Annotated in this window: 58 protein-coding genes, 2 pseudogenes and 1 riboswitch (1 of these 61 running past the window's edge); of the genes and pseudogenes, 21 read left to right on the top strand and 39 right to left on the bottom strand. The window is 39.2% G+C overall.

Annotated features, from left to right (window positions below):
- The 17 genes from C0Q44_RS28135 to C0Q44_RS28045 form a co-directional block, all read left to right on the top strand.
- A protein-coding gene (locus C0Q44_RS28135; RefSeq protein ID WP_105410451.1) for an ATP-dependent DNA helicase crosses the window boundary here: on the top strand, positions 1-114 show its 3' portion. It extends 1542 nt beyond the left edge of the window; only the last 114 of its 1656 coding nucleotides appear in the window; the start codon falls outside the window, past its left edge; its stop codon occupies positions 112-114.
- Positions 115-127: 13 nt separating this feature from the next.
- The gene (locus C0Q44_RS28130; RefSeq protein WP_105410450.1) at positions 128-850 is read left to right on the top strand and encodes a metal-dependent hydrolase; all 723 of its coding nucleotides are present in this window, start codon (positions 128-130) and stop codon (positions 848-850) included.
- A 523-nt stretch (positions 851-1373) separates the two neighbouring features.
- Complete coding sequence (locus C0Q44_RS28120) at positions 1374-1895, top strand: hypothetical protein (protein ID WP_258166597.1); 522 nt, start codon at positions 1374-1376, stop codon at positions 1893-1895.
- A 52-nt stretch (positions 1896-1947) separates the two neighbouring features.
- On the top strand, positions 1948-2667 hold the full coding sequence (locus C0Q44_RS31340) for a hypothetical protein (protein WP_258166596.1): 720 nt from the start codon (positions 1948-1950) through the stop codon (positions 2665-2667).
- Between the two features lie 19 nt (positions 2668-2686).
- Positions 2687-3424 carry a hypothetical protein gene (locus tag C0Q44_RS28110; RefSeq protein WP_105410448.1) on the top strand — a complete coding sequence of 246 codons (738 nt, stop codon included), beginning with the start codon at positions 2687-2689 and terminating at the stop codon, positions 3422-3424.
- Between the two features lie 55 nt (positions 3425-3479).
- Positions 3480-4478: a hypothetical protein gene (locus C0Q44_RS28105; RefSeq protein WP_105410447.1), complete on the top strand. Its 999-nt coding sequence runs from the start codon at positions 3480-3482 to the stop codon at positions 4476-4478.
- 101 nt (positions 4479-4579) lie between these two features.
- Positions 4580-4921: a hypothetical protein gene (locus C0Q44_RS28100; protein WP_105410446.1), complete on the top strand. Its 342-nt coding sequence runs from the start codon at positions 4580-4582 to the stop codon at positions 4919-4921.
- Positions 4922-5034: 113 nt separating this feature from the next.
- Positions 5035-5994 (top strand): hypothetical protein, encoded by a 960-nt coding sequence (locus tag C0Q44_RS28095; protein ID WP_105410445.1) that lies wholly within the window; start codon positions 5035-5037, stop codon positions 5992-5994.
- Between the two features lie 440 nt (positions 5995-6434).
- Positions 6435-6734, top strand: a complete 300-nt coding sequence (locus C0Q44_RS28085) for a hypothetical protein (RefSeq protein ID WP_105410443.1) — start codon at positions 6435-6437, stop codon at positions 6732-6734.
- 199 nt (positions 6735-6933) lie between these two features.
- The gene (locus tag C0Q44_RS31955; protein ID WP_105410442.1) at positions 6934-7176 is read left to right on the top strand and encodes a helix-turn-helix domain-containing protein; all 243 of its coding nucleotides are present in this window, start codon (positions 6934-6936) and stop codon (positions 7174-7176) included.
- Between the two features lie 442 nt (positions 7177-7618).
- Positions 7619-8212, top strand: coding sequence for a hypothetical protein (locus C0Q44_RS28075; protein WP_105410441.1), 594 nt, complete (start codon positions 7619-7621; stop codon positions 8210-8212).
- A gap of 624 nt (positions 8213-8836) precedes the next feature.
- Complete coding sequence (locus C0Q44_RS30540; RefSeq protein WP_219845190.1) at positions 8837-9541, top strand: hypothetical protein; 705 nt, start codon at positions 8837-8839, stop codon at positions 9539-9541.
- A 9-nt stretch (positions 9542-9550) separates the two neighbouring features.
- Entirely contained in the window at positions 9551-9751 is a 201-nt protein-coding gene (locus C0Q44_RS28065) for a hypothetical protein (RefSeq protein ID WP_105408717.1), read from the top strand.
- A 530-nt stretch (positions 9752-10281) separates the two neighbouring features.
- Complete coding sequence (locus C0Q44_RS28060; protein WP_105410440.1) at positions 10282-10707, top strand: hypothetical protein; 426 nt, start codon at positions 10282-10284, stop codon at positions 10705-10707.
- A 130-nt stretch (positions 10708-10837) separates the two neighbouring features.
- Positions 10838-11725 (top strand): ATP-dependent DNA ligase, encoded by an 888-nt coding sequence (locus C0Q44_RS28055; protein ID WP_105410439.1) that lies wholly within the window; start codon positions 10838-10840, stop codon positions 11723-11725.
- A 73-nt stretch (positions 11726-11798) separates the two neighbouring features.
- Positions 11799-12467, top strand: a complete 669-nt coding sequence (locus C0Q44_RS28050; protein ID WP_105410438.1) for an SOS response-associated peptidase — start codon at positions 11799-11801, stop codon at positions 12465-12467.
- A 117-nt stretch (positions 12468-12584) separates the two neighbouring features.
- Entirely contained in the window at positions 12585-13028 is a 444-nt protein-coding gene (locus tag C0Q44_RS28045) for a hypothetical protein (RefSeq protein WP_181151209.1), read from the top strand.
- A gap of 1090 nt (positions 13029-14118) precedes the next feature.
- On the opposite strand, the gene C0Q44_RS28035 is transcribed toward C0Q44_RS28045, so the two are convergent.
- The 9 genes from C0Q44_RS28035 to C0Q44_RS27995 form a co-directional block, all read right to left on the bottom strand.
- Entirely contained in the window at positions 14119-14835 is a 717-nt protein-coding gene (locus tag C0Q44_RS28035; RefSeq protein ID WP_105410435.1) for a hypothetical protein, read from the bottom strand.
- 327 nt (positions 14836-15162) lie between these two features.
- Positions 15163-17259: a CAP and S-layer homology domain-containing protein gene (locus tag C0Q44_RS28030; RefSeq protein ID WP_105410434.1), complete on the bottom strand. Its 2097-nt coding sequence runs from the start codon at positions 17257-17259 to the stop codon at positions 15163-15165.
- A gap of 352 nt (positions 17260-17611) precedes the next feature.
- Positions 17612-18208 carry a hypothetical protein gene (locus tag C0Q44_RS28025; protein ID WP_105410433.1) on the bottom strand — a complete coding sequence of 199 codons (597 nt, stop codon included), beginning with the start codon at positions 18206-18208 and terminating at the stop codon, positions 17612-17614.
- Positions 18181-18816, bottom strand: a complete 636-nt coding sequence (locus C0Q44_RS28020; protein ID WP_105410432.1) for a protein kinase domain-containing protein — start codon at positions 18814-18816, stop codon at positions 18181-18183. Before C0Q44_RS28020 ends, C0Q44_RS28025 begins: the two co-directional genes overlap by 28 nt.
- Positions 18817-19396: 580 nt before the next feature.
- Positions 19397-19969 (bottom strand): hypothetical protein, encoded by a 573-nt coding sequence (locus C0Q44_RS28015; protein ID WP_105410431.1) that lies wholly within the window; start codon positions 19967-19969, stop codon positions 19397-19399.
- Between the two features lie 56 nt (positions 19970-20025).
- On the bottom strand, positions 20026-21315 hold the full coding sequence (locus C0Q44_RS28010) for a competence protein CoiA family protein (protein WP_105410430.1): 1290 nt from the start codon (positions 21313-21315) through the stop codon (positions 20026-20028).
- Positions 21316-21532: 217 nt separating this feature from the next.
- Positions 21533-21769, bottom strand: coding sequence for a hypothetical protein (locus C0Q44_RS30450; RefSeq protein ID WP_181151208.1), 237 nt, complete (start codon positions 21767-21769; stop codon positions 21533-21535).
- Positions 21770-21968: 199 nt separating this feature from the next.
- Positions 21969-22373 (bottom strand): hypothetical protein, encoded by a 405-nt coding sequence (locus C0Q44_RS28000; RefSeq protein WP_181151207.1) that lies wholly within the window; start codon positions 22371-22373, stop codon positions 21969-21971.
- Between the two features lie 316 nt (positions 22374-22689).
- The gene (locus C0Q44_RS27995; protein ID WP_146113526.1) at positions 22690-23034 is read right to left on the bottom strand and encodes a hypothetical protein; all 345 of its coding nucleotides are present in this window, start codon (positions 23032-23034) and stop codon (positions 22690-22692) included.
- A gap of 434 nt (positions 23035-23468) precedes the next feature.
- Between C0Q44_RS27995 and C0Q44_RS27990 the strand changes: the two genes are divergently transcribed.
- Positions 23469-24242, top strand: coding sequence for a hypothetical protein (locus tag C0Q44_RS27990; RefSeq protein WP_105410426.1), 774 nt, complete (start codon positions 23469-23471; stop codon positions 24240-24242).
- Between the two features lie 1129 nt (positions 24243-25371).
- On the opposite strand, the gene C0Q44_RS27985 is transcribed toward C0Q44_RS27990, so the two are convergent.
- The 4 genes from C0Q44_RS27985 to C0Q44_RS27975 all read right to left on the bottom strand — a co-directional run bounded on the left by C0Q44_RS27985 (position 25372) and on the right by C0Q44_RS27975 (position 28263).
- Positions 25372-25524 (bottom strand): aspartyl-phosphate phosphatase Spo0E family protein, encoded by a 153-nt coding sequence (locus C0Q44_RS27985; protein ID WP_258166605.1) that lies wholly within the window; start codon positions 25522-25524, stop codon positions 25372-25374.
- 140 nt (positions 25525-25664) lie between these two features.
- The gene (locus C0Q44_RS30445) at positions 25665-25829 is read right to left on the bottom strand and encodes a hypothetical protein (protein WP_181151206.1); all 165 of its coding nucleotides are present in this window, start codon (positions 25827-25829) and stop codon (positions 25665-25667) included.
- Entirely contained in the window at positions 25826-27199 is a 1374-nt protein-coding gene (locus C0Q44_RS27980) for an XRE family transcriptional regulator (protein ID WP_105410424.1), read from the bottom strand. The genes C0Q44_RS30445 and C0Q44_RS27980 overlap by 4 nt, the downstream gene beginning before the upstream one ends.
- 272 nt (positions 27200-27471) lie before the next feature.
- Entirely contained in the window at positions 27472-28263 is a 792-nt protein-coding gene (locus C0Q44_RS27975; RefSeq protein WP_105410423.1) for a LytR/AlgR family response regulator transcription factor, read from the bottom strand.
- A 185-nt stretch (positions 28264-28448) separates the two neighbouring features.
- On the opposite strand from C0Q44_RS27975, the gene C0Q44_RS27970 reads away from it, so the two are divergent.
- Positions 28449-28682 (top strand): hypothetical protein, encoded by a 234-nt coding sequence (locus C0Q44_RS27970; RefSeq protein ID WP_105410422.1) that lies wholly within the window; start codon positions 28449-28451, stop codon positions 28680-28682.
- A 124-nt stretch (positions 28683-28806) separates the two neighbouring features.
- Positions 28807-28895: riboswitch (cyclic di-GMP riboswitch) on the bottom strand.
- A 78-nt stretch (positions 28896-28973) separates the two neighbouring features.
- Here C0Q44_RS27970 and C0Q44_RS27965 read toward each other — a convergent pair.
- The 7 genes and pseudogenes from C0Q44_RS27965 to C0Q44_RS27930 all read right to left on the bottom strand — a co-directional run.
- Complete coding sequence (locus C0Q44_RS27965; protein WP_105410421.1) at positions 28974-29474, bottom strand: hypothetical protein; 501 nt, start codon at positions 29472-29474, stop codon at positions 28974-28976.
- A gap of 93 nt (positions 29475-29567) precedes the next feature.
- Positions 29568-30146 (bottom strand): hypothetical protein, encoded by a 579-nt coding sequence (locus C0Q44_RS27960; protein WP_105410420.1) that lies wholly within the window; start codon positions 30144-30146, stop codon positions 29568-29570.
- A gap of 59 nt (positions 30147-30205) precedes the next feature.
- On the bottom strand, positions 30206-30892 hold the full coding sequence (locus C0Q44_RS27955; protein WP_258166595.1) for a site-specific integrase: 687 nt from the start codon (positions 30890-30892) through the stop codon (positions 30206-30208).
- Positions 30893-31207: 315 nt separating this feature from the next.
- Positions 31208-31555, bottom strand: coding sequence for a hypothetical protein (locus tag C0Q44_RS27950; protein WP_181151205.1), 348 nt, complete (start codon positions 31553-31555; stop codon positions 31208-31210).
- An 825-nt stretch (positions 31556-32380) separates the two neighbouring features.
- Positions 32381-33310, bottom strand: coding sequence for a hypothetical protein (locus tag C0Q44_RS27940; RefSeq protein ID WP_105410416.1), 930 nt, complete (start codon positions 33308-33310; stop codon positions 32381-32383).
- A gap of 6 nt (positions 33311-33316) precedes the next feature.
- Positions 33317-35179 (bottom strand): AAA family ATPase, encoded by a 1863-nt coding sequence (locus C0Q44_RS27935; RefSeq protein WP_105410415.1) that lies wholly within the window; start codon positions 35177-35179, stop codon positions 33317-33319.
- Positions 35180-35349: 170 nt separating this feature from the next.
- A pseudogene (locus tag C0Q44_RS27930) lies at positions 35350-36297 on the bottom strand (IS30 family transposase); the annotation flags it as partial.
- Between the two features lie 629 nt (positions 36298-36926).
- Here C0Q44_RS27930 and C0Q44_RS29940 point away from each other — a divergent pair.
- Entirely contained in the window at positions 36927-37202 is a 276-nt protein-coding gene (locus C0Q44_RS29940; RefSeq protein WP_146113525.1) for a hypothetical protein, read from the top strand.
- A gap of 179 nt (positions 37203-37381) precedes the next feature.
- On the opposite strand, the gene C0Q44_RS27925 is transcribed toward C0Q44_RS29940, so the two are convergent.
- From C0Q44_RS27925 to C0Q44_RS27890, 7 genes are all read right to left on the bottom strand, one after another.
- Positions 37382-37876, bottom strand: a complete 495-nt coding sequence (locus C0Q44_RS27925) for a hypothetical protein (protein ID WP_105410414.1) — start codon at positions 37874-37876, stop codon at positions 37382-37384.
- 167 nt (positions 37877-38043) lie between these two features.
- Entirely contained in the window at positions 38044-38265 is a 222-nt protein-coding gene (locus C0Q44_RS27920) for a hypothetical protein (protein ID WP_105410413.1), read from the bottom strand.
- Positions 38266-38313: 48 nt separating this feature from the next.
- Positions 38314-38748 carry a type II toxin-antitoxin system HicB family antitoxin gene (locus tag C0Q44_RS30440; RefSeq protein ID WP_181151204.1) on the bottom strand — a complete coding sequence of 145 codons (435 nt, stop codon included), beginning with the start codon at positions 38746-38748 and terminating at the stop codon, positions 38314-38316.
- 920 nt (positions 38749-39668) lie between these two features.
- Positions 39669-40679 (bottom strand): S16 family serine protease, encoded by a 1011-nt coding sequence (locus C0Q44_RS27905; RefSeq protein WP_105410411.1) that lies wholly within the window; start codon positions 40677-40679, stop codon positions 39669-39671.
- Positions 40680-40732: 53 nt separating this feature from the next.
- Positions 40733-41239, bottom strand: coding sequence for a hypothetical protein (locus tag C0Q44_RS27900; protein ID WP_105410410.1), 507 nt, complete (start codon positions 41237-41239; stop codon positions 40733-40735).
- A 52-nt stretch (positions 41240-41291) separates the two neighbouring features.
- Positions 41292-42020: a HEPN domain-containing protein gene (locus C0Q44_RS27895; RefSeq protein WP_105410409.1), complete on the bottom strand. Its 729-nt coding sequence runs from the start codon at positions 42018-42020 to the stop codon at positions 41292-41294.
- A gap of 96 nt (positions 42021-42116) precedes the next feature.
- The gene (locus C0Q44_RS27890; protein ID WP_105410408.1) at positions 42117-42500 is read right to left on the bottom strand and encodes a DUF6618 family protein; all 384 of its coding nucleotides are present in this window, start codon (positions 42498-42500) and stop codon (positions 42117-42119) included.
- Between the two features lie 955 nt (positions 42501-43455).
- Between C0Q44_RS27890 and C0Q44_RS30435 the strand changes: the two genes are divergently transcribed.
- Complete coding sequence (locus tag C0Q44_RS30435; RefSeq protein WP_181151203.1) at positions 43456-43620, top strand: hypothetical protein; 165 nt, start codon at positions 43456-43458, stop codon at positions 43618-43620.
- A gap of 84 nt (positions 43621-43704) precedes the next feature.
- On the opposite strand, the gene C0Q44_RS27885 is transcribed toward C0Q44_RS30435, so the two are convergent.
- The 12 genes and pseudogenes from C0Q44_RS27885 to C0Q44_RS27835 all read right to left on the bottom strand — a co-directional run.
- Positions 43705-44565: a ThiF family adenylyltransferase gene (locus C0Q44_RS27885; protein WP_105410407.1), complete on the bottom strand. Its 861-nt coding sequence runs from the start codon at positions 44563-44565 to the stop codon at positions 43705-43707.
- A complete protein-coding gene (locus tag C0Q44_RS27880) occupies positions 44558-45853 on the bottom strand; it encodes a hypothetical protein (RefSeq protein ID WP_105410406.1) in 1296 nt (431 codons plus the stop codon). Before C0Q44_RS27880 ends, C0Q44_RS27885 begins: the two co-directional genes overlap by 8 nt.
- A gap of 47 nt (positions 45854-45900) precedes the next feature.
- On the bottom strand, positions 45901-46632 hold the full coding sequence (locus C0Q44_RS27875) for a hypothetical protein (protein WP_105410405.1): 732 nt from the start codon (positions 46630-46632) through the stop codon (positions 45901-45903).
- On the bottom strand, positions 46629-47351 hold the full coding sequence (locus C0Q44_RS27870) for a hypothetical protein (RefSeq protein ID WP_105410404.1): 723 nt from the start codon (positions 47349-47351) through the stop codon (positions 46629-46631). The genes C0Q44_RS27875 and C0Q44_RS27870 overlap by 4 nt, the downstream gene beginning before the upstream one ends.
- A gap of 32 nt (positions 47352-47383) precedes the next feature.
- Positions 47384-47716, bottom strand: a complete 333-nt coding sequence (locus tag C0Q44_RS27865) for a hypothetical protein (protein ID WP_105410403.1) — start codon at positions 47714-47716, stop codon at positions 47384-47386.
- Between the two features lie 538 nt (positions 47717-48254).
- Positions 48255-48494: a hypothetical protein gene (locus C0Q44_RS27860; protein WP_181151202.1), complete on the bottom strand. Its 240-nt coding sequence runs from the start codon at positions 48492-48494 to the stop codon at positions 48255-48257.
- A gap of 327 nt (positions 48495-48821) precedes the next feature.
- Positions 48822-51950, bottom strand: a complete 3129-nt coding sequence (locus C0Q44_RS27855; RefSeq protein ID WP_105410401.1) for an RCC1 domain-containing protein — start codon at positions 51948-51950, stop codon at positions 48822-48824.
- A 10-nt stretch (positions 51951-51960) separates the two neighbouring features.
- Positions 51961-52533, bottom strand: coding sequence for a hypothetical protein (locus tag C0Q44_RS27850; protein ID WP_105410400.1), 573 nt, complete (start codon positions 52531-52533; stop codon positions 51961-51963).
- 98 nt (positions 52534-52631) lie between these two features.
- Complete coding sequence (locus tag C0Q44_RS27845) at positions 52632-53636, bottom strand: WxL protein peptidoglycan domain-containing protein (protein WP_181151201.1); 1005 nt, start codon at positions 53634-53636, stop codon at positions 52632-52634.
- A 168-nt stretch (positions 53637-53804) separates the two neighbouring features.
- Positions 53805-55622, bottom strand: a complete 1818-nt coding sequence (locus C0Q44_RS27840; protein WP_258166594.1) for a hypothetical protein — start codon at positions 55620-55622, stop codon at positions 53805-53807.
- Positions 55595-57130 carry a DUF5704 domain-containing protein gene (locus C0Q44_RS31335; RefSeq protein WP_258166593.1) on the bottom strand — a complete coding sequence of 512 codons (1536 nt, stop codon included), beginning with the start codon at positions 57128-57130 and terminating at the stop codon, positions 55595-55597. The genes C0Q44_RS27840 and C0Q44_RS31335 overlap by 28 nt, the downstream gene beginning before the upstream one ends.
- A 16-nt stretch (positions 57131-57146) precedes the next feature.
- Positions 57147-57671: pseudogene (locus C0Q44_RS27835) on the bottom strand (copper amine oxidase N-terminal domain-containing protein); the annotation flags it as partial.

The raw sequence follows: 57671 nt of genomic DNA, 5'->3' as shown, positions 1-57671 counted from the left end.
ATCCTGGATAATCGTATGTACACCAAAAGGTACGGAAAGATGATAATTAAGACTTTGCCAACATGCAAGTATTCGCGTAACGTGTCCGATTTGGTACATATTCTACCTTGTTAAGGGGGCAACTCAAATGATGGGACGATCCCATTTTGTCATTAGCACAGGATTAACAATGTCCGCGCTAGCTATCTTCAATCAGCCTATTACTATTCCGGCAATACTCATAACGGGGATAAGTGCTCTATTACCGGATATTGACGAACCCAACTCTTTAATAGTCTCAAGAACACTACCAAAGGGGCTCATACGTCTTCTACAGCTCTTACTCATTGCAACCGGTGCAGTCGTCTTCTTTTCCGGTGTCATGCCTTGGCCGTGGAATATAGGAATAGCGATCGCAGTTGGACTGTTCTCCTTTCTCCCCCTACGCACACTCCGGAACATATGCATGGTGGGGATCGGTACAAGTTTGATTGTAGTTGGCCAAGGTATTGCCCCTTGGAATTACATTATTGGTGCTTTACTTGTGGTTTGTGTCTTTCTTCCACACCGGGGACTCACCCACACCATCTATGGACTTGGCATCTGGGCAGCCATCTTATATTTTGCTTCACATGAAGTAAGCAGTGCTATATGGATTGGGGGCAGCTTATCCTACGCTTTACATCTGTTAGCAGATTCCCTCACGAACCGGGGGATACGCCCACTTCCACCATTTAAGTTCCGTTTAAAGTTTAACCTCATGAGTACCGGTTCACGCTGGGGAGGGGTTGTGGAAGGAGCATGTATCGGTCTTACAGTGATCATTCTAGTTATTACATTTTACACCGGGAGATTCCAAATTTATTTGTAAAGGATTCACCCCAAATATCTCCTGTTTTGCAGCCGGAGGCGTTGTTCTCAAACCCTATGAAGAAGCATTAAAACCCTGTATAGCATCTTCTTACTCTGGTTACTTGCGTCAGCTGTACCATTATCAAAATTTATGAGGTGAAGAAATGTGGTTTTGGAAAAAGAAGCGCAGAAAAGCTATGTCGGAAAAGGCACCTATTATCGAAGCACTCAAAACTCCTAAGCCTCCCCCTCCCCGTAAAATGGTCACAGATTGTTGGTGCAGTGACAAACAGCAAGAGTGGACTTTTGATCAGTCATTAGGCTGTTGGTACGTGGAACGGGAATGTGAACGGTGCGAGTATTACTGGGAAGGGCCGGTGTACCTCTACGATGATCCTAATAAACTGGGAAACACGTTGGAATAGGGGCTCATGAATTAGACCTGATGCAAAATTAACTCTAGATCCAAAAAACAGCAAAGACCATGGGGAAGCAACTGTAACTTACAATGAGTCAATAATTTATAGAGGAGTAACGCTCATATGGGACAACAAGTATACCTATCGACAAAAGAAGCAAGTTGGATCATCAGTTTATTAGACTATCATGACGCACCTGTCAGTAATGATGACAAGTTAGTTTTAACGAAAATTCGAGAGAAAGCCAATTCAGTAGCAGTGAAAGCCAATAGAGTCAGACGTGGTCCAAGAGACTATAACGGGCTTTCCGGATTTCTCGCACCAGATGGTGTATTTCATGAGTGTGCTTATCAGGAGCATAAAGACCTGGCTGTGAGACTTGTGGAGCACTACAAAGTAGAGCTTTTTGAAGGTGACACTAACAAGGTACCAAATTTCATAAAGTTTGGATGCCTACCATGGGTGGACAAACAGGGGAATTCTGGATGTCATGTGCTCGGTCAGAATAAACCAACAAATGAACAAGTGACATGGCTACTTACTAAACTGGATCGAATGACAGACGTACAGCGGCGACTCATTCTTGGAGAATTGCATCACTGGGACATTGATGTATCTGACAGGTTAACCGCAAACAAATTGTAATTTAGTACGACTTAATCACAACAATAAAAATTCCAGGAAGAGGGTTTTGAAGATGAGTGTGAATTTAGATAACCAGAGTTATAAAGTATTCGACTTAATCGATGATGGGCAGCTACTCTGGACGGCAGGCGATCAATTACTGTTCAACTATCCAGAGCGGGCTGAAGACACGAGTACTGCAATTACAATATGTCCAAGTAGCGGTATTGAGAATATGCTAGTTCGTCCAAATAGCGGATTAGAGAAAATACTCCTAACCTTGGAACAAGTCATTGTTGAGAATAAGAAATTAACTGAGAATGCATCAAACTGTTCCCAAGTTTCAATTCATGGACATGCGGATCTGACCAATGCAGAAATGGATAGGGACAAAGCTATTCAAGAACTGAGAGATTATAAATCTAAACGAGGTGAAAATCTATGCGAAATGCTTGACGCACAAGCAGAAGCTAATCGACTCAGATTGGAACTTGAAGAAGCAAAGAAAGCTCTTTTACGAAAATCAACGATAGAGCTGGAACGGACGCTTCTGGAGATCTGGTTAGCGGCAGGTATTGAGGAAATCTACAAATACAAAAATAATATAAAGGCCTACCGGCGAGAAGGACTTACAAGATTTGACCTTATTAATGACCTTACATATCAGTTATTCCCTGAAGTTGAAGATACCGCTAATCATCCCGATGCTGCTGCAGAAGACTTCAAGATGAGGGTAGATGAACTCTTGGCCGCGAGAGAATTAATTCCTTCAATGAAAACACAGTCACTATAACAGGAAGGTGTGGTGGAGAATGAAAGAGACTGAACTGTTCTTGCCAGTGAAATCCTGGCTTGAATATGGAGGTAATTCTGTTTTCTCAGAGGTTCAGCCTAAGAGGGGAACACTCCGCAGGGCCGACTTGCTTGGGCTACATGGTCCAGTTGATACGGTAGTTGAACTTAAAACATCACTTTCTCTCGTCTTACTGGACCAGTGTGTAGGTTGGAGGGAGCACGCCAACCTTGTTTACGCTGCTGTCCCTGCTCCGGTAAGATACGTGCACGGTCAGCTCATAAGTAACTTTGTGCCAGAGCTTGCGCTTGAGATTATGAAAATGTATGGGATAGGTCTTTTATATGTGTCAGAGGAAAAGGTACACAACGTCATTAGAGCAAAGCTAAACCGCAAAATAAAGCCAATTCTACGCGAAGCTCTAACGGAGTATCACTTGACCCACTCACCGGATGCAGGAAGCAACAAAGGCGGTCACGTTACCGCATATCGCACTACCATGCTCAGGGTCAGGGAATTTCTTGAACGGATGCATGACCGCTATGATCATGAACGTGCTAACTTAAGATGCCAGGATGGATGGGTGTCACTGCCGGATCTACTGGAGAGGTGCAGTACGCATTATTCATCGCCAAAAAACAGTCTTGCTGCTGCGCTATCAAAATATGAATCGGAATGGTGCGAATGTATGTTAATCAGCGGGAAGAGGCACTACAGACTTAAGCCAGATTTGTTGACAAAACGATCAAAGAGTTAATTGGACCTACGCATCACAGCTCAAACTTTCAAGGTTTAGGAGAGGAAGAATTAACATGAATATAAACGCCATGACGGATAAACAGCTAAACGCAGCGCTTGCCGATTTGACTTCATTTGAAGGTATGGATGAATATGATGAACCCTGCTACACCTATGAATGTTCCGCTTCACTGAAAATTCAAAGTAAGGCCCTTCAAGTAAACGCTGAGAGTTATGTAACAAATTTATCCAACCTGATGGAGGCGAACATATTCTACAGTGTGGAAGGTCATATGGCGCCGGAAGGTATCGCTTGGTTGTTAGATGCAACACCTTTACAGCGAGCTACGGCTGCTTATATGACACTAATGGAAGCATCACATCCTCAAGATTCGGAGAAAGAATTTAAGCCAGTACAGTTGACCAAGAATACATTTGATTTATGGATGGTGTGGGACAACCAGAAAGGCCTAATGTGTGTGGCGGAATACAACAAGGCTTCTGAAGAGTATGAGGGGCAAGTTGAGGCAGTGAAGAACGAGTTTTCTTCTTATGGATCTGAAGGAGAGGGACGCATAGTACTTGCAAGAATTGAAAAGCAATCTTTTGTAAGTACCGAGAACGAGCCCGAGAATTCGCACCATGTGATTGTTTGGAACGAGTATGAGCGGAAGAATTCACCAGATGTTGGGATCAGTCAGCAGCACATGAAGATTGAAGAGAGAACTATGTTCAAATTCCCACGTCAATCAGATCAAGATGGTCGATGGGTTATCAATTTTAAGTATTTTGATGGAATAATGAAGGAACTTCATGAAACAACTGAGCGAATTTTGCTGAAGGTCAAATCGATGACTGCAGGCGGTGAATTGGATGTGGGTGGAGAAAACAATTCTACAACAGAGGGAAAGGACATAACTAAAATTATGCCCTGGATATGCATAAATTGTAACAATAAGTGGGTAGACAGCCTCCTCATCTGCTGGGAAAACTGTCCGGAGTGTGGCGGTGAATCTCAACATGAATCGGTTAGAGAGTTACGAAAAGATGATGAATGGTACACAGAGGACTGATTAGCCGCTATCTTATCAGTATCTGAACACCATTGCCCTGCAATATTTAAATAATATGGAGCCCGTCATTCGTTTGACAGGCTCATCAAGGAGAATAATAAATGAATGATTTAAATTCAGACAAGCCATTTGGTAGCTACGCAGCTCATCAACCAAACTATGAAGATTTCCAGCAACTCGGTAAGCAGGATGACTATATTTTTCAATCGTTAGTGCATCTCGGAAATGCTTCTCATCACGTATCATGGGGATTAACAGTCCTGGAATATACGGATGTACCTGTGGAACTGCAAGAAGAAATACGTCAGCTTCAGCGGGCTATTAGAAACGTACAAGAACAACTCAGAGCACGTAAAGATCCAGGGGATGGCCAAAAACCAGTAAATACGAATTCAGAAATAATCCTCAATGCTCGGCCCTTTATTGTAGTACCTGAGAAATAATTAAATCTTCATCGGTGGTAATTAACATTTGCATTCAGGCATGTATGGTGCAGTTACCAGGTATGACTATGAAGGTCAAACTTAATTGTTGTATATATCAAAGGAGAGTTCGCATGGAATACGCAGTAATTGATCGCGATGGCAGCAAGCACTTGGTGCATGTTTCCGAAATTGAATACCTTCAACGTTCCAATAGTTTGATTGAGATCGCTCCTCACAACAAAGATGAGTTTCACATCGTTTTCGGTTTATATAAACCACAGTCTGGAATTACTTTATCCGGTGAATTAGTAAGTATTCAATCCATTTTCCAACAAATTATCGGAGAGAGATTGGTCTATCTTCAGGGTCCATACTGTATCCAACTACAAATGGTGGACATTCAATTTTATCCTACTTTGCAAAGCGGCGTTCCTTTTGCAGCTTTAGTTGAAGGAAAGATTGAGCTAAATAGAAACACCCTTGCCTCGTTTAAGCACGACGATAATATATCTCTCCAAGATAATATCTTGAAAAGAGAAGGTATTTTCTCACTTGAACGAGTGGTAATAGGACGAAATTTCACTCTTGAAGATTGGAAAGCAGTGGCGGCACTAAATGAACCCTCTCAACATTCGGATCAGTCAGAACGAGATGAGCGACGTATAGATACCAGAGAAAATAGATTACAAGAAGTGTTGCAGAAGAAGAAACTTAACTCACACACCCTATATGCATATATATTGACACACACCTACGGCATTGATGACACCATATGCATAATGAATTCATCTATTGAACCACAGGTCATGGAAATTTTAATTGCTTACATTCAGTTGCAAGCTTCTGACATTGACCCGCATTATGGAATGTCGGAAGACGAGGTTATGGACATAGTTCTCATGTTGTATGACAACCCCGTAGAGATTACTGAATATGATCCAGATATATGTGAAATCGATATTTTTATCAATTGGGAAACATGGTGTGGATATGATAAAGAGATTATGGATATGGAACTTTTCAAACAAGATGAACTTCAATCCGTCCTACGAAATATCGTACTCGCGAATGATACCAAACTCAAGGAGTAATCAGTTCCAACTTCATATATACCAAAGGATTCAACAACTTATGTAGAACATGATGACGGGAGAAATTTTCAAATGTACCTTATCAATAAAATTCCTTTTCTAGCATTTGCTTTGTATTACTTAGTTCTATCTTTATGGGGCATTGCAGGTCTTATTTTATTTCCAGAAAGAACTGAACATTTGATTCTTATATTTGCTGGTTGTGTTGCGTTTTTCAGGATTCTGAAGTTTAAAGAAAGCCTTAATCGACAAAAAGCTTTTCTAGGCTGTTGTGTGCTGGGCTTGATTACTTTATTCATCCTTATTTCTTAATAGTATAGTGTTGCAATCATTGGAGGTCAGATTTTATTACCTATCACTTGAGATAGAAACGGTCTTATAAATACCTGAGTAAACATGTCAAATGATCGTCTATATTTACTTTCTGGGGGGATAGTTGGATGGACAAAGAAGGACTTTGGTTAGTTTACGACAACGAAATGGGTTTAATTTGTATTGGAGATTACGATTTATGTAATGCTGAATACAAAAGGTATGTAATTGAAGCAAAAGACTTTGTCGGAGCATTGGATCAGGGGATATTTATTGATACCACGGTCGAGGGGATTCACCTGGCAAGGGTGGAGAAGAAGTCACATATAGTTGAAATGGACAAGTGGGTGTATGAATGGAAAGAAGAAAATTATGATTCTACTCCCAAATTAGATAATAATAAAGCTGCGGCAGATCACTTGATCTAAAAAATCTTTTTCATTAGTGAGTTTACCTGCTAGCCCAGAGACTCTCCAGAGGAGACTGAATTAATCAGTCTCTTTTTTGTTGACTTATAATCCGAACGCTATTACATTGAAAGTTAATTACTTGATAATCAAGGAGGGCTTCCAGTTTGGACACAATTGGTGATCGAGTTCGCATGCTCCGCAGCAGCAAAAGCTAAGCATGGACGGTTTAGCTAAGGTTATGCGTATACCCATTCGAGAGCAGGGTAGCAATGTCATAACAGAATATAAAAGCACCACGAGCGCCTCAATCTCCAATATAGAGAAAGATCGACATAGACCATCCCTTGATATGGCTATCGCTTTATGTGAGCATTTCAATGTTACTCTGGATTGGCTTATTTTAGGTAAGGGCGAGTCCACTATGCACACTCCCCTGAACCAGAAGTCACTATTGATTTGATAGAATTAAAGGTACTTATACGTTCAACTGTGATTACTGAAGTACATAAACAGCTACAGGAACATAGAGATACCATAAAGGAGCTATATTAATGTGTGGTCACGGTTGGGGTAGCTAGTTAATCTAAGTGTTTTTGTTTTTAGAAGATAGCAACATCTGGAGTCGCTTAAATTTAGCGGCTTTTTTATTCTAGTAGCGAAGGTCCACAATGGCCTAGGAATTCCAAGTTATGAATTATGATATGACAGCAGCCATAAGACGTAATCCCTTGAAAACAGGGATACAGAGCAAACAGTCTCAAAATCAGACCATGTATTCCTAATCTTTTATTCTTTCAACGAATCCAGATGTTGACTGAAACAGTATAGAACTATTTTTGGCCCATCTCAATTTTTAAAAATTCTATAATGTATCTATATATTATAGAAGAGGAGAAGTTATTATGATCAAATTAGTTTTATTTAAGTTATGTAGTGATACTATTAGATTTGCTATTAAAGCAAAGTATGTCTGGGCTTTATGGATCACATTATGTTTATGTAGCTTTATTGTTCTTCTGCGATTTAATGTTAACGCTGCTGCTGATCTAGTGATACTTTCATTCTTATTTTTCGTTGTAAGCGTAGCTGATCGACTTGTCTATAAGAAAATCACCACCTATGTGATAATGAACCGATTTATGAAAACTCTTCACATGAATCTCCCAGAAGGTACAGTAGATCGTCACGAACTTAAATCAATTATTTTAGAACTTATAGAAGCACTCGAAAAGGGATCTCGAAAAACAAAAAAAACGTACCGCATGAAGACTCACCAACGAATCTTAGATCAGCTATTAGATGATAAGTTTCAAGAGATAGTGACAGTAAATTTTGAACAGACCGGCACCGGAATAATTTATGAAAAAGTTGTGATGGTATCATATTCAAGAATATGGAAAAAGAAATACAAGAAAATAAGGACTCTCTTCTTATTAGCTCCGGAAAATAAATTCGAGGTGCAGTTGCAAATCAAAAATAGTATGTTGGTTGATTGAACTTCAATGTTTCTCTCATAATGCAACCGGCTGGCCAAACCATAGGCCATCTTGTTTTGTCGAATTTGGAAGCACAATTTATCCACATAAGAGTTAATTCTCATCAAGCAGACTCCCAATAATTATCTTGGAAGTCTGCTTTTTTGAGACGTAACCCTTACTAAATGGATTATTAAAGGAACTTTAGCCGAATGGCACGTCAGACGCACGTACTTCAATGCTTCCACTTACTGTACCATATAGGCACTTATTCTAACTTTTTTTGGGCTCTGTTACAAAATAATGAATAAAAAGGAAACTATTTTCCTTTTTGGGTGTCTATATATGTGAGGGAAATCCTCAAAACTGGTTATAAGGAGCGTGAATGTTATTGAAATATAAGAAGACTTGGTTAATTGCGGGTACGTTTGGCCTAAGTTTCAGCTTAATGGGCAACGTGTCAGGAGACCAACTCGGGGCAGGAAAAGAAATCCAAATCCAGGCCTAGCAGCATTCAGTTCTATAATACACTCCCAGGTACGTCGGACAACGAGAAAGAAAAAGCCCTCATTGAACATACAGATGGTATCAATCTTGAAGAGGAAATGTTATGACGAAATATTAAAAAATAGGAGGTTTTTTATTATGTTAAAGGCGAAAAAGGTCTTTTTGCCAGTATTAATGATTTTGTCTATTTTCTGTTTAAGTTTATCTCCAAATTTGAGTGTTACAGCACAAGCGGATAACAGCCAAGATTTTGCTGTAGTTATAGGTAATGAAGCCAAGGAATTGATCGATGCAACGCTACATGGAGTAGAAGCAGGTGAAATTGAGAATATCGCCCCTGTCTCTGCTTTTGATTTGGAAAAATCGAGTGTGTACACGGTTGGCGGTGGAGTTACGGTTGTTACAGTTCCTTTGCATGGGGATTACAGCCTTCCTAGTAACGTAACAGTATTCTTCGATGAGGATAATACCGTATTGCAGACAAATGAAATGCTGGTGACCAAGAATGAGGCAGGAAACTTCCGAGTTGAGACGTATTTGAATGGATCAGTTGTTAAATCCGTGGACACTGACAGACCTTATATCACAGATGAAGAAATGCTTGCAGAAGAGCCAGTTAACTCTGGAGTGCAACCAAATAGTGTAGGCGCAGTGGCAGGTTGTCTTGGAGCAGTACTTGGAATTGGTGGTACGGCGGCTTATATTATTGCGGTCGCGTGTGGGGGTTCGTGTGCAGTACCTACACCAGTGACTGCTCCGATATGTGCTGCATGTATTGGTGCATATGCACTTCTTGGTGGTGGTGCTATCGCTGGGGCAGTAGCTTGTTTCAATTACCTGTGAGGTGATTTGATGAACAAGATATTAGCGATCTCGGTTTTGGGGATGGGTTTAACTGGTGCTGTTTTAATCATCTCAGTTGCTCTGTTGTTTAACTCTCCAATAGGCAATGTGTTGAAGATGGTTACCGCTGCTTCAGCAGCATCGTTTATTGTATTTGCTGTCTCGGCTTTGGTATTTCGTCGGCGATTAGATGCTGAAAAAAGAGAGTAATATATTTATACTTCCTCACTTTAGGACGAATGAGTCCCAGTAGCAATCCTAACAAATGTTTCTACTCAAGAAAAAAAGCGTCTCCTCCAGGAGATGTTTTTTTCTGCTTATCTTCAGAAAATAATGAAATATATCTCCTCCAACATGCATTCTCCCCTACAAACACCCATGCCAGAAAATAGAAATTTCATTTCTCCGAGTGGAACATTGCGTAGCCGTTCATTTAAAACGACATAACGCTGGACTGTGTCCTCTGCAGATCCAATTTTCACAAACGGTTTCTCATTAGTTTTGTAATACAAGTCAACTGGTATTGGTGTACCACCGGCCAGCAGCCCTCACCGGCAAGCAGGTTAACTTTACCCTTGCTTTCGGATCTACTCCTGTAAGTGTTTGTTTGTGGACCAGCCGTTTTTGTGACAAGGGTTTGGGAGAGCGGCGGCGAGACGTTTGACGAGCAATGAAGGCAGTGTATTTGCAGCGGTCGATTTTGACATGGCTCACGCCTTTTTAGGTCGCGAAGGGCGACGGTGGACTATGGGGCAACAAGGGAGAATGGCATTCCCATTTTTACTGAAAGAGTCTTTGGAGCGTTTGAATTCCGGTATCGTGATGTACCAGGAGCAATATATAAGTTAGATGCCGGTCCATTTTTCACAGAACCTAATCGTTGGATTGAGCAAGTTATCACGGATACCGCCGTCACCCCAATTGAACCACCCATAGTCTATACCGATGTCCGGAATAAATTGCGTGAGATGGACAAAGCCGGGCAAATCAAGATCGAATGGTGGAGTGGCCAGAAAGATGATCAAGCGATTCTCGACTATTGGCTCAGATCAGCAACTGATTCAAGATATCATAGCTTTGTGATTCAAACTGCACGTGCCTATTTGGAATATACCCGACCACACCTTCGACAAGAATTCGATCAACGATTAAACCGGCTAACGTAATTTGATCAACCAAAAATATTCCCGGAATAGATTATGACATATGACTGTACATAATTCTCATTCATCCCAACAATCTCATATAGATAGACTTATACTCCGCATGCTAAGGTTAGGACGGAGGTTTTTGCTTATGCTAAATAAACCATTAAAACCAATGTTATTACGGCCATTAGTATCTGGTGAGATTAAAAAAGATTGGAAGTCCAGCATTAAGTGGGACGGATTTAGAATATTAATTCATTACGATAATGGTAGTGTACGTGCATATACAAGACATGGAACTGAAGTAACTGAACGCTTTCCGGAGCTTCAAGAAATAAAGTTATCCGTTAAAACGGCCATCCTGGATGGAGAATGCATCGCTTTTGATGTCACTCAGCCTACAGATCAGCCACCGAAGATCTGGTGGGACGATGCAATGACCCGTTTTCACACGAAAAAGTCTACCGCCGTCAAATCAATCTGTAAAACATTAAAAGCTCACTTTCCGATATGGGACGTTTTGTGGGTCGATGGCCAGTCGGTAACGACGATGACATTTGATAAGAGGCGTGAACTTCTTCAGACGGTATTAAACCCATCTGAGACAATATCCATAACACCTTTATATGATGACGGCCTCCAGCTCTTCTTAGGAGTAAAACAACAGGGGTTAGAGGGCATAGTTCAATACAACAGTGATGCACCATATTTTTTAAATGCAAGACCAAAAGATGTAATTACAAAAATAAAGGCATATCAATATGTAACTTGCCAAGTCTCAGCAATTCGAAAAGGAGCATTTGGCTGGGGGCTACAATTGAATGGCAAACATGTAGGGATACTTGAATTCCCACCACATAAAGACATACTGTCTAAGTTTCATTCTCAAGCCAAGAGGCTTGTAAGAAATGAGAATAAGGATTGGATTTATCTTGAGCCAATTGTAAGCTGCCAAGTTCGATTTCAGTGCTTTACCAAAGATGGTAAACTAAGATCACCAATAATAGAGAAACTAGTTGATTTGACTGTAGCATAATGAGGTGCAGAGTCTGGGAGAATAACGATTCCCCACCTGGCCTATAACGAATTTTATAGTGAGGTGTATTCGTATGTGCGGCAGATTTACAATTATTGATCCTATTGATAGCATAATGGAACGATACATGGCTTCAGACACTAAAGGCTTTAACTATCGTCCAAATTATAACGCTGCTCCTATGCAGTTTATCCCTTCAATCATTGCAACCAGTAATGGTAATCGCTTAGGTTCACTCCGATGGGGCCTGGTACCTTCATGGGCTAAAGATGACAAAATCGGATCTAAGATGATAAATGCACGTGCTGAGACGCTAAACGAGAAACCTGCATTTAGGCGGCTGGTCAGTACCAAGAGGTGCATTATTCCCTGTTCGGGTTTTTATGAGTGGAAGAAGGGCGACTCCGGAAAGCAGCCAATGCGAATCTTAATGAGAGATGGCTCTATATTCTCCCTTGCCGGTCTGTATGACACTTGGTTGGATCCGGACGGAAAGAAATTATCAACGTGCACCATTATCACCACGGAGCCCAACAGCCTAATGGCCGAAATCCACAATCGAATGCCGGCCATAATTAGGCCACAGGATGAATCCGAGTGGTTAAATAGAGAAACGGACAATAAGAGTGTTACAAGCCTTCTCAGACCCTTCTCAGCGTCAGAGATGCGGGCGTACAAAGTCGATTCTTCAGTTGGTAATGTGAGAAACAATAATATAGATCTGATACAGGAAGTTTCTTAAGCAAATGTTTCATCAGATTGTGAAAGAACACTTAGTACAGAGCAATAAATTACTACATCTAAAACGTACACCTTTCTAAGGAGTTGACCATGTATGAGGAACCTTACTGAACAGACCATGGAACTTTCAAGTGAACTGGCATTAGCATTAAACCAAGAAGGATACGAAACGATCAATGACATCAATGATATTACAATTTTTCTCAAAAAGACTTGCCCTAAGCACCTCACCTTGGTCAGTTATGAGGAAGACTCCTTAGAGTTGCTTATTGATGCTGATAATGGTCGGCTAGTATACGAAAATAATTATTGGCGTGCAGAAATGAGTATTGTGCCGGGGGTTCTTGAACAGGCGGTAGAAGAATATGAGGCAGCAGGTGGAGACGGATACAACGATCCGTTTGAAACGGAGGATTCATCGGAAGCCACTAGCGACCAAGATGAAGAATATCACAAAGAAAGTGATCCTTCAATTGATTATGACCCTAACGAAGAAGATCCAGAAGCGCGCTGGGATAAAATTCTGCGTGACCGATTGAAAGCAAGTGAGCGGACAGAATAATGGTTACTTACATGCAGATTCGTGTCCCGCAAGCCAGAAGAAGATGATTATCAAATAGTATTGTATAAAAATCTGTCTAATAGGTCATAATGTCCCTAGAATGAAATGATATATGAGCGAAGGTATGAATGCTGCAGCACTGAAATATGAGATAAACTCCCGATGATAAATTTTTTATCTGAGATGTATAATTAATCAAATAATGTGTTAGAATAATACCATCTAAAAGTACAACAATCGTAGCCAAAGTAAAGAGTGCGTATACATGATCTAATAAAAAAGCGCCGATCTCAGGAAGACGAGATTCGGCGAATTTGGGTATACAGACATTTAGTCAAAATACGGCTTTTGTGCACATGTCTAAACATAAAAAAACGATATTATCGTCAGGTCTCTATATCCTGCGCTAAATATCGTGATTCAGTACCTTATTCCATAGGTACTTTAATTGCTTGCTAAGATAATATCATAACAAAAGTAACAAGTCAAAAACCTATCTATGCCCATACATCATTCTGTTTTTGTCTTTGGCTCGGGATAAGAACTTGTACCGATAAAAAAATCCACTTAAATAGCGACTCTCAAACAGTTATCGGTATTTGTAATTATGTTACCCAACAGTATCGTTTCTCATACATACTTTAAATTTATTATTGATTTCTTTTAATTCGACGTTCTCTAAGCAAAATGATTCCCAATGCAAGGCCTGTTACAAAAATTGAATAAATCAAAGAATTAATTAAATTTGGATGAGTAATGATCGAAAAACCCAATACAAAATTAAAAACAAGAAAAAAACTGATGAAAAAAATGTTATTTTTAAGAATCATCGAAATTCCCCCAATCTACTTCATATTGATTTATCCTAATTTTAACATTAAAATCGGACAAACACATTATTTCCTCTAATTTCGTGTAAACTTATATTCGAATAAATGACCACTAATTGAATTTTTTCCACCATGCAAAACAGCACTTGCTGCGACTAACTCAAAGTCTTCATTTACAAGTCCTGCCTCCTCTGCGAGATCCGCAGACTTTTTGAAAAGTAAACGGTTGGGTTACACTGTCTGATAACTTGCTTGAATACTCAATCATGTGTGCCGATTATGTTGAGCAGTTCAGACGCAATTTGATATTGGTTCTTAAAATGTTCAAGTCTACTAATTATCGCTTTAGGTGGATTTGTTTGAGACTTAAAGTTGCTTTCAAGTATTCCATTAAACACTTCTATTCCTTCAACACAATATCTAAGATAGTATAGAAAGCCATTTTCAGTGTTAAACTTCTCAAATGCAAGTTCATGATTACTATAGCTCATAATACATACTTCTGACGGTATGGCGAAAAATGGAACTGAATGACTTAAAGTTAGATTAAGTTTATCACCAGTATGCCTGACGTATTTAATTAAATAATCCAAGTTTTTCAGAACATAGTTATTACTAATCCTTCCAAGAAAAGTTGTGACCACATGTGTTTCCTCGTCATAGGGTTTATAAAAGAAGATTATATCATCATCAATTACCCCGACAAGTTCCTCGAATTCATCATTGATTGTGACCCGGCCTGTTTCGAAAATATAACTGTACAGTGAGTTGAGATAGTGAATATCGTATGTTGGTCCAACTCTTTCCTTCCACCTCATGATCCCATGATCGCTGATTTCAAATTTAGTAATTTTTTTCTTTTGTTGTTTGTGTATAGCCAGGCGATGTGATGGTAATGTTCTTGAAATTGAATAGAGTATAGAATCACGGTCAAATATATACTTGTTATCATATTTTTTTAAAATTATTCCTCCCACACCGGACTACCTCCTTAGAAGATTTAGATATTCTTACCGAATCAACCGAACACAATCATCTAACCAAAATACGTTAATTAATTAATATATTTATATATTATCATTCTGAATCATTAAAACAACCCCTGCCGTTCAAAGTAAGCATGAAATCTAATAATCGAAACTTGCATATCAGGGTTTCTTCTTACCTACACAAAAAATCCTAATACTACCTTTGACTTTTGCTCCAAGTCGGACTTTCTCGACACGAAGAAGCCTCCGATCCAAGTCGGAGGCTTCTTCGTGTTTTAATGTTAGTTTGCGAATGCGCTCGTAGGGCCTTTTTTCTTAACTTGAATACTCGGACGCGTTCATTGTGCCTCTTTTGACCCCAATGTAATAGATGACTTCTTCCGTTCTCAGGTTCACATCCAGGATAGCATCTCCATAAGTACCTGTGGACGAAATAGAGAATCGCCCCGACGAATCGGTCTGCACTGAAATTTTATCTAGTATCTCCCCGCTTCGCCCATTATTCTGGTGTTGATTGATTTGGATCTCCAGCTTCTTGTTCGCCTGTTCCGCGAATTGTCCCTCCACCTGCAGCGTACCTTCCTCACGGAATTCAGCAATTAACATCTTATTGCCAAGCACCGGTTTCTTATATACTTCAGGAAAAGGACGTTCAGGTAGCTTCTTCTCAGACGTAATCGTTTTAGGTGCGCCGACCAAATACTTCATGCGGGACTGCAATTGCATCAAGATCACCGCTGCCTGTGCCCGAGTAACGATATCGTTGGAACCGAACGTCCAGACTTGGTTACCTTTGGTTCCGCGCATATAATCACGAGCCAGCACGTATTTCTCCGCATTCGGAAAATCGAAGTTTACGCCGTCTGCTGACGCGATCAGTCCAGCCACTCGATTGCGGTTAATTGGCTTGTCCAGAAAGTCGCTTTTTCCCGGACGTGCACTGAACAACAACAGGTTGCGGGCTTTCGCCACGTTATAGGCGCCTTCCGCCAAGTGCATCTTCTTTTTGGAAGCGTACGATTCGTCATCGACTTTGTAGGTGCGCAGCAGCATGATAAGAAACTGTGCTTCGCTCACGGGATCTTCTGGGTGGAATTTGCCCTTTGCATCCGCTCCGGCGACGCCCGAACGAAGCGCCCACTCGATCGCTACTTGATCAGAGCGTCCAGCGATATCTTTCACCTTGGCCGGATTAGTTGCTGGATAGATCTTACTCTTGAGACGTTCGAAAACTCGTACCGGCACCGTGCCACGTACTGCCCCGGAGCTGAACGTCACCTTGTAAGTGCCAGGCTTAACCCCTTCGAGCATTCCGTCTGCGGAAACTTTCAAACCGGCAGAGGAACTGCTGGAGTAGGCAATCGGCGTTTTCGGGGTTCCATATGTGCCATCGCCGTAAGAGGCAACGATCTCGATCGGCAGCTTGCTTCCCTGATTCAGCATAAATTCATCATATTGGGCGGATAAGCCATGAATCGTGCGTCCTTTGTCAGTCGTGAACGACCAGGTCTTGCTGCGAAGTTCCGACTCTTTATACAGCGTATAATCGAGCTTCACCGTATAGACGCTGTACCCGTCTAGCACATCCTTGGGAAACAAGAATACCGTATCGCCTTGCAGTTCGCTGTAGTACGGAACTTCTTGCCCTTGCGAGTCCACGATGCTCGCTTCGAACGAGTCGATGCCGAGGCCTGCCGTAGCCGAGATGATGCCACCTGAGTGTTCAACACCGAAGCGGTCAAGCGGATTTGGAATCTCCAATCCATAGAATCCAATGTTGGCTCCTTTCATGCCGTCATACGGATACACATTGGCTTCCGGGTCTTTCTTCTGGATTTTCACGTAAGCCGGGTTCATGACCGCAGTACCACCTTGCAACCCGATGCCGACCGATGTATACTGGCCGTCCAATATAATCTTGCGATGATAAGCGGTGCTTAGCCAAGAATCAATCGCTTCCCTTGTCGTTTCTTTTTCAAAAGACATGACTTCAGCGACCGAAATGTTTGGCCATCCGGCTGCTTTGCCCCGGTCTCCGGGCGTCGCTCCTGTAAACCCTGCCGTACCCGGCTCCTCCCGATGGGCCGTCACTCCTTCGAAGTGGGTGGTATTGTAATAAGCCGCGTGCGCCTGCGACGCCTGCGTCAATCTTGCATCCAGTTCTAACGGGCCTACGCCTACCTTCGCCCGAATATCATTCAGATAAGCCAATCCGTCGAGTTGATCCTGCGTAATCCCTCCTTGTGAGGACATTGTAGCCGATGCCGCCGAGGCGCTTTCTGCCGGATAAACTGGTACGATGACCGTTAGGGCCAAGACCGCGGCGAACAGACAGGAGGCCCACCTGCGCCCCGATCTCCGACTGAATCCCCGATTTGGCCAGTTATTCTTGCTGTGTTTGCTTACGTCCATTGTGTTTCTCCCCTCATCTTCCCTTTTTTACGAATCTTGCTGACTTGCGACTGTAAAGCTTTCGCCCATTTCTCCTGAATTTTCTACCTTAGCAAAAAAGCTTCAGGCGCAGTTAGTGGGGCTATGCAGCATGTTGAGGTTTTAACTACATCATCTTTATTTTAGATATTCATCTAATCGGAAATCGGACATGTTCGTGTCCTTGGTTCAGGACAGGAACTTGTACCGATAAAATAACAAAGCCGCAAAATTAGCGACTTCAATGGGACAATGTTCTTGCCCTAGACAAATATCACATATCTACACTCGATCAGTTCTCGGCTAAATATTATAATTGTGCTTGGATCAGCTTCTATCCGTGACGTTCAATAAATTCACTAACTCTACTCATATCCGAAATATCAAGATATTCTACGAGTTCCAAAAAAAATGATTCATAGTCATCATTTCTTTTCATACGTCGCATATAATTATCTAATTTTTTAATGGGATCATACTGATTGCTACCGTATGACCATTCATATGCCGCAAGAAACAACTTTCTGCGAATTTCAACACCTTTTGCCTTTTCGAACATTTCAAGTAACCGTTCGGTTACATCAGTACAAATCTGGAACTTCCAATAAGGGGGTTGCCGGAAGGATTCAAATAAGTCCATATATAGCTCAAAGAAAAGTCCTAAGGATTGATCATCTTGATTAGGAATGCATTCAATAATGCTTGCAGCTCCGCGATTTAACACTTCAAAAACCCTTGGAGACTTCCGTTGGCTAAAGCTGGCGAACAAATCAGTTATGCCTATCTGTCTTTCGATAAACTTTGTGATTGAATCCTCAATTGTTAATTTTGATGAAATGACATTCAAGCGCTTTCGATTGAATGTCTCCATGTTATGTATGACAACCGGATATTGCTGCTCAGTCATAAGAACAAGAGCTTGATAACGCATGTGATCGTAATTGTTGATCGCTCCAATGGGGGGTGTTCTTTTTTCTCTAAAAAATAGATTAAACGTCCAAGTGCGAAAATATCGTAATGAAATGTAGGCTCAGCGTCACCCTCTTTATGCGCATCACTCATATACCGCATGGAGCCCATCAATTCCTTACTATAAGCACTTGTTTTAATAAAATTATTGAGTAAGGGCTTACATACGCCTAAATCAGATATTTTTGGAATACCGTTGAACATAAGCACATTCGACGGTTTTAAATCCCGATGAATGATCTGATCCTCATGATCATGCAAACACGCGAGCCCCGATGCAATACCATCGATAATACGTTCAATTTCCTCTTCTGAAAGTTCATTCTTTAGAACGTATTCTTCCAAATCACAGTCAGCCTTCTCCATAATGTAAGATGCTCCATTGATTTCATATACCCGTGTGATATTGGGATGACTAATGCTCTTTAGTATCTCATATTCCCTCTGAAATCTTGCCAAGTTCTTTTCAGTGAACCGTTCTTCCTTTAACTCTTTTTTCACACATTCGATTCCATTATATTGAATCTCAGTAACATTCGAATATGTACCACTCTTTGCCCAATTAGCCACGAGATACCTTCCTTTCTATTTTGCTTCCGAATTAGTATAAGACAAATTTTTAATTTCCTCAAACAATATTGATAATGTACATTCCATTAAATTACGCAATATTTTTCTTCAGGGACAAATAACTGGATCCTTAAAACTAAAAAGCCACCCGATTAGGTGACTATGAATGGAACAATGATGAATGATAGATTAGTCTCTTAACCGATTGTGGTATTGTGTATCCTATCAAAAACCACAATGAGGTTTCATATTAAGTATTTAGCCCTGCGGTACCCATGCTCTGTGCAATATTACCCTATCCAGAGATCCCGGGCAGCAATCGTTATAAAAAATACAAATTTATTAGTAGAGACTTAACAACCATATTTAGCATTTTGCTTTAACAATCTAAACTACTGTTTCGCTTTTTCTATATATTATTCCTAGAAATCCTTTAAAACCGCCTTTAGTTACCCAATCCGTGACTTTTCATCTAAGTTCCTCCTTTTATTGGGTTATGATAGCCGTTACTATATTCTTGAAAACTATTTATCGTCTTTCTCATATTTGCTGAAGCTGTACTCCAGAATGCGCATCCTTATTAGATGCTACTCTTTACCTGGCTAATCTTAAGAAGATAAACTACCTTCTCTGTACGTGTTTCGGGTTTCACCCTAGTAACACCAGATACATCAAACCGTTCAATTACCCAGCTAGGAACGTCTGCCGCAGGATCTGGACTTGACACTCTTAACAGGGAGCTTTCGGGATCAAAAACGAATTCTAGATACTCTCTGTCCGGTCTGTACCCTTCAGGTGAAAAATGGTCTGTAAGTACAAAAGCCCGAGGAACTTCCATTTGCCCGAAATAGTATCTCGGCTTTGATATTAACTCAGTTAATCCATTAAATTGAGCTTCTTCGCTATCTCCTCGTGGATAGATGATTCCTGCAGCCACATTATTTTTATGATCTTCAACCTTTTTGACCAAGTCATCAATGGAATGACATTCTTCATCTTCTTCCTCACCAGTAATACCGGTACTCCAATCAGTACTCCAGGTAATCCAAAGGTTTCCCTCATTTTCTTCATCTACTTCGACTACAGTAAACGCCCAGATCTGTCCATTTACAACACAATCGTATGTACTGCCAACCTTGAATGTATCCTTCATCGTTAACCGCCCTTCCATACTCTAATTGGTCGAACTACGTCTATTATTATAACAAACTATAAATCTACAATCTCAATAAGATGTATCCTCACATTGGGATCCGATATTTTTCCCAGTGCTTCAAAAGCCATTTTTTTAATATCACGAAGGTCCCATCCCTTAAAAATAACTAGCTCCCTGTTATGTCTCAAATATTGCGCCAGTAAGGCGGCATCCTCTACAGATATGTACTTTCGTTTAAGCCTTTCGATGAGGTATGTAACGGTCCCATCATCCCAGTAGATCACCGGAAGATCCTTTTGAGGTTTGTTCTGTCTTACAATTTGTGGTAGTGGTATTTCAATATCATTCAATTGATTGGTGTCCTCTGTTCTTCCTTCATCAATTTGCGTGATGCGATCTATTCCCTTAGCAAAATCTAATTTAAAAATATCCATTTGCCGATTTTCGAAATCATCATTAGATAACTGAAGGTAATCCTGGATTACCAAAGCTTCTGTAAGTTGCATCTTATACCCCGTTGTTACAGCAAAAGCTCGGTATGGGGGTTCAAGTTCATCAAAGATGATTCTATGAACAGAAAACGATATTCCATCAGGCGTGGAATGAACATAGTACAGGCTGCGGACATCATTTTGGAGAATCTGTTTCTCATTATAATTAAACGCCTCTGATATCGAGTAAGTATCTTTACCAGATAGATTATTCAGTAGTTTATCCCATTTGTGATCCCAATCTGTTTTGGTACTAAGAAGGGTCTCAGATTCCCAAAGAAACAATACTCTATACGATAAATCTAAACTCAGCTCTTGATCCTCTATAAACCAGATATTATTTAAGCCTTTCTCATCGAAATATTGATTCCTTTTTCGAATTATCTTTACGAGTGACTCATCACCCTCCTGATATACATTGGTCAGGACTGATATACCAAACTCATAGTGCCCCTTTTTTACAATGATATCGGGGACAACCTTCCAACTTCCCTCAGCTTTCGCTTTATAGCCATGCTCCACTTTAAGATCAGGCTTATATCTCTCCTGCGTTCTCAAGTCATCGTAAATGACGTCCCGTATTACCGAGTGCTGAGCTGATTCCCTCTTTACTTGCCGCTCGTATTGTTCATATGAACGGGCAACTGTACAGGACTTCCCCTGTTTATGTGCAAAATGAGGTTCATTCATGTTCCCCGCACGAAGTATGAGATATTCATCACAGAAAGGACATCTAAAACCATCTTTTCTCCCCTTTTTCCTGATCTCTGTGATAGCCAGATCTTTCCGGGGATACTTATTGAATTCGTCAAAAAGAGAGATTAGAGTATTCTCGTAATTGGCAATTTGCAAATCATTCCACTCCTTTCCAACGTACTCTTTTTTGGTAAGCGACTAGTTCAATGTATGGTAATTCCGGCATCATGATTACGTTTAAGTCCTAAACTCTAATCGTAATTCTACAGTCCCCCTCACTTTAAAGATAAGATAATAAACAACGGCATTCGCTTGAGGGCTTGATTTCGTCTTCAAGATTCTCCAAAATCTACATCCAAAGCAGGGTTTGTCATTATACTCGAGTTTGTTCATACTGTTTCGTAATGTTATCTTTAAGAGATTTCCACCGCTCAAGTGTTTCACCCAAATTTTCAATGACATCCTGAACAGTCGGTCCTTCAATATATTTAATAGAAGACTGTGAGTAAACCTCGTAGCTCGTACCCCATAAGACGATATCACCTAAATCGCGATCATCATCAAAATCAGGGTCAGCAAGATTCACTATAATTTCTGTAGTACTATCCAACGACTCTAAGAATTCAAAAAATAACTGCCGATTTAAACCGTCATAAAAAGGGCCTCCTGCATTATAAATGTCTACCAGAATATCGTAGAATACCGACCAGCCATTGTAAACCTTACCATTCCCGAAGACATGAGGATCTATTTTTTTAATTGAGTAATGACGTCATTCAATTCCATCATCGTGTTGTACTCAATTTCAGTCATTTTTTTGACAATAATAATTGGGGAGTCTTGTTCTTCCTGCACTTTGATAGGTTCAGTATCAATGGGGGAACCTGTTCCTCCTGCACTTTGAGAGATTCAACTAATTTAGTTTTTGCCATTTCTTTATATCCGATTGTGATAACAACGATGCCAAGGCCAAATAGTGTAGCCCAATCTCCAGCTCTTTGTACAATCCAAAACCCTGTTAGATTGTTGAATACAGGGATTGGTAATAACGAGACGAGAGATGCGATAAGAAAAACCAGACCGCTAACAAATGTGTTAGTGGCCCACTTTTCATTGCTTTTCACATCGCTGTAATAATCCGCTAAGGTAAATAATGCTGCAGCTATGGATAGTAATGCAATAAACAATGTTGGAACCTCAATGATCCATCTCATAATAGAAATGACTATATAAAAATAGCCTATCCCTATAGTTATAATTATCGATTTCAATTTATAAATCCGCTCCTGATTAAAGATTTAAAGTTTATTCATGAATTTTGGGCATACTGAAGCTTCCATACATTATCTTGGCTATAAGATTGCAACATCTCTCAAGCTCAATAAAAGACAAACAACTCCAAGGTCAATCTTAACTAGGAAACGTTGAGCCTGGCCCCCACGTTAGGTACCCTTTTTTACTATCTAAAGGACCACACCCGAACCAGGCTTTAATAAGATCCAGTAGAACGAATATTGGGTTGTTTAGCCATTACAATGAGTTCTCTATGATGTCTTCCAGTTGTTTTCTAAGATTTTCAATTTCTATAAGAAGTTCTTCATACCGTTCTTGGCTGCTACAGGATCGGCATTCTTTTTCCAGTTCATCTATTTCCGTATTTAGAATTTCACGCATTAGTATTCTTTCCATCTCTTGATTCGCGGAAGGGGTAAAATATACATCACTACACGATATACACTTAAGAGCAGAGAGCTCCGGCATCTTAATCTTCTTCTGCTCATTAATTTGGACTTCCGTAGATTGTCTTGTTTCTTGCAAGTCTCCTCCACATTTAGGGCATGTTCCCATTATCATATCTACCTGTCCTTCCTCCATTAATTTAACCCGTGTTCTGATAACAAGTGAGTTAACATCTTTATAAGAATTTATTATTTTGATTTGTAAACGGTAATCTGTTTCAAATTTACAAATTCATTTGTTTTCACCAGGCATTGGGAGCAGTAGGTCTTATTGTTGCTTGACGAGCGAGGTGGTTCAGTGTACTTCGAAAAGCAAGTTGGGCATGAAAATACTCGCGAAGGAACCTTCCCTTTTTTGTTCCAGCGTCCCTTCTTTTTCATGATAGAATGTGAGGTTTTAAAAGACAATTCCTTACCCCCTAAGTTATATGCTATATTACCTTTAATATACAACAACAACTATTAATAGACCATTAATTAAAATTGTACAAATTGTACTGGCAAAGATACCACCCAGATACTACGAATAGTATCTGTCCATGGATATATATAGTTTAAGGGAGGAATTTGATGTTAAGCATGTATGGAAGATACATACGTCCAGTAAAAATTAATAATAAACCAGAAAAAATACTGTCAAATGAATCAGTTCAAGACCAGATTATTAAACGAGATCTGTACTCTCTATTAAATGAGAATTCAAGAAGTAAAATGCTCATGAATACTACAGCTAAGGTTTTTGAATGGATTGCTGTAATAAATTTAAGTTTATTAATTTTATCAATCTTCGGTAACCTAATCTTTTCATGGTGGACTGATAAAGAGACACCCGGTTATTGGGGTATAATTTTTTTAGTCATGTTCTTAGGAGGATTCGTCGGTCTTATTGGATCAGGTACTGCTTCAAATTTATTTGTGAAAAAGGAATATCGCGAGCTCTCCTTTCTAGTTAAGTTCTGGATCTTAAACTTCAACAAAGAAGTCCTCTTCTCTATCCAGTGTAGTGTTATTCATAAATACTTAAATAATAATAGCAAGATGGATAAGAATTACATTGATTATCTTATTGCCTACTACACAGAACGAAGCGATAGCCTCCGCAAATTGCGATGGTTGCCAGTAGCCATTTTCACAGCATTTTTATTCCCACTATGGAACATCTCATTGAATAAACTTTTTGCTGCTTCTAATTTAAGTACTGCAATAGGGATTATTTTAAGTCTTATACTTGCAGCAACTATTATAGTCTGGCTATTTCGAAAAGTTATTGAACCAATAATTTTTTATAAGCCGATTAAATATCTTCAATTGGCAACGATTCTCCGGACAGTAAAAACATTCTAAATTCAACAAATGCAAGATACCCCTGGGGTATACACCAGGGGTATCGTTATTTCTCAGTAGTTAAGTAAGCATAAGTTAATGCATAATGACCCGAATTATTCTATTTAAACCGGATACTACATATGGTATGTTCAAACTTCGGAAGTTTATTGATGAATTACGTAGAAAAACGATTTATTTTTCTGTTTTTTTTTTAATAATCCTTTGTCTATAGCCTTCTTACTCTCCCATAGCATTTGAGTCAGGAAGTGTATTTCGCTATTAATTATGTCGATAAAGTCTTGTTTACAAAATAGCATATGTTGGGTTACAGTATGATAGTAGTAGCTGTGGTGCCCTCTATGAAGGGAGGGGACAAACATTAGCAAGATTTTTTTTATTATATTTATTGTTTCGAATGCAGCAATATTTCTAACAACATTGTTGAACCTTGGTACAGCATCATTAAGATTTATTCATACCCTTCGCACATTCTTTTTGCCGAGTAAGTCTTCTTCTCGCAAAAAAAAGAAGCATTAACAGCGCCAACTGTTAAATGCTCATTTTTGACTTACTTAATGCATTACTGCTAGGACTACTTTTAGCGAGGGAATCCTAGCTGTAAATAAGAGTGGCACTACTGCTACTGCTTTAATCTGTCTTTATGTAACGTTACTAGGTAACGTTACTTATAACGTTATGGCAATTATAGCACCACTATATAACATATACAATGTATATGCAACCTTGGGGTAATAATGAATTAATTCTGAACAATCAGTTACATTTCTTGAACGCAATCGCTCTCTATACTTATTTTAATGAGAGGTCTGCCTACATTATAATACCCAGTCTTCATTGTTGTTTGGTATTAAATTCCTCAAAGTAACCATAGAACTTTCCACTCAATCCACTGATTACATCAATTAGTTTTGTAGTAATAAATCAACAATTCCCGCTAAACCAAAAAGCACCAGCAACATTAAAGCGAGTAAGGGTATCCCTACAATCAGACTATTTGAACAATCAAAAAGATACCCCAACATTAAATGATGGGGTGAACACCTCAATAAATTTCTATTTAGCCTGGACTTATCAGATGAAAGATAACGTAATTTAATTCAGGGACTCTACCAGATACAAGAGCGAGTTAACCCTCATTGATACGATTTATGTAATTTTTATAGTGCTGATTTATTACTTCATCTAATCGTTCAGATTGTTTTATGACTAAAGGGTGTGCAAGCCCATATAAGTTTACTAATTTATTTAGGCACTGTCTCTCTTGTTCCAAAGTGCTCATATCTGAACTTTTAATCATAATGATTCACCTCAATATATATCCTATCGGTTTCTGCTCAAATTATTGACTTAATCATATGAACAAAAATTCAATAAAAAAAGCCTCCTTTAACATGGAGGCTTACGAAGGTCGTTAAACTTCTACCAACCGCCTTCACCGTGTGAAGTGGTCGTTACTGTGGTGTTCGGAGAAACGGGGACAGCAGGTTTAGTAACATCCGTATTTGCTGATACCTGGTTTAATGGAGTGAATACCAGGATTGCCAGAACCACAAACGCAGAGACTAAAATTGATTTTTTTTTCATCTGTGTGATTGAACCTCCCTTAAAATTGCTTTGTACCTATTGAGCTGCTCTTCTGTTGCTGAATCCCTTACTTCATCAAATAAACAGAAGCATCTTACCATACAAGCATCATTTTTGATCTTAGCAGAGATTGCCAAACTATCTAGTATAAAGAGAATTCCAACCTTTGGGCGTAAACTCTTTGAAAAATACTCCCCTATGTCGGCTAAGAAAATTACAAACCGGTCATTGATAATCTGTGAAGAATACGACCCTACTTTACATTGTGAAACCACCTGAGATTGGATTGTTTCATCAAACCGTTCAAGTATATGATCAATGTTCATGTCATATCTCAGAGCAGCCTTAACTATCTTAAAAAGTGCACGTAATATTTCACTATCGTTAGTTGCCAGGGATTCAACATAATCATCAATTAGATCAGTTTCACCTGACATCAACCTATAAAGAGTTTTGTTAGCGGTAGCCCATGATAGAAATTGTTTTTTTGTTTGCTCAGCTGCTGCATCACTTTCTATAATCCAATCATGATTTTCGTACTGTGCAACATGTTGTAAGGCTTGTACATACTCTTGTTTCTCTTCAGCAATAGCCCCAAGAATTAAATGTGAGTAAAGAATATAGCCAAAGAGGGGTTTTTGTGGGGTGGCTTCGCTTCTGTCTTGTCGCTTGCGATTATGATTCTGCTCATACTGATTTTTTGCAATTCTTCCCATTTCGCCACCAAGACTCAATGCTTTGTCCCAACGTCTAAGTGACAAATACAAATTTGCTAGATCCTTTAATGCATCTAACTGTTCGGTTTCACTCAGTCTTGTAACAAACGGTTCAAATATCAAGGCACGCTCTAAATTTAGGTCTTGGTTATCATTTAATGTAGACTTAAAAATTCTGTATTGGCATACAGCCAGTCGCTCTGCATGTTGATATCGCTCTCCCTCGGAGACTTTCTTGTAAATAATTAATGCAACAGATTTATCCCCTTCTGCGTATAACATTTCTGCAAAATCAAAAAGCGAAGAGATATAATATGATTTTTCCAGCATCAAATCAACAACTTGCTCAACACATGCAAGTTTATTCAATTCAGCACACCGTGCAATGAATGGTCTTAATCTTCTCCAATCTGTTGAGGGATCCTGCATCAGCTCTTCAACATAGAGGTCATAGTAAGCCCCTTCTTCTAATCCCATAGTTGAAGTCAATTTGTCAAGGGTTCTGATCGGCATAGGTTTCGATCCATTAATGATCCTACTCAAGGTACCTGAATTAATTCCGGATTTCTCAGCAAAATGATAAATAAGTAGTTTATTCTGATCTATGTAGTGTAGCAATTCTGTTCGGATCGTCTTTACATTATTTGATTCCAAGTGAGATTCCACCTCCACAGATAATAAACCATTTTTTATATGTTTTTCTCTTTATAAGTAATACTATGGATTAATCTACCATAGGTCAATGCCTTTTATGCGAAATTTCTGATTCTTATAAATTTAGCAGGACAACGAACGGATCTTTATAACATGCTCGGTACCCCTAACAAAACATTGTACTATGAAACTTGAAATGAAAAGCAAATAGACCAGGCTAAAAGAGCTGGTCAAATAAATACCTTGATGATTAGCTGTCCCAGTATAAGGTGTTAATCTTCATTTGATATATTTAAAGTACTAGAATCTTTGTTATTGAGCTTGAAGGCCTCTTCAAAGAGTTTGCGTTTACGTCTAGGCAAATCAATTTCAACAGCATTGTGCAACAAGATGATATAGTTCCCAATCGTATTCTCACTAGCAAACACTTTAGACACATAGTTCATGTTAATGATGTTAGACTGATTAGGCATAAAAAAGCTGCTTGAGCACTGACTCATGATATCTTTAAGTGAGCTGGTAGATATGATCTCATCCTCACTGCCTTCAGCATAAATGATAGTCCGATGCTCCCCTTTAAGCTTACTTGCATAAATAAGATTATGCTCGTTCACATAGATGGTCTTGTAACTCGATTTTAGACTTATGATTCTTCCAGGCGATCCATGTGTAATGCTCAGGTCTCTATCCAATGTCATTCTAACCTTGTCTACGGCTTCAGTCATACGAACTAAATTCACAGGTTTATTCAAAAAATCAAGACAATTCAGCTGAAGCCCTGCTAGCATTAACTCTGTATTCAATTCATCAGCCATGATGATCAAATACGGTTTAACTCCATAATCAATTAGTCTTTCATAAGCAATCAATCCTGGAGTACCATTAAGATCATTTTTCAAAAATACAATATCTGGATTGTAACGGATACAATCGTCAATAAGCCATTCGCCGGACGCGACGGTACTTAGAACGCTAATCCCTATCCTATTTGCGTAAATCACCATTTGTTCACGGTTTTCAATGTTATCTTCAGCAATAATTGCGGTCAATATTTTGTTTGGCACGTGGACTTCCCCCTATTACTGTTTAATTCGCTGTTATTCGACAAATTTTTCTCCATATAAGGTCAACCTTCGTCCAAATATGCCATATCATACTAATGACCCATTCATGCGGTATAATCGTACTAAAAGTAGTACATTTTCACTATAAAAAAGATAACTCACACACTATCCATGGAGGGCAATATATGAACAGCAGAGAAGTTATGATTTTGGTTGAAGAAGACTATTCTTCTAAGAACGTCAGCGCATACGCTCCAGAGTTTCGGTTGAGCGTTGTTGGAGATACAGAGACGGAAGTCCTTGAAAGTTTAAAGGATCTTATCAAATTAGAATTGGACAAATCAGTGAATGTGAAGAGATTCTCTTCTAAATTTGTTTCAATGCCATTGGAATCCAGCCTGCCATTAACAGCAGTATAGATGGCTCTTGTAAAAATCAGCTCCCGGCCGCCAAAGAACATGGGGAGCTGATTTTTTGCAATAAAAAAGGGCCTCTCTAAAGAGATCAGCCCATTCCACCGGTTTAAATCAATTGATTTTCAACTTCGGTAACCAGGCTGTCATAGTTCCAACAGGAACATTAGACCCTCGGCTTTGCGTCCTCACTTTTCAGTAAGTTTGCTTTTTAACGTACTATTCATTGTATAACATCTTTATTTTTTAGCCAAGTAGATCCATAAGGGGAATATCGTGAACATCGTATCCCTGTATTTATGAATCTAAATTAGTGGTTATCCAGGCTTTGCCATAGATAGTATCCACTTTATTACGTGAACGATCCGGATATAGTAATTTACCGCAGTATTTACAGTTCAATTTAGTTAATTCATCTCTTAAAGTAGAGACATACCTGGCGCTGCAGACACATTGAATTTTGTATGAGACTTTAGTTATAGCAACTACGTCCAATATTGATTCATTTTGTTGAATAGTTTTTGTTTCATCGACTACTTCTTTATTTGGTTCTGAGGTATTACCAAGCTCACTATTCTTCTTAATTTTACATATAGAAACAAGTTTGGGATTCAAACCTCTGATATATCCACCTTCTGTAGTGATATATTTACGACCATCCGCATAGTGTTTGAACCATTCCTTTTGTTGAGTACTGTTCAGTTCTATGTTTCCCGTGACCCCACTATGAAGTGTATACATCATTGTTTCGGTACTTTTCTCACTATCAGTACTCCGCGTATTGTTGTCATTGGACATATGTAGGACCGTTCCCCTTCAATTTTCTTTAAGTTACAAACAATATAGGGTTAGCTGAATCGAATATAGATCTAAGTAAATCAGCTTGATATATTATTTCTCTTTTTTATCTGAAAAGTCCTTAAATAGTCCTATGACATCAGCTGCTAGGAAAAGTGGGAGCAATACGACCATTATTGCAGGATTAGTAAGAAGCACAATACCGAACAGGACAACAGCAGCTGCACCAATAATATTTTTTGTCGTTTGAACAGCAGACTTAACACCAGCAACCGTTAATTCCCCGCTTTTTCTAACTTTAGCGTCAATTTCATTTATAAAAAGCTGCACCTTCTCTGGTATTGCAATTCCCATCTCAACTGCTTTCTCAAGTACGTTGCCCTTTAAAATAACATAAGCAATGGCAGTAGTTAATGACTCAACAGATCGCGAAGGCATGCTTCTGAGATAGTTCATCCGTTCTTCTTCTGTTCTAAGAAATAGCAGGGCTCGAACCGGCTTAGGCAATTGAAATTTTGATTTCACACTTTGCAATGTATTTTTCCATTGAAATTTTGGTGCAGGGGAATCAATATTACCAATTAACTCATCTTTACTTACAGTAACAAGGTTCCCATCTCCTAAATCAACTGTGTAACCATCATCAGTTTTCACGACCTTATACTCACTCATGTGATTCCTCCTGTTAATAAAATTATATCTATTATTCATAGCATTATACTACAATCTATCTAAAGGCCGATATTTTGAGCAGCATTCTCGGTAAATAAAGAACCCATCCGAATATATCTTCTAACCATGGCATCAGAAGCATGACGTGTTTGTTCCTTTATCGACCTTTCACTTTTACCAAGCATAGCAGCTGAGGTAGCAAAACCTGAACGTATGCTGTGGCCGGCATAAAGTGCTGGGTCCAATCCTACAGCAGCTACATACTTCTTAATTATCAATGCTACGGCCTTGTCTGAGAGTCTCTTTTCTGAAACATGGCTATGTTTATTAACAGGTCTGAATATTGCTCCATCAGTGATGCCTGATTGTTTTATCCATTCATTATAACTACGGACCGGGCAAGTCTCTAACCGTGATCCATATGGAATACCAATGAATTCACCTTTCCCCTCCTGGTCTGTTTTTGATTTTGCGATCCGCATAATCATCCCTTCAGGAGTAATTCGGATGTCCTTCACATCAAAATTCACTAATTCGGACCTTCTGTATGCCCCACTAAAGCCGATTAATAGCAGAGCCCTATCACGATAACCTATCATTCTATTCTCCGGAACATGCTGTAATATCTCTTTTAATGTGTCAACTGTGATTGGACTCTTTCCTACCTCGGCAGAACCATGGATTCTTTTAATTCCGGACCATATCGTTTTGATATGAATAGTATTAGGTGATTCTAGTTTCTTCATTATATGTGCTCGAGATATGGAGGAGATCCTACGTTGAATCGTACTAACTTTATACCCGGAAGCTGCTAAGCTTGTTAAATAGGACCCGTAAGCTTCATCGGTGGTTGGCAAGTATGGTTGCTCATACTTGATACACCATGATTTAAAATGTGCCCAGTCACTTTTGTAAGATATAACTGTATTGTCCGCTTTTGATTTGGACATATAGTGTTTACTCTGCTCTATAAGTAGCTCCAGGTTTATCTGGGGTTTTCTACGTCAGTAGAATCATATTTTATAAGTACCAACCCCAACCACCTCCAATTTAGGAATGCTTTACCCATCATGCTTTTGAATATATTTGAAGTATAGATTCTTCTTAAAATCATCAACCTCTTCTTCCAAATCCATCAGCCGTGAATGTAAGTTATTCGTCTCACATTCAGTTTTTTGACGAATATTCATAAAAACTCTTCTAATTTCCTTTTCTTTTTCTTCTATATAAAGAAGCTCATCTTCAGACAGTAAATCGATTTTTAAATAAGCAGAAACACTAGCCTGAATTTTCTCTATTTTCAACTCATTACTGATTACTGCTCTGTGGTTACCACCACTGCAGACTACGTGATGTGCAGTGGCCGGAAGAAGTACAAGGTGCAACCCTCGGGGGTTGGATCCTTCCACCCATGCTTATTGACTTTATTTCGAAGACTCTCTAATTGTGATTCCACCGGAATTCGTGATAAAGCGATAATGGACTTTGGATCAATCATTCTAATTCCTAATTCAATGGACATGTACAATCCGCTACTCTCATATTCTTCAATTAAGGAATCCGATGATTTCCAGTTTTCATACATGTAGTATAACTCAACTCCTTTTTTGTAATATTGTGCACTTAAATGTATTTAATTAAGTAAATTGGGCATAATACATGGAAGTGTAAATTATCAATAAAAAGATAATCATGTTCAACTTAGTTAACATACATATTATTATGTAAAGTATCTTTAAAATGTAAGTAAGTTAACTCTCGTAAGTTCCAATACCTTTAAATTATCGGAACTTATAATTCTTCGATTATATCACAAAAAAACTGCTCGGGAATTGTGACTTAAACCCAATGTTCTCCAATTCAAATTTCTACTCACAAAAATTCTTATTCAGCTTTTAAAATGTGAAATTTAAGTTAGTATCCTATATATTCTCTTATTTCATATGAAAATACAAAAAGAAGTGGAAGAATATAAATACTTCCACAAATCTTTTACTTGTGACGGATTGTAATATGAATAAGTGAATTTATGAATTTAATTAATGGCTCATTCCATCAATATTGAAGAAACACTTCTCATTGATATCAAACATCAAATTACAGAAAATGAGCGAAAAAGAATAGTATAGCATACGAACCACCAATAATCTTACTCTGCTAAGAGTGAGGAAGAAATCTGACAATCCTCAGGGCTTAGAAACTGTTAATAGTCAAAACTATCAACTAAACTTTATCTATCTTGATATACTACTCTGCTGGTACGCTTCCAGTTGCTCATAAATATCCTTTTTTAATTTCGCTAATGGCTTAGACTTTAGTCTATCCTTCAGACCAATATATTCGCTTAATAACATATCAGACAAGTGATCCTTATCTTTAAACAGTCCTTTTATATTTCCAATCATCGAATTCTGCCAAACGTCGTTATAATTTTTGAAAGCCTTCACAACTGCAAAGGCATCTTCATTATGTTCCTCTGTGTACGTTTCTAAAAGACCCAAAACATCAACATTCTGCTGAATGGACGGATGATTGTCTAGAGAAACCCTTAAGTGTTGCTCATCAAATATATCTTCAATTTTGTTAAATGACACGCTAAACCGAATGAGCGGATCCAAATCAACCTCGGCGTAGGGCGTCTGTTCAAGCTCAAACCTAGCCTTCGTATGATTGCACCCATAGCAGGCAGGTACTAAGTTGAAGAATGACATTGAAAGAAATGGGTAAGATGACTTATTATGAAAATGATCAAGCTGCCCTGTACGCTTTTCCAACCGCCCCTTCGATTTTACATTGTTAATATAATTCCGGTTACAAAGAGGACATACCTTAATCTCTAGGCTCTTCATAAGTTGTACTGCATTATACTTTTGTTTACGGTCACCGATGTATCGATCCGATTTTGAGAACTTCTTCACATACATATCGTAAAGTTCCAGAATACATTCGGGATACTTGTCTGATTTGCACTTACTCATCATTATCCTCAGATCTTCTGGTCTCGCCGTGATGATATGCTTCAAAGTATAGTTAACATTGAATGCTTTGAACCATTTTTCTAGAGTCGCAGGGCTTTTAGAGTCTTTCTTCATTAATTCTTCGACAACAGCCTCATAATGCCTTTCTGCTAGAACTTGCTGTGACACTTCGTAAATATTAATCATATTCATTCACTCCATATCTATGTCCCGCTCATCTAACAACTCAAGCATCCGACCAGCAATGATTGGTTCACCAACAAGCTGGATTATGGAACGGAGATAGTCAATTTCTTCTTCGCGACTGCTGAGTGAGCGAATAGTTTCCACACCTGAGTGAACTTGAAGAGACCTTAGCCTTGTAATCGCGTCATTAATCTTTTGCAGAGCGAATTCGCCAATGTTTGCTTTCATGAAAAAGCCATTTGCCAGCAAATCGTGGATATTAGCAGCAAGAGTATTAAATTCTACCGTTCCATCTTTAACTTTCGTCCGTCTATCGTTATGCTGGAGTAAAGAGACGCAATAGTTGGGTAAGTCCGACAGTATGAATGGAGAATGCGAGGTCAACAGGATCTGTACTCTTCGTTTAGAACCATAGACTACGGACAAGAATCGAATGAGTGTATCTATAAACCGACGTTGCCACTCTGGATGGAAGTATAATTCTCCCTCATCAATTAGTAGCAGAACATGTTTCGTTAACTTGACGTTGTCGCCAAATACTTCTCCGTCATTTCTCGAATACAATCTGGAGAAAACATTTAAAAACGCTCGTTGTCCTGAACTGAGTTGCCATTCGAAATCAAGGTATGGAAATACAGTGTACGAGCGTCGATATACATTTATGAAATCATATGAAGGGCTTTTCATGATTTCGCCTTGCATAATTGGTAACTTGAGGGAATATTCATCTGGCGTATTAGCTGTACGTATTAAGTATATCGAGTAATCATATATATGATCTACCATAAATATTAGATTATCAAGCCACAATTTAATAGTTGGATCATCATTAAAACGACTCAGTGTAGAATTAAACAAATTCCTCACATAATTGGTGAAAGTCGCTTGTTCGCTCTGAACATTTGTAAGAGAAAGATTCGGATCATCTTCCTCTAATAGCGTAAGATTTGAAAAGACAGTTATTTCCTTCAAGAAAGAGTAAATCATAGCGCGATAGGTTGTTAATATAAATATTTCTCTTCTCCTATCCAGGTTAGGGCTATACTTCCTATCAGAGTTACGTGATGATATTTCATCAATCTTACCGGTTACATATTTATTAAGATCTAAGTAGAAATTTGCGAATTGCCCGAGCTTACCCAAATCATCCCTATCGATGTTTCGGATTTTAATCACTAGATTCTTGGGCAAACGGAAGGGCAGTTCCTGTTCTGGAAATCGAATAGGGTAGTCATAGACGAAAAATACCTGACGGCACAAGTCTTCATCCCGATGAACGTCGATTGGACTTTGCTTCGGATTCCCATTCTGTAAATCCAACCTGCTACGGTAATCACCTTGGATAAGGTAGTTAGTTGAAAGATTGTAATAGTTTGTTGCTGTCTCCTCATGAGAGTGATCAAAAATATTTGAAAAGTATATGACCGAGCTATCCGGTAAGTGCTGATTGGTTTCTGTACCACTGTAAATCTTAATGTGATGAAGTAGCCCTTCATGATTCACAGACTCTAAGTTGATAACTTTTTTATCATATAGAATAATCGTCTCATCTTTCTCATTCCGAATCACCACCAGTGCTTCTTTAATTTTTCGCCCCATAGCCCGAACAAGATAACGCTTGATATAATTGAGTAGACTTGTCTTTCCTGCGCCATTAATACCAATGAGACCTGTAATGTTCTTTACAACGGCTGTTTCGCTCTCCAGAGCCATACGATCTCGAAAGAAATCCTGCACATAATCCGTATTCCTAGTAACTGATAGTACTTCATGATTAAAATCATATTTGAAACGGAGATCCCCGCACAATTGAAAGCCCTGCTGTCGAAATGGTCCATAATTATTAAACCAAATATATAATATCTCCATAAGTTCTCCTTGTTATATTAATCTTTAGTGATAGCTAAATTTCTAAATAATGTTTTTCTTTGATCACTGTGCTCTTCATTAATTTCAAAAAAGAACCTAAGCCTATTAGCAAGATCACAAATTTCAGTAACAACAATTATCCGCTTTATTGAGACGGATTGTAAAGCGAAGTGCGACAGTTCCTCTATGAAAGATTCGTGAGCAGTTTTCCAACCTAAGCATTTTCTTGGCCTGTGATTGATTAAATCAAGGCAGTGGGCGAGAGCATCATCCTCTACTTGAGCGAAATCGGTGCCCTTGGGGTGGAACTCTCGAAGTAATCCATTCCCATTCTCATTGGAACCGCGTTGCCAGGATGAATACGGGTCAGCAAAATAAACATGCAGGCCATGGGTTATTTCCAGATTGGCGTAGCAAGCAAACTCTTTTCCACGGTCAGCGGTGGCCGTGAGAAATGTCCCTTTGGGGTACTGTGATATGGCTACACCAAGCGCAATCTCCATGGACAATGCGGTACGATCAGTCATGAGAACAGCGGTAAACAGACGCGTTTTGCGTTCAATGAGTGTGGCTACGCATCCTTTACTTCTCCCGCGGCCCGATACAACGGTATCCAATTCCCAGTGTCCAAACGTTTCACGAGAACGAACCTCTTTTGGACGATCTGAAATGGTTCTGCCTATGGTGAATTTACCACGAGTTTCTGCGGGTTTCCGACGCTTCCCTTTGTGACGTAAAACTTGTAATTTACCTTGAACAAGACGTCCTGCATAGATCCAGCGATAAATCGTTTTAAAGGAAACCGCAGGTAGATCTTCGGCGCGGAAACGTTCTGTGATTTGTTCTGGAGACCACGTTGCCTCTAGTTTTTCCGCAAAAGAAGCCCCTAAGGCTTCTGACCATTTACCACGAGAGACCGAAGCCTTACGTCGTTCCCGATAAGCACTCTGGGCATGCTCTGCCTGATAAGATTGCGATGAAACCATGCGTTCCAATTCACGACAGATGGTCGAATGATGACGGCCCAGCTCCTTGGCAATCGCTCGTGAACTTTTGCCTTGCTGGTGGAGGATTTCTAGCTTGCTGCGTTCGATTATGCTAAGATGTGTGTAGCTCATGGTGGATTCTCCTTGTGTGAATGGTTGTTGTGGTGACTTCATTCTACACGAATCCGGCCATGGGCCATTTTTTATTTATTTCCAGTGGGTGTCGCACTTCATATTACAATCCGTCTTGAATTAAAAAACAGAAATATGAGCTATCACTTCCGGTAAATTCATTACCAGTAATTATATCATGATTTACTAAATGCTTGTGCACATAACAACATAAAAACTACTAAATATAATGAGTGTGTATAGAAGCTCAAAAGGATCACCTCAATGAGATGATCCTCTTAAGCGAGCAGCTAATATATCCACTTTGTTAAGATATATACCAATCGAATAGAGAGGTATTATCAATTATTATGTTAATATATTTCCAGTTATTATTAGTTTAAACCTATAATAACTGGAAATATGACATGAACATACTCATACAAATCCCTCATGATATCGAGCAAGTCATTAAGCAACTTGTTGAAGATGGAACGCGACCAAACCTGATACCATTTGAGGCAGGTAGTAGATTCACGGTTTAAAAGATTGATGAATACTGTTTAAAGGTATACACCAAAAAAGGAAGAATAGACGGAGAAAATGAATATAAAGTAAAAACAGCCTTACAAACCGGCGTTGCCCCATATTTGTACGCATATTCATCCGGAGTTTTTATTTTAACAGAATGGATTGATGGTTTAAATTTGACTCAATATAAAAATATAAATGGTCACTTTCCCCCTAACTTGATTTACGACCTCTTTAGTACAGAAATTTCCCTGCTTATTGCCCGTTTAAAAGAGTGGGATTTTAAAAGTATCGTCTGGATTGCTACTGGAAAGGTTAAACGTCTTGATTTTGGAATCTGTGACCCAATACCTGAAAGCGCTTTGAATAATTCAGAGAAATCTCTTATAAATTAAATCCAAGAATTATGCAATAATGATCTACATATTATCGAACAAACACTGTACAGTGCAGGAATGACGAGTAAAGAAGTAGAACAAGCCATTACCACGTTCCAATCTACCACACCTATATTAGTAGTTTGATGGGATGTCAGGAGGGCACAATGTGCCTTCCTGATCAAAGTTACACCGTTCTATCTTTCTTCTATTATAGACTGTATCCATCTATCGCTTTTAAGTTGAATAAACGGATCATAAATTACTTTATAAGGGAGTCCCTCCGCTCCATCTTTGTCTTCTCGAATCCCTCTTATGAAATTTAACATATCATACATTAATCTCATCGTGAACACTGTTAGGGATCCGGTACGGGTTCTAAGCTCCTTCGAGATAAATGATTCAATCAACTCATAGGTATTCATCACAATCTCTTTTAGATCGAGAAAGTCTTTCCATATCAATAGGGCACTTTTATCTGTTTCCGCATGCGTGTACATTAAAACATAATGGATGGCGTCACCGGTGAATAGAGTTTCAATTTTCACATCGATTGCTAAACAGTCCTTACATAGAAAACATTTCATCCCTTTTGCTTCTGCTTGTTCTAAAATCAAGCCTTTAAACTCATTAATGTATCCATTCAATTCAAGGTTTACCTCAGCGTTGCTGCCTGTAAATTTTTTCATCATACTGTCCACTCCTTATCAATAAAATAAAAAAAAAGCACCACTTCAGACCCTAAAGGGCATGAAGCGGTGCTTCCGCTTATAAAACCATCGTTTAAGATGGATATTCAATTGAAGAAATAATAGCATGATCGGATTCTCCTGTCAAAGTATCGTGATAATTTATTAGGTCACTCACAATCGAGTAAGTATTGGGTGTGACACTCCTGGCAAGGATAATTACCCGATATTTCCTTTCCATGTTTAGTTAGTTCTATAGCCTTTTCTCTTGCTTCATCCTTGGTATCAAATTCAAGGAAGTTATAATAACAACCACCTAAACTACAGATATTCAAAGGTAGCTGCCATTTACCGCTCTCATCATCTTTAAAAAAATCAAATTTACTTTCCACACTGATTTCCTCCTTGTTAATTCAACCCTTTTGGCGTGACTTTAGTATTTATGAAACTTTAACCTTTATCTTTAAAGTATCGATCGTTACTGTTTCTTGAGAATATGGATGTACGCGATTTTTAGATTCCAGCCTGATCAAGTCTTCAGCGTTAGAGCGTGCTTCAGACAGTGTCGTTCCTTTAACACCAAGTCTCAATGCAGGAATGTAAGCTGTCACATCATTTTCTTCTTCAAGCACTTCAAACAGAACAAGTAAATCCACACCTGTACTTCCCTTTATTGTCTCAATGACTGCTGTATCCTCTGGTAACCGCTCCTGCCGCCCCTCCAGTTCCAACTCAATTAGTTCAATCGCATTCGTTCGAGCTTCCTCCAATGTATCTCCATGTACTCCGAGACGTAGCGATGGTACGTACGCGGTTACGTTTTTCTCAGCTTTTTCCTCTTCAAACATAACCAACAGTTCTAAAACATCTTTCATGTGTTGATCCCCCTTAAATTTCATCAAAGTACAGCTACCAAGATGGGCAACTTATTGAAAGAATCGAAGTAAATTGAAATCCTCGCTTCTTTTATAAATATCCCACTATTAAATACTAAGTTAACTCAAGATATAAGTTGCTCAAAAATAAAATTTCTACATTTTAGGTATAAAAAAAATGGAAACACAAAAAGACACCTATTTTGGGTGTCTATAGTCTCCATGGCGAAAATAGCCCTATTTAAATATACTGATACATGGATGTTCCCGATCAGTATGTCTCCAACTCTGTCGAGCAATAACGACAAAGTAAATCAAAGTGTTTCGTAATAATATATTTGTACCATATACTACTTATTTCGTCAAATTATATAGGCAAATAGATCGAAGGAATAAATACCTAATTGCCCAGGTGTTATATCTATCTTTATAGATTATTGATGCATTTTCACAATGCTGATTCAAATCTTCATGAGCGGAGGATGGATACGGATAGTGCGACTGACTTCGCAACGCAGCAGCGAGATTATCGTTTTGATGTTGCTGTACCATAATTGGCTCTTCTCGGTCTTTTTGAAGGACATTCGCTCCAGGGTAAGAAACAATAATACCCTTGCGGTCATTGGAAGGACTATCTCCTCCTGAAGATCCTGATCGATTAGGAAAAGATAAGTACTGCGTTTTAATATTGTAGGATTTACGAAACTTAACACCGCAGGTAGCCCATTAGTCTGCAGAAGCAACTGCTGCAGGCTTAGTGCGTGCCTTTGCAAGTATCGCCCTACACAGCATGATATAAATGTTACTACGGCATACATTAACACTTGTTCACCATGAACATCTTACACCTGCAAGCTTAGGGTGCTCAATGTGTAATCAATAAACTTTCAGATCAATCTCTGGAGTCACATACACCCTAGTTACTTCCAATATGCCTCAATATCACCAAGCTTCTGAATTGGGACGATATCAATATTACTCTTCATCAGACTTTTCATTTCTATGGCTTCTGTATAATTTATACCCTTAGGGACAAACATGACCGGAATTGAATTCTTAATGGCCAGATATGTTTTAGCTTTTACTCCCCCAACACTTGTAATATCACCCTCAACTTCAATAGCTCCAGTAATAACAAATTCCCCATGTTCATTTGGTCTTCCCTGTTGTTTAAGCATGACTTGATAGGCTGTGGCGGCACCACCTGAATTACCTTCAATATTGGCCAAGTCAAATCTCATTAAGTCACTAAATTTCCATAATTCTTTTATTGTGTAGTGTGCAGAAACTGTAGTATTGTAAAGCGAAGTATCTAAAAAAATAGTTTTCCCATCATAGGATCTTCCTTCAATTCGGTGAAGCGCTTTAGAAGCCAATATTTGCTCCACTCTTTCAAGTGTAGGAGAGGAACCATCTATTGTTACTATAGTCGAGTTTAATAAATCTTCAGTTTCTTCTGATGGAATACCTGTAATTTCAAACTCAAATCCGTATTGAATTGGACGGTCCGCTTCATTACTTCCTGCTATGTATGCCGGTATAGCAACAAAAAGTTGACTATCTCTGAGTTCTTCTGTATCAACATATTCCAACCTTCCTGGAGGATCTTCTGGGGAAACATAGGGCGTTTCCTGTTGTTGTTTTGGTTGTTCAAACTCTTGAAGTAAACCCCTATATCTAATTTTAAGTATAAGATAATCGGACAATCGACTTACTCTTTGCTCATACACACCAGGAATATAAATAAAGCTTTGAGTTTTGTTGCGAAATAATTCTTGTGCTGAGTCAAGTTTGCCAGGGAGTTCATATGTCCTCAATTCTATTTTAATCAATGACGGAATTACCAGCACGACAACCAAGATAACAATAGTACTTAAAAAAATTCTCTTTCTCATCTTTCTATCAATTGGTTTAACCACTTCACTATTCATAATTTTTGCTCCAAATTCAGATGATTTTGATATCAGCCTATTAGTTAATGCGATTATATAATCCGCTTATTTTGCTTAAAGTGGATGTAACTTGCATCTTTGATATGTTCTGGAATATAAAAAGTAAAATTATAAGGGTGTGTTTCTCTTAGTATTTCAATTATTCCAAAACCACGACTATGTCTATAACTATCATTAATGGTATCCGTAACCCCCTTACAAAACTTGATTTGATGTCTGGGTTTTGTTGGTTCACTAATTTTCAAATTTTCTATCCCTAAAAGATCTAGTTCAACTTCCTTTTTTTCTGTATACTCATCATCATCATCAATTACAGTAATATTCGATTCTCTTGCAATAAACCAATTAATATATTTTTCTCCTTTATCATTACTGTAAGCCACTGCCACAATGTATATATTATTATCTCTACTTTGAATGCTTGATTTTTTATCAAGACAATTAATACTAGTACTAAATACGTAATACTCATTATTGATCAATGATTCCTGAGTGATATCATCCTGAGATGAAATTTTAATACTATTTTCATAAAACATTCTTACTTCCCCCTCAACCATAGACGCATCTGGCGTATTATATTTAAAATCTTCAATGGGCGTGGCTGTTGCCTACTGTATTGACAGCTTCAACTCTAAAGGGTTTTATATAATCATCTTTTATTTCAGCTCCTAATTTTGTGAGTTGCTCGTGGAATTTACCTAGTATTTCAAATAACACATCTCTATATTTATATAAGTCTTCAGTACTAATTTCAAATTTCTCGTTATTATGAATAATTCTGTTACGCTTATAATATAAGTCATCCAGAATCTCCTTTACTTCCTGCGAGATCTGGAAACCTGTTAGTTCTTTAATTCTTTTAATAAATTTATTTGGACCTCCTTCTAAACATAGATTAGCTCCCTTTATTGAAAGATCATTAACGTATGCGTCTTTGGATTCTGATTCCAAAAATTTCTTTAAAGAGAAACCTAAATTATCTTTCAATTCGCCTTTGGAAGAAAAGAATTCGTTTAATCTTTCTGGTTTACTTGCAAAGATAGTGAAGAAGAAATTCTCAACCATAGATTCAATAAGCGTGCAATAATATACAACCATTTGATTTCCAAAAAGAATTAAAGTGTTTGTGTATTCATTTTTTCGATTATTTATCTCTTGCTCTACATTTCCTGTGAAAAACATCAACCATTTGTTTTTTTCAATATTTGCTCTTATGGCATCTTCATCTGTAACAAAATCTACAAGTCTATCATAATGAGTAAGGCGAACCAGAATTTCTTCAAAGTACCTATCATAGTTAAAATAAATCTCGCTCATAATATCCTCCAGATTCATAAAACATTTAAGTCAAGCTGATCTACTCCACAGATTCATGAAGTTTACCAACACCTGTGGAGTACAATCCTACCTATTCTATTTTTCTTCTGGATCAACAATAACGTACCCTGCAGCTTCCAATTCATCCAAAACTTCTTGCTGTCCGTCTACTTCATTAATTCCTTCTTGATTAGCATATGCAGTTATTGCCGCAGCAACAGACCAACCATCTATTTCACTTTCCATTGCTCGGCCAAGTTTTTCTGCTGTATAGTACGTATCTTGTAGGTTACCAACAACCACCGAAGCCTCCCAATCTGGAACTGCAACAAACCATTGGCCATAAGAAGCATGTCCGAAGAACACAGTAATTCCCGATCCTCTTGCGCTCAGTCGGAGCTCATAATGACTTCCATAATTCTTGGAACTTTTCACCTCTCCGTTCCATTGCTCATTGTCAACGTTCACTTCAAATATCATCTATATTTCCTCCTTCAATTTTTTAAGTCCAGCTGATTGACTCTACCTCACCCTCCAGATCCTCAAAACTCGGTGTCCTATAGATCATCGTCCCGGATGTCCTGGTACGCCTGAAGAGCAATTCGGAGTTCGAAACTCATCGGAAGCTCCTATCTTTGTCGCCTTTCCTCGAATATACGCTATTGCCGTCACTAATGGTCAAATCGGTAAGCTACAGATCACATAGCTCATGCACACTTAATCTCTTATCGACAAAAAAAATTAACTAATTCAATGTTAATCTAACAGTCCAAAATTCAGTTGGCCAACGATTTCTCCTAGTCCGATGTTCTCAGAATCACAATCCTAATTATACAACGTTTTGTTATCCAATACTTCGAATCAACAGAAAAACCCTGTTGGAGAAAACAGAATAATAGAGAAAGGCTACTTCAATTTAGAAGTGGTCTTTTTTTGTTGTTTGGTCACAAATGTTTTCTAATATCGATATTTGAGCTTTGAAACCGCGAATTTAACCATTTTTGATTTGGAAGGCAAGACCCTGAAACACATTTACGCAATTTACATTGCTTTGCAAATCGCTGAAGGAGTGACATGGAGGAACTTCCTGAGGAGGTCGACCACCAAAAATGCTGGTGTTCATTTCAATTCGGTCAACTAACTATTGAGATGAACTATGTAAATGCATGAGTTTGCATTTCTCGAAGGGACTTGTTCTGAAGATTTTTTTTTAGTACTAAAAACTGTCTATATCAATATTCAGTGTTGATTCTCATTCGGTCAACTAACTACGGAGATGAACTATGTACATGGGTGAATTGGCATTCTCAAACTGACTTGTTACTAGAAATCTATCTTCCGGTCGTACAGCAATCATTTGAATTACGGTTTGGGCAATTACACCTGCTGTTCAGAAATACTGAAAAATTTCATTTATATGAAAGGAGTGTTACATATGGACTGGTGCGAGATCCTAAAGGAATTGCTGAACCAATTTGGAGATCATTGTTTAGAAGCGGTGGCACAAGAGTTAATTAGATCTATTGTATCCAAATGGTCAGAAAAGTCTGACAACAAGAAAAAAGCGAACCCCAAACAAAAGAACCGCATGAAGAAATAATAAATTTTTATATTATTTCCATCATTTTTTATTGTTCACAAAAACCCCTGATCTCTCAAAATGAGAAATTCAGGGGTTTCTGTTCTATACTTCTTGCACGTACTGTGGCCGGCAACTGCCAGTCCTAGCATTGAAGTTTGCATAGTGTACGATGATTGTATTTGTACTCAACAGCTCATTTAAAATCGTTGAGATATGGAATGCTGCCATCTCATTTGCGATCATACGTTGAGGTTGATAAGGTTCCAGACCACAATTATGTGAAGGCGCAATAAGATCCGTTGCATCGATCGGGTAAATTCTATTAAGTGGTTCAAGGATTTCTGTTCCATTTTTCCTCAGACCCACTACCACTTGCCCGGAATATCCGCTTTCCATATGATCTGTTATTTCTTCTTCTCCCCACTCACTCTTTGGTTTATCACCTGATGGTAAAAAGACCCCTTCGATACCTGCGTCAATATAAATCAGGTCATCAGTCTGCATAAAGTACTCATGCATTACATTTCGCGTAAAGTCATTATCAACTGCCCCGATTAACACCTTCTGAATGTGTTGCCCGGTCTTGTGACGAAAATCAGTTAATGAAAATAACTGATCTAGTTGTTCAACCGATTCCACATATTTATCAACATAAGAACCGATTTTCAGTCCGTATGTTCTACCATAGCGTTGGGTAAGAACACTTGCCTTTTTTCCGCCTATATCCTGGTTAACGAAAGGCTGTCGTAGCAAATTCTTTTCCTCTACCATATCCGGATCAGCAATCATAAGAAATGAATCTACGGATGCAAATGCACTTAACATTTTGGTAATTCGTTGAACTGCATAGCCACCGGTACCGCCGGCCCCAATAATTACAATGTAGTAGTACATACTCTGTATCCGTGATTGGCGAACCTCTGAATCATCATTCTTAGCGTGATAATCAAGTAGATTAATCATGGTTAACCACCTCCACCTGATCAAGCAAGACACGATCATGCCAGGCTGCAGGGTACTGCACTTTTTTAATGAGGTTCCATGAATCTTCTTGATTATCATAGTCTCCCTCTAGAAGTGCTGAAGGAAGCAAGGAAATAAATTTCCCTGCCATACCAGCTCGTGTTTGAATATCAAACCGAATGAGTCCTTTTGCATGTTTTAAGTTTCCTATTACACCATATAGATGGGTGCCTAGTTCATCTTCGTTATCTACAGAACTGAAATATGCTTCCATTTTATTATGAGAATGTATCTCACAAACTTTAATAATCCAATATGGCATACTCGTATAATGCTGATCGATTGAAGTCTTCGACACACTTTGATTAGGAACATCCAATAGATAAACACCTTGCTTGGTATCCCAGTAGAATACACCCATCACTTCTACATCATTATCAGAATAGTCCATAAAAAATGATATTAGTTGGTGTACCAATGATTCAGGGATTTTCGGCAACTTGGATTTAAAGCCGGTGCGACAAGAATCAAGTTCTTGGGCCCTGGGCTGCTGTGCAAAAAATTCATCAGCATTGCTCCATCCTTCTAACTCTTCCTTGTTGCATTTGGAGATAAAAACCCCGATCCCATTCTCACGGATCTCATAGTAACCGTTTTTGGCAGCCAGGTAACAGATTGAATACTTATCTTTATGCTCGACGAGCTGGCTCGCAGAGTAGAAGTATGCTCTCGAATCGTTGAAGTAAACGGGCAAAGCCCCCTTCTTCCCACCTGTGATGGCCGGTACTATTATATTCTTCTTCTCGTCAAAACTCATGAACGTTCTTTGTTTTGACATCTCAGGAAAGTCTTTTTCTAACTGTTTGCGAACATCCTCTAAACTGAGTAGCCCTATCTTTTCAATATCAAAATATTTAGTTAAAAGCTTGGACGTACCGGCGTAGCAAATATATGTTGTGTTAGTAAAGACGGGCTTTTTATCTTTGCTATCTGCATTTTTGGACGAATCTTTTTTTACTCCTAGTTCTGCAGTATCGGCTGATGACTCACTTATAGGTGTTTCATCCGATAGAGCATTAATTTCATCCTGAGTTGAGCCCTCACATGTGTCTACACCAGGTCCATCAATTGATTTGTCGGATTTACTTCTGGATTGAATGCGTTTAGTGATGTCGATCGTATTACCCACTGATTTTAGTGTTTCTTCCTTATCAACTTTCGTTGGCTCTACGAAACCTCCCCCAAAGTATGAAAAGAGATCAGAACCACCAAATAATTCGTTAGACATATCTATTACCTCCAGCTTATTTCTAATTTATTTGAGTTGTATTTGGCCTAAGATAGAGAAGTCAGTCCACTTATCCAATCAGCGAGGGTCAGGCCAGTCGTTTTCAGATAATTATCCAGGAATTCTTTGCCTTTGACTTTCTCTAATAGTTCCCTATAGGTAAGCCCACTACCATTTGCATGACCATAGTAACAGTCAGAGTTCTGTGAATTGAAAAAAACCTCTGGCACTGTCGATAATTGAGAAATGCGTGTGATTTGGGGTAACTGAGATGACCCTAAACATACTTCATAGGTTCTATCTACGTTTGTATAGGGATAAAAATATACTTCCGACTCTTCATTGGTTAAGCCCTTCTCTAAAGCACCCACAAATACCTTACATATTTCAAACCTATCTGTTCTTGACCTAAGTTCATAACCAAAAATTAAATTTGGAAAAGGCACATCATCGATAACCGCATCATGGTAAAACACAGTTCTGCGATGTGATGGAACTTCGAAGAAACAATAGGTTTTAAATGTACTCTCCAGGTATGAAATACAACCCCGTGGCAGGATAGGTGTTTTAAAGACACTGAGGTTTTGAGCATGTAATAATGCTTCAGCTAAATCCTCATTCGTATAAAAACCTTCTCCTACCTTAATACCGTTCTGAAATTCAGCTACCAAGGGTAGGCTATGATCTCGCAACCTGATTACATATTCATTACCTTCTTCACTAATACTTAGCGAATGCTCAACAGTACCCGCTTTATTATCCGTTAGAATTAAACTCATGCTACCTCATCCTTTTCATCAATTTTTATAACGTCCCTTAACAAAGAACACATCTTCTTTAGACTGAGATTTTCTGCAATCTCGGTGGAGAAATCTACCCCACACGTTTTCATAAGTTGTATGAATACGAATGAATTAGGTGCCCAAATTGAGATACCTAATGGTATTGGCCGACTAAGAGACAACATTTTTATCATGAAAATATTTTGGATTTTTTGCATGAGCATCTTCTTCTTATGTGCAATGAACCCAAGTACGATAGTTCTCAGTTCAATAATTCTGCCTAAGAAATTCGAATATATCCCATAGTTTCCTGTTATCTTGATGTAGATGTTCTTTCCCTTTATAACTCCGCTCATCCCCATTTCAAAATTTGGACATTCATAATGCAAAAGAATATCTACCTTTTTTAACAGTTCATTTGCCTCGTCATTATTGGATAGAAGCATCATTTCTTCAATTTCCGGAAATACGATGCTATACTCCCAAGTCTCTCCTTGGAGATTGTCCGAGTAGGATTGGTTGCAGCTTTCAAACAACATTCTTTTGATCGCCTCATGGAAGATATCCGCCTGATCACCCCATCCGTAACAATAATAATTAATCGGATTGTTACGGACATCTATCCCAGCTTCATGTAACATCTTGACCATTGTGATTGCATCATACGTTGCTTGCATCTGACCTACTTGTTCATCACAAAAATAAGCCCGGTTCATACCCTCACCTAACTTTCTCTAATTTGAAATCTTTAGAAAAACTCGTTATCTTCCGTCTCTTGGTTTACTGGTTTCATTCTTCTTAACCGGTACATTGACTCATTGTTATGTAGGTACACATGAATAGCATTCCCTTCATTGGGACGTACTGAATATTCATCAGCTATTTCATCTGCTACATAAGCTAAGGCCTCGTTAAGAGCTTGCTGAGCCTCCTGTAGAGAGAATGAATTCCAATCAACCTCATTACTCTCAACATTGCACATAGCCGCATCAATTACTTTGAACAGTCCATTGGAGTATGAACTATGCGGTTGTTGAGTAGTTAAGTTTTCTTTAAACTTTGACAAGTTTACAAATGTCATTTATTTATCCTCCAGTAGAAGCAAAAAAAGCCGCAGAAAACAAAAAAAGCACACCTAAATAGGCATGCTATTGTTCTCCACGGCTTCATTGCCAAAATTTAAACCGGTTTTCACCGGGAACCACTCTTTGTCTTTTAAAAAAGGCAAAGAAAATTAATCTCAAATCATAATGATCTGATTATAACACAATTACAATAAAAGTGCTAAGTATTATCCCCTACTAACTATCCAATAGATTGACACAATAAGCATTTAGAGTCCCCAAGAAACAGGCTTGATGGTTGCTGACCAATCAAACTTATCTTTCCCGTTTGAGCCATTCGTTAATCCAGATGCTACTATAGCAACGCCAATAATTAACCCTACCATGCAAGAGGTAACAGAATACCTTCTACCATTCAAAACTCTCCTCTATTTAATTAATCATTAAATTATCTAATAGCTCTGCTCAAAGCTATTTTCCAGATTCAAAAAGAAGTTGCTAAATTATAAAGCAACCTCCTTTTCTAATCTAAGCTATTTAATTATGTACTGATGATTAGCCAGCTGCAGCACTTAATAAATTCTTTCTAACTTCTAATTTATATATTTCTTTTTTAACTTTATTTTTCTTTGTATTCAGTGATTGAATTTGATCGTATACCATCTGCATGACTGGTTGAGATATATCATCACGGAGTTTAATTAAGCGGATAATCAACTCTTTATCTGAACCGCTTTTCCTTTCATTATCAATGAGCGTCCCGACCATCGTACAGCAAGTATGTAATTGTTCCATGCATTGAAACGTGTCTATCATGTTATCCTGGTATTTCTCAATAATACCGTTGCTTGTGGCCCTGATTGATTTTTCCAATTGCTCATATGTATTAAGCAAATGAATCACTCGCTTTCCATTTCTTATTAATTAATATACTAATATACTAACACTATTTTATGGATATTCATATGATTATTTGAAATCGATTTGGTAGTGGGGATGGTGGATAGGTTGTAGGAAGAGAAGCATCTCAATTTTCTTCATTACTGTAAATATCCTTTACACTTGCCCTCAATATGAAACAATTGGAAGGGGCTTCATAAAAGCGAAGCCCCCTCAAAGTTCCTAAATACCTGATGTTAATGTACTAACAACCTTCGCTTTATAAATCCCCGCCATCAGACCCGTAGACTGTCCTGGAACGAACTTGCTTCCAGATCCGGATGAGACAATTTTCACACGATCTGGAACACCTAGCATGAAGTTAAGCGGAATTTCGTTGTATCCCATGCCTTCAAACTGTCTTGCTGTGGCCAGCATTTCTGGTCCACTACCTGAGAAGACATGTTTTCCAAGGTTAGACAACTCTGCTGCCGGTCCGTTTAAGGTTTTGGTATTTAGTACCTCGACCGACAGCGCATTGGCCGGAATACTCACCACAAGGCTTTGTGAGTTTGTTGAGTTATCTTGCATTGGTTCTGAAATGAAATCAGTTACATCCATACTGTATTGATAACCTTTCCCGTTTCCGCGGCTATCTTCAATTAGCACCCGGCTTACGGAATTGATGGTTTGATATGGATTGGTGTTGTCGATAATAATTGTCGAGAGGTCTGCACCTTCGAAACGAGAGCTAAGTCCTCCACTATTTACTGTGAACTCAACGTCCTCATCACCGACCGGTGTACCCGTCCCTGGATTCGGATTTGGTGTCGGTGTCGTTCCACCGTTGCCTGCATTTGGGTCAATAACTGATACTGTGTATGGGCCACCATTAAATTTGGCTACAGCCCCGTATTGATCCCTAACTTCAATATCCATGTTGTGTGTACCTGGTGTTAATGTAATCGGTTCGTAGTACTGGATCCAATCATTACTGGTGCTTTCTTTGTAATACACTTTGACTCTTGATGGGTCGATACCAAGATCTATGGTTACTTTGTCATTATCCACGATGATCTTTGGTGGCACAGGAGTTGTGACAAACTCAGTGACTTCACTTTCAACTCCAGCATCGTTTATTACTTTTACTAACACCGTGCGCTCTTGGTTATATTCAAAGGTGCCGCCTGCAGCCTGCCAAGGAGATCCATCTCTGGAATACCAAATTTCCCCTTCAGGGTTATCATGAACAAACTCAAGATACAGTTCAAAATCCTCAGTTAAATGTTGTATAACTGAAGGTTTTTTCACCGTGACCGGTTCAGGATTATCAGCTGTAACATTAAAGGACTTACTGATCAATTCCTGATCCCGTTCATTAAGCAATCTGACTTCGACTGTATGTGCACCAGGTGTCAAAAGTAGATTATTCGAAACATTATAATCTTGCCATGCAGCTGCCCCATCGATTTTCACTTGTACCTTTGTGGTACCTGTTGAATCTGCATGGATTTTGAATTCATCCGCAGAAATTTTTTCAATCCTTGGATCCCCAGAGTTTATGACAATCGGGTTGTTAGTGATAGTTAGTTCACCCACGTCTGAGATATTGCCTTTACTATCAGCAGACCGAGCTTGAATTGTGACGTTACCGGATTGGGTAATTAGAATTTCACTGGTGTAATTCAACCATCCTCCACCATTGATTTGATATTGTTTTGTCGCAATATCAGCGAATGTTCCATAATTTATGGAAACAACATTCTGGTTGAATTTGTCTTGCGATGTAATGGTTAATAATGGTTTTTCAGGAGCCGTTATAGGTGCGACATAATCTTTTGGTGCAACGTTCGGCAAAGTAGCTGAAACAAGTTCAACGGCCGTAAGACTTGTCAGTTCATAGAGCTTAAAGTCTTCCGAAATTGCATATGTTTTAGCTAGTCCTTGTGCATCGAAACTAACTGAAAAAAGGTCTAAATATTTCTTCGATGACAAGGTGAAATTGGTACTGTTGCTCCATGAGTACAACCGATTATCTTCTGTTAGTGCATAGTTTGCTGCATTATTAACAGCAATACTCTTGATATTTTTAATTTGATTTGCATCCCCTGATATCCTAACAGGGGATGATATAGCGCCGCCATCTACTCCAAGACGACTTCCTTTATTCGGACCATAGCCGTACACATTTTTATTTTTAAGATAAAGAATGTTGCCACCATTAGTGATATTAAATGCATCAACGGAAGTTGCTAAAATTTTTGGTGTACTTTCAAACACGTTGTTCGTACCCGTTAAATAGGTTGTTGGGGTAGTTCCCCATGTAGATAAGGTGCTATCTGGAGACTTATATGCATACGTGGTGTTTGTCTCTACATAGTATCCACCTCCACCGCTCATATAAGAATAAGCTCCTCTTTTCAAATTCTTGATATCAAAATCGTCAGGTAATGGATATAAAGCTGTTGATTTTAGCTCTGTATCAACTTTTGGATCTGGTTTATATAAATCAGTTAAAGAATACTTCTTACCATTGATAGAAAAAACTCTACGCTCAAAGAAAGTATTTGCACCATCGTAACCTGTAGTTCTACGATATTCTTGAGAAAATACTCGATCTTCTAAATATTCCATATTAAAAGCATCACTCGTAGTAAAAGACGGAAACATATTTACTTTTACTGGTTTAGCATCAGTATAACTATTAAGTCCAAAAGCCTGACCTACAAGATACACTTGATTTTTTGATACCAAAAGCACACCTTCATAATTTGAATTGTTTGAACTGGGATTAGCCCCACCTAGAAAGAAAATCTTTTCTATCCCAGTAATTGGTTCTCCAGTGTCTGGGTCGACAACTTCTGTTGGGATAGATTTAGATTGTTTGTATCCTATACCTAACTCCCCTGAACTCCCGTTTCCAAGAGCAGTAACAGAACCATCTTTTTTCAGAATAAAAATAGTTCTGTATCCTCTTACGTAATCCTTTACACCTGTCTCAACTAAAACCGTATCCACATAGAAATCGTCAGATTCATTAATGTACGAAACAAGGGTTTTTGCTCCTGGTGGAGTGTAACCATTCTGCATTTGGACATTTCTTGCACCCACAGGTGACTCTGCGACATTCTGATAACGCTGTACTCCATAAGTTTTCCCACTATCCATTGTTAGCATAAACGCTGAAGCATTATCCCAAGAGTTCCAGTATAAACTGTGACTCGTGATCTTATTGATTTTATCGAATGTGGCCGCCTGGGCTTTGGATTCCATGTTACTAAGTGGCACACCAAGAATTAATGCTAAAGCTAGAGTAAAGATCAAACTTCTTTTCCATCCGATCTTAATTTTTCGTTTATTGTTTGATTCCATAGTGCCCTCCTTAAATTCCTGATGTAGCAGTCGTTGTGAATTTCGATTTATACGTTCCAGAAATGACACCACTCTCTTTGCCATCTGCAGTTTTAATTACTCTCGGCAGAGAAAGTGTGTAATTCAGCTCAAAATCATATGCTCCCTGTCCTGTACTCACATCTGCCGAATAGAGTACAGTTGGCTGATGCGATAGTACCTGCTCTTTTGCTAGACTTCCGCCCTGGCTGAAATCAAGCGGGATCCCTGAAATGGTATTCTTGAGAGTTGCGGTTACCTGGACTGCATCGATGGGAATATAAAATTCTTTCCCGTCGATTGTTGTCACAAAGTCTGTAGCTGCCTGACTCACTGTCCATCCACCACCATTACCTCTATCATCAATAGCGCGAGATGTAACCACTGCCTGAGATTTTTGTTGTAGCCGAACAGATAGCGTAATATCCGTAAAATTCATTTTTGACTGACTTACCATGAAATTACCACCGGTCACCTGTACTTCTTTTTCCATGTCCTCTGCTGCAGCCACGCTCGGCATAGCAAGGGCTAAAGCTAAAATTGCGGCAAACCAGAATCGTTTCATTCATTCACATCCCTTTTTTTTATTTTTGAACATACCTTCGAACAATGTAACGATCACATGTAAACCACCTCCCTTCTTGAAAGAAAATACGCTACACGCTAAGCCTGTGGTGTTTGGAGGGTTTGCCGCCTAACTTGTTGCCGATCCTGCTCGTCCTCTTTCTTTTTTCTTCTTAAAATTAGGAATAACAACAAGAAGAACGTTCCAAAAATTAGAATAAGCACGAAGGCTCCAGCAACAATGGCCCATGGATGATTTTGCAGCCAATCTATAATTCCACCACGTCCTTGCAGGAGACCTGCATTACTCAGACTATCCTGTGCAAGTTTTGCATCTGCTTCAGTAATCGTGAAATTAAAGGTTCTGGATACCTTCTTCCCGTTGAAGTTGGTTTCGAAGTACGCACTATACTCCCCTGGCCATAGGATCTGATCTTTAACGTGATAGACCATGTCTGCTGTCTTACCTGCGTAGATAGATTTTTCTTCAGCGGCTGCATCGTAGGACTGGCTAAAGATCCCTTTGCCGTTTGCATCACGGATCATGATAAGTCCACTTGGCCTTTGCAAGATGTTCCCTGTATTGGCCAACTTGATGGTGAGCTGCGAATAACCATTGCTTATGTAACTGTGCTTGAAGTCATCAATGCTCATGTCTTGCACAGCAGCCTGTTTGTCCTTCTCCAGTACGATCTGGACCCCGATGCGTGGGATACGCTCGATCAGCAATACCGCTTTGTCCTGGACCTGGGATGGACTCGCTTCTTCAGCAGGAATTTGTTCAGCTACAATGCCTCCCACATATTCCCCCGGATCCAGATCCTTGGGCACTTTTACGGTATAAACGTATTTCAGCTTTTCAAGTGGTTTTAACCGGACTTTCTGTGCTTTGGATGGGGCTATCCATGCGCCCACGGAAGTATTCTTCTCCCCCTTCAGCATGTAGCTCTTTCCACCGTTGACCATAGGAGCTGCATCTGCCGGGTAGATCCATAGATCGATCGGCTTCTTAACAAGATTCTTCAGGTAAAATGTGTATTGTTTCGTTTCCCCACCGGTCACCTCGTCACGGTAATACCCGCTTGATTGTTCAATTTCTTTCACCGGCGAGAGTAAAAAATCAACGTCCGATGCAGCATTTACCTGTGTTTGAAGTGTGAATATCCAAAAAAAAGCGAAAAAAAATAAAGGTAAGCTTATTTTCAAAAAAAATCTCATTTTTAATCTCCCTCCTTAAAAAAAGAACGGGGCAGTGATACAGCCCCGTGAATATTAGTGTGGTGCTTGTGCGCTAAAGTCATCTCGGCTGGATTTATCAGCGTTGTAGAACATGACATCTCCATCCTTAACGTTGTATCTCTTCATAAATGAGTCCAGAATTGAATTCTGGTACCCTTCCAATTTCCACTGGTTCATCAATGGTGCATGAATGTATTGCAAATGCGGATCATTGACTTTCCCGTTCTGGATGGACTCGATATCAAAATTCACGACGATATATCCGTCTTTCAAGAAGATAGGTGATTTATCAGTGAGTCCGCCATTTGTACGGCCGTATTCAGCCAGATTTGTTCCAGCCGGGACGACATATGGAGCTGCTGGTATGCTGTACTCACCGTACCACTGCTGTATCGATGCATTTGCACGTTCCGGCGTAACAGAAGCATTACTTGGTATGTCCTTTGATCCGATCAGCGTCTTGAGCTGTTCCGGAAGAATGAGCTTATCGTACCCACCGACAGGCGTTTTTAGCTTAGTGTATTTCAGTACGTAGTTCCTCATAAACTCTTCTCGATCGACCCCAACTTTCTCGATTGTCGTCAAGTGCTGATCGTATTTCCAGTACCCTGAATTCTTCATGTCTCCCAGCGGAACATTCCGTAGTCGCTCATTTAAAACGACATAACGCTGGACTGTATCCTCTTCAGATCCAATTTTCACAAATGGTTTCTCATTAGTTTTGTAATACAAGTCAACTGGTATTGGTGTACCACCGCCCTTACTTACATATGTAAATGTCGGAGTTATACGAATTCCATCTTGTTTACTGAACATATTCCCCTTCGTTTTGAAGTCAAACTTGAAGTGGTATCCAGTTTTTACTGAGACATTGCTCATACCCGTTAATGGGTTACTACCCGGACGTATCGGCAATGTGTACTGCGCCAGGTTACCGCGGGGATCTCCATCAATACCATTCTGTCCTACCCAGTAGGAAGCCCCGCTCGGATCTTTACTGCCGGCGAATGTCCGGAACACTCTTTCCCAGTTGTAGTCCGCGATATCCGTGACATGAAAATCATATAACCGTCCAATGACTTCCACAGAAACCTCGTCTACTGCTGCGTGATTGGCCAGATCCAAGTTTGCGTCTGACTGCCAGTTATATCCCTCCGGAGCATTTTCAGCGATATTCCGGAAGTACACTTGGTAGTCACCTTCATCTACCCATACAGGCAGATAGAACTCAGTATCCAGTTGATTCACCGGTATGTCGATCCAAGTGTTAGCCGGGATAAATTGATTTCGACTGCCAGTATAGACATCGAACATGAATCGCACTTGTTTAGTCCGGAAATATTTGGCATAATCCCGATTTCCGTATCCAGGATACTGACTAACATCCAGGTGTTGTCCAGACGTTGGGATCCGGACGGTAAACGGTCTCTCCAGAATCAATGCTGATCGGCTCATATTAGGCTTCGTTTTCTGGTTGTGCGGCTGATCATCCGACACGGCAGAGTAGTTCACAACAGGCGTATGGACGGTTACGGTGTTAATGCCGTGGATATCGTATTCAAGTTCCTCCTCTTCGGCATCGATGCTACCTTCGGCCAGGATGTAATTGATTTTTCCTTTGCTGGTTGTATCCTTCTTGTTGACTTTTTCAGTAGGTATATAGTTGTACGGGCTGTACAGCACGTCTTTTCCGATATGCACTGGAGCTGGTATTTGACCAGGCTGCGGACCCTCCTTCGCTGTGCGCTGCTTATTCATAATAGTTTGGCCCTTGAATATCAGGGAATCGTTCTCGACTTGCACATCCGGAACAGCAGCTTCGGCTACTGCCTGTAGATTTTCTTCATCCATAGACGGTCTGCTTGTTCCCCCGGCTTCGTTCGAGATGGTCCAGGAACGATACCCGGATCTGGAGCAGGGTAAATATCACCGATGGTGTCGGCCGTAAAGTCTGGTGGCGTATAGCCTTCAGGCGTGATCACGATTTGTTCACCGCTAAGAGCGTAGTTCTCAAGCGTAGCTTCCATGATGTTATATACACCCAGTTCAGCAATTGTCCAGTACGAGTATGGACGAATGACAGTGTACTCCGGTCTCCGCTCATCTGGTTCAGATCTCGGAATATCATAGACCGTAGATGTTTGACCATTAGGCGAAGTAACCGTTCTGGGATCCATCCATGTTAAGGTCCATTTTTGCAAGACGGTAACCTTGTATTCGCATGTGCCGGTCATCTGCACAAATTTGTTCTGGAACAAATAATCTCGACTGAAGACATTTCCGTACAAGCTTTCCGATGTCGGAATACCCTTCAGCACATCGAACATCTCACTTCCGCGCTGATCGGCTTTAATCATGGCTGTGACGACCGGATCCATGTACTTGCCATCTATGGTGCGCCCTGGAGCCGGTTGGGTACAAGTTGGTCCTCCAGGTGGTGGTGGATCTCCTTTAAGCTTGTAGTAGAAGTACACGTAATAGTTCGGATACTGGCCATTGTATACAAACTGTCCTGGATCTCCCGACTTTCGAGATAAGCTCGAAGGATCTCCTTGTGTACTTTTCTTGTGACCCTCATACGTGTACTTCTCACTAGGAGCGGTATGGGTGAAGTTGTATGACTTATCCTTCTCCAGCTTCACTTCCTTGTTGGCAAATCCGTCTACACCATCAAGGCTTTGGCCAGTTGTGGTCCAGTATTTTACCACAGCTTTGCCTTCTTCCGGTTCCAGCTCAATAGTGAACAGGGTTGGGAAGAAATAGCGATAGCCTTCGACATTTGGGTGAAAGACTTTTTTGTTCTCTATTTCTTCCTCAAGTCTTCTATCGACTGCTTGTGCCCTGGCTAATAATACTCCATCTTTAACGATAACTTCTTTCCGTGCAGAGTTCGTACCTTTTCCTAATACCGGTGTATTATCATAGTTATCATAGTTTCTGCTTGATGTTGCATCATTATAATATTGCTGGGGCTTTTCAGCTAATTCTCCACCACGCGAAGTTTTGAAAATTTTGTCTGCTGTAGGGCCCCCGTCAAAATTAAAAGGTTTAACTGTGATATTTTTGACTCTTCGACCAGAGGCAAATGTAAACTGGTAGGTTCCACCATCTACAACGCTAACTTTATCTCCCGGTTTATGTCCTTTATCAGTCCATTTACCTCCACTGTCTTTCCAAACTTCGTAATACACCATTCCAACAAAATAGTAAAGGTTTGGATTGTTTTCGTCTTGCGTATATCGACTTGCACCCACAGGGTAAATTGCTGCTTCAGCTTCACCAGATTGAAAAGTAAAAAGTACAAGCACAGAGGACAAAATGATTATTAAACTGAGTATGGAACTGATGGTCCTTTTCATTCAGATCATAGCTCCTTTACTTAAACGGATTAATGATGGCCACAGCGTATTCGTCCAGCTCACCATCTCTTAAAAGAATATAGTCTGCCTGTGTCATTTTGAAATTTTTCCATCCTTCGTAGCTATCAAGATATTCACCGTTTCTAAATTTATCCAACCGACTTAGTACGGGATAAAAATTCATGCCTGTCTTATCGTCATTATTGATAAATGCAGCATCTACTACTCCACGACCACGACCATAACTGTTCTTCACTAAAAATGTAATTGAGTTCCCTCTCTGGCTGCTACGGATTTGAACTCCATCGCCTAGTATTGAATCTTTTGTCTTGTTAATCTCATATACAATTTGTCCGTCACCTAACTTGATAGGAAGATCACTTTCCTTAATAATCTTAATATTCTTGTATTTCTCAAGCTTAATATTTTTGAAGAATTCTTCACTTTGTGTATATGCTTTAAAATCACTTAACTTGGTTAACTTAAACACTTTATCATCTGTACTCCGGAACTCTTTGTTACCGATCCAGACCCAACGACC

It is taken from the genome of Paenibacillus sp. PCH8, from assembly GCF_002968835.1.
GTDB lineage: Bacteria > Bacillota > Bacilli > Paenibacillales > Paenibacillaceae > Paenibacillus.
The sequence above is the reverse complement of the archived record's forward strand: the minus strand, read 5'-3'. Positions and strand labels throughout refer to the sequence as shown.

Excerpts from the sequence above, each read along its gene's own strand:
- C0Q44_RS27990 (WP_105410426.1), top strand. The coding sequence starts at position 23,469 with ATGTTAAGCATGTATGGAAGATACATACGTCCAGTAAAAATTAATAAT.
- C0Q44_RS27855 (WP_105410401.1), bottom strand. The coding sequence starts at position 51,950 with ATGGAATCAAACAATAAACGAAAAATTAAGATCGGATGGAAAAGAAGT.
- C0Q44_RS28095 (WP_105410445.1), top strand. The coding sequence starts at position 5,035 with ATGGAATACGCAGTAATTGATCGCGATGGCAGCAAGCACTTGGTGCAT.
- C0Q44_RS27940 (WP_105410416.1), bottom strand. The coding sequence starts at position 33,310 with ATGATTAATATTTACGAAGTGTCACAGCAAGTTCTAGCAGAAAGGCAT.
- C0Q44_RS28030 (WP_105410434.1), bottom strand. The coding sequence starts at position 17,259 with ATGGACGTAAGCAAACACAGCAAGAATAACTGGCCAAATCGGGGATTC.
- C0Q44_RS27895 (WP_105410409.1), bottom strand. The coding sequence starts at position 42,020 with ATGAGCGAGATTTATTTTAACTATGATAGGTACTTTGAAGAAATTCTG.
- C0Q44_RS28050 (WP_105410438.1), top strand. The coding sequence starts at position 11,799 with ATGTGCGGCAGATTTACAATTATTGATCCTATTGATAGCATAATGGAA.
- C0Q44_RS27865 (WP_105410403.1), bottom strand. The coding sequence starts at position 47,716 with ATGACATTTGTAAACTTGTCAAAGTTTAAAGAAAACTTAACTACTCAA.
- C0Q44_RS27905 (WP_105410411.1), bottom strand. The coding sequence starts at position 40,679 with ATGAATAGTGAAGTGGTTAAACCAATTGATAGAAAGATGAGAAAGAGA.
- C0Q44_RS31335 (WP_258166593.1), bottom strand. The coding sequence starts at position 57,130 with ATGAAAAGGACCATCAGTTCCATACTCAGTTTAATAATCATTTTGTCC.
- C0Q44_RS28130 (WP_105410450.1), top strand. The coding sequence starts at position 128 with ATGATGGGACGATCCCATTTTGTCATTAGCACAGGATTAACAATGTCC.
- C0Q44_RS27955 (WP_258166595.1), bottom strand. The coding sequence starts at position 30,892 with ATGAAGAAACTAGAATCACCTAATACTATTCATATCAAAACGATATGG.
- C0Q44_RS27850 (WP_105410400.1), bottom strand. The coding sequence starts at position 52,533 with ATGAAACGATTCTGGTTTGCCGCAATTTTAGCTTTAGCCCTTGCTATG.
- C0Q44_RS28085 (WP_105410443.1), top strand. The coding sequence starts at position 6,435 with ATGGACAAAGAAGGACTTTGGTTAGTTTACGACAACGAAATGGGTTTA.
- C0Q44_RS27985 (WP_258166605.1), bottom strand. The coding sequence starts at position 25,524 with ATGAGCACTTTGGAACAAGAGAGACAGTGCCTAAATAAATTAGTAAAC.
- C0Q44_RS27900 (WP_105410410.1), bottom strand. The coding sequence starts at position 41,239 with ATGTTTTATGAAAATAGTATTAAAATTTCATCTCAGGATGATATCACT.
- C0Q44_RS27995 (WP_146113526.1), bottom strand. The coding sequence starts at position 23,034 with ATGGAGGAAGGACAGGTAGATATGATAATGGGAACATGCCCTAAATGT.
- C0Q44_RS27965 (WP_105410421.1), bottom strand. The coding sequence starts at position 29,474 with ATGTCCAATGACAACAATACGCGGAGTACTGATAGTGAGAAAAGTACC.
- C0Q44_RS27970 (WP_105410422.1), top strand. The coding sequence starts at position 28,449 with ATGAACAGCAGAGAAGTTATGATTTTGGTTGAAGAAGACTATTCTTCT.
- C0Q44_RS28015 (WP_105410431.1), bottom strand. The coding sequence starts at position 19,969 with ATGAAGGATACATTCAAGGTTGGCAGTACATACGATTGTGTTGTAAAT.
- C0Q44_RS28120 (WP_258166597.1), top strand. The coding sequence starts at position 1,374 with ATGGGACAACAAGTATACCTATCGACAAAAGAAGCAAGTTGGATCATC.
- C0Q44_RS30540 (WP_219845190.1), top strand. The coding sequence starts at position 8,837 with ATGTTAAAGGCGAAAAAGGTCTTTTTGCCAGTATTAATGATTTTGTCT.
- C0Q44_RS27960 (WP_105410420.1), bottom strand. The coding sequence starts at position 30,146 with ATGAGTGAGTATAAGGTCGTGAAAACTGATGATGGTTACACAGTTGAT.
- C0Q44_RS27875 (WP_105410405.1), bottom strand. The coding sequence starts at position 46,632 with ATGAGTTTAATTCTAACGGATAATAAAGCGGGTACTGTTGAGCATTCG.
- C0Q44_RS28105 (WP_105410447.1), top strand. The coding sequence starts at position 3,480 with ATGAATATAAACGCCATGACGGATAAACAGCTAAACGCAGCGCTTGCC.
- C0Q44_RS27870 (WP_105410404.1), bottom strand. The coding sequence starts at position 47,351 with ATGAACCGGGCTTATTTTTGTGATGAACAAGTAGGTCAGATGCAAGCA.
- C0Q44_RS27935 (WP_105410415.1), bottom strand. The coding sequence starts at position 35,179 with ATGGAGATATTATATATTTGGTTTAATAATTATGGACCATTTCGACAG.
- C0Q44_RS28025 (WP_105410433.1), bottom strand. The coding sequence starts at position 18,208 with ATGCGTTATCAAGCTCTTGTTCTTATGACTGAGCAGCAATATCCGGTT.
- C0Q44_RS27925 (WP_105410414.1), bottom strand. The coding sequence starts at position 37,876 with ATGATGAAAAAATTTACAGGCAGCAACGCTGAGGTAAACCTTGAATTG.
- C0Q44_RS27890 (WP_105410408.1), bottom strand. The coding sequence starts at position 42,500 with ATGATATTTGAAGTGAACGTTGACAATGAGCAATGGAACGGAGAGGTG.
- C0Q44_RS28045 (WP_181151209.1), top strand. The coding sequence starts at position 12,585 with ATGGAACTTTCAAGTGAACTGGCATTAGCATTAAACCAAGAAGGATAC.
- C0Q44_RS28065 (WP_105408717.1), top strand. The coding sequence starts at position 9,551 with ATGAACAAGATATTAGCGATCTCGGTTTTGGGGATGGGTTTAACTGGT.
- C0Q44_RS28000 (WP_181151207.1), bottom strand. The coding sequence starts at position 22,373 with ATGAGATGGATCATTGAGGTTCCAACATTGTTTATTGCATTACTATCC.
- C0Q44_RS28100 (WP_105410446.1), top strand. The coding sequence starts at position 4,580 with ATGAATGATTTAAATTCAGACAAGCCATTTGGTAGCTACGCAGCTCAT.
- C0Q44_RS30445 (WP_181151206.1), bottom strand. The coding sequence starts at position 25,829 with ATGAAAAAAAAATCAATTTTAGTCTCTGCGTTTGTGGTTCTGGCAATC.
- C0Q44_RS27880 (WP_105410406.1), bottom strand. The coding sequence starts at position 45,853 with ATGTCTAACGAATTATTTGGTGGTTCTGATCTCTTTTCATACTTTGGG.
- C0Q44_RS27885 (WP_105410407.1), bottom strand. The coding sequence starts at position 44,565 with ATGATTAATCTACTTGATTATCACGCTAAGAATGATGATTCAGAGGTT.
- C0Q44_RS31340 (WP_258166596.1), top strand. The coding sequence starts at position 1,948 with ATGAGTGTGAATTTAGATAACCAGAGTTATAAAGTATTCGACTTAATC.
- C0Q44_RS27840 (WP_258166594.1), bottom strand. The coding sequence starts at position 55,622 with ATGGATGAAGAAAATCTACAGGCAGTAGCCGAAGCTGCTGTTCCGGAT.
- C0Q44_RS30440 (WP_181151204.1), bottom strand. The coding sequence starts at position 38,748 with ATGAAAGATGTTTTAGAACTGTTGGTTATGTTTGAAGAGGAAAAAGCT.
- C0Q44_RS30435 (WP_181151203.1), top strand. The coding sequence starts at position 43,456 with ATGGACTGGTGCGAGATCCTAAAGGAATTGCTGAACCAATTTGGAGAT.
- C0Q44_RS28110 (WP_105410448.1), top strand. The coding sequence starts at position 2,687 with ATGAAAGAGACTGAACTGTTCTTGCCAGTGAAATCCTGGCTTGAATAT.
- C0Q44_RS28075 (WP_105410441.1), top strand. The coding sequence starts at position 7,619 with ATGATCAAATTAGTTTTATTTAAGTTATGTAGTGATACTATTAGATTT.
- C0Q44_RS27860 (WP_181151202.1), bottom strand. The coding sequence starts at position 48,494 with ATGGAACAATTACATACTTGCTGTACGATGGTCGGGACGCTCATTGAT.
- C0Q44_RS28055 (WP_105410439.1), top strand. The coding sequence starts at position 10,838 with ATGCTAAATAAACCATTAAAACCAATGTTATTACGGCCATTAGTATCT.
- C0Q44_RS31955 (WP_105410442.1), top strand. The coding sequence starts at position 6,934 with ATGGACGGTTTAGCTAAGGTTATGCGTATACCCATTCGAGAGCAGGGT.